47 protein-coding genes, 1 tRNA gene, 1 rRNA gene and 2 pseudogenes are annotated in these 57671 nt (G+C 73.0%); 29 read left to right on the top strand and 22 right to left on the bottom strand.

Annotated features, from left to right (window positions below):
• Positions 1–91: ribosomal RNA gene (gene rrf, locus ACIA79_RS23270) — 5S ribosomal RNA — on the top strand; the annotation flags it as partial.
• A 233-nt stretch (positions 92–324) separates the two neighbouring features.
• Positions 325–397, top strand: a tRNA-Thr gene (locus ACIA79_RS23275).
• A gap of 77 nt (positions 398–474) precedes the next feature.
• On the opposite strand, the gene ACIA79_RS23280 is transcribed toward ACIA79_RS23275, so the two are convergent.
• The gene (locus tag ACIA79_RS23280; RefSeq protein WP_399430272.1) at positions 475–3126 is read right to left on the bottom strand and encodes a SpoIIE family protein phosphatase; all 2652 of its coding nucleotides are present in this window, start codon (positions 3124–3126) and stop codon (positions 475–477) included.
• Between the two features lie 307 nt (positions 3127–3433).
• On the opposite strand from ACIA79_RS23280, the gene ACIA79_RS23285 reads away from it, so the two are divergent.
• The 11 genes from ACIA79_RS23285 to ACIA79_RS23335 all read left to right on the top strand — a co-directional run bounded on the left by ACIA79_RS23285 (position 3434) and on the right by ACIA79_RS23335 (position 19140).
• Positions 3434–8941, top strand: coding sequence for a HAMP domain-containing protein (locus tag ACIA79_RS23285; protein WP_399430273.1), 5508 nt, complete (start codon positions 3434–3436; stop codon positions 8939–8941).
• Between the two features lie 244 nt (positions 8942–9185).
• Positions 9186–9869 carry a two-component system response regulator gene (locus tag ACIA79_RS23290; protein WP_399430274.1) on the top strand — a complete coding sequence of 228 codons (684 nt, stop codon included), beginning with the start codon at positions 9186–9188 and terminating at the stop codon, positions 9867–9869.
• 248 nt (positions 9870–10117) lie between these two features.
• Positions 10118–12958: a DNA translocase FtsK gene (locus tag ACIA79_RS23295; protein WP_399430275.1), complete on the top strand. Its 2841-nt coding sequence runs from the start codon at positions 10118–10120 to the stop codon at positions 12956–12958.
• Between the two features lie 240 nt (positions 12959–13198).
• The gene (locus ACIA79_RS23300; RefSeq protein WP_399430276.1) at positions 13199–14107 is read left to right on the top strand and encodes a helix-turn-helix domain-containing protein; all 909 of its coding nucleotides are present in this window, start codon (positions 13199–13201) and stop codon (positions 14105–14107) included.
• Between the two features lie 128 nt (positions 14108–14235).
• Positions 14236–15717, top strand: a complete 1482-nt coding sequence (rimO, locus tag ACIA79_RS23305; RefSeq protein ID WP_399430277.1) for a 30S ribosomal protein S12 methylthiotransferase RimO — start codon at positions 14236–14238, stop codon at positions 15715–15717.
• Entirely contained in the window at positions 15714–16547 is an 834-nt protein-coding gene (pgsA, locus tag ACIA79_RS23310) for a CDP-diacylglycerol--glycerol-3-phosphate 3-phosphatidyltransferase (RefSeq protein ID WP_399430278.1), read from the top strand. Before rimO ends, pgsA begins: the two co-directional genes overlap by 4 nt.
• Positions 16544–17065 carry a CinA family protein gene (locus ACIA79_RS23315; protein ID WP_399430279.1) on the top strand — a complete coding sequence of 174 codons (522 nt, stop codon included), beginning with the start codon at positions 16544–16546 and terminating at the stop codon, positions 17063–17065. Before pgsA ends, ACIA79_RS23315 begins: the two co-directional genes overlap by 4 nt.
• 109 nt (positions 17066–17174) lie before the next feature.
• Positions 17175–17558, top strand: a complete 384-nt coding sequence (locus ACIA79_RS23320) for a helix-turn-helix domain-containing protein (RefSeq protein ID WP_019889909.1) — start codon at positions 17175–17177, stop codon at positions 17556–17558.
• 162 nt (positions 17559–17720) lie between these two features.
• On the top strand, positions 17721–18206 hold the full coding sequence (locus ACIA79_RS23325; protein ID WP_399430280.1) for a Dps family protein: 486 nt from the start codon (positions 17721–17723) through the stop codon (positions 18204–18206).
• Positions 18207–18246: 40 nt separating this feature from the next.
• Positions 18247–18630, top strand: a complete 384-nt coding sequence (locus ACIA79_RS23330; RefSeq protein ID WP_399430281.1) for a hypothetical protein — start codon at positions 18247–18249, stop codon at positions 18628–18630.
• Between the two features lie 240 nt (positions 18631–18870).
• Positions 18871–19140, top strand: a complete 270-nt coding sequence (locus ACIA79_RS23335; RefSeq protein WP_399430380.1) for a hypothetical protein — start codon at positions 18871–18873, stop codon at positions 19138–19140.
• Positions 19141–19231: 91 nt separating this feature from the next.
• On the opposite strand, the gene ACIA79_RS23340 is transcribed toward ACIA79_RS23335, so the two are convergent.
• Both ACIA79_RS23340 and ACIA79_RS23345 read right to left on the bottom strand, forming a co-directional pair.
• A complete protein-coding gene (locus ACIA79_RS23340) occupies positions 19232–20041 on the bottom strand; it encodes an Fpg/Nei family DNA glycosylase (RefSeq protein ID WP_399430282.1) in 810 nt (269 codons plus the stop codon).
• Between the two features lie 35 nt (positions 20042–20076).
• A complete protein-coding gene (locus ACIA79_RS23345) occupies positions 20077–24693 on the bottom strand; it encodes an ATP-dependent helicase (protein WP_399430283.1) in 4617 nt (1538 codons plus the stop codon).
• Positions 24694–24829: 136 nt separating this feature from the next.
• On the opposite strand from ACIA79_RS23345, the gene ACIA79_RS23350 reads away from it, so the two are divergent.
• From ACIA79_RS23350 to ACIA79_RS23360, 3 genes are all read left to right on the top strand, one after another.
• Positions 24830–25690: an AraC family ligand binding domain-containing protein gene (locus tag ACIA79_RS23350; RefSeq protein WP_399430284.1), complete on the top strand. Its 861-nt coding sequence runs from the start codon at positions 24830–24832 to the stop codon at positions 25688–25690.
• 256 nt (positions 25691–25946) lie between these two features.
• Entirely contained in the window at positions 25947–26654 is a 708-nt protein-coding gene (locus tag ACIA79_RS23355) for an AzlC family ABC transporter permease (RefSeq protein ID WP_399430381.1), read from the top strand.
• Positions 26651–26959, top strand: a complete 309-nt coding sequence (locus ACIA79_RS23360) for an AzlD domain-containing protein (RefSeq protein WP_399430285.1) — start codon at positions 26651–26653, stop codon at positions 26957–26959. The genes ACIA79_RS23355 and ACIA79_RS23360 overlap by 4 nt, the downstream gene beginning before the upstream one ends.
• A gap of 116 nt (positions 26960–27075) precedes the next feature.
• Here ACIA79_RS23360 and ACIA79_RS23365 read toward each other — a convergent pair whose 3' ends face one another.
• Positions 27076–27981, bottom strand: a complete 906-nt coding sequence (locus ACIA79_RS23365; protein ID WP_399430286.1) for a hypothetical protein — start codon at positions 27979–27981, stop codon at positions 27076–27078.
• A gap of 79 nt (positions 27982–28060) precedes the next feature.
• Between ACIA79_RS23365 and ACIA79_RS23370 the strand changes: the two genes are divergently transcribed.
• From ACIA79_RS23370 to recX, 4 genes and pseudogenes are all read left to right on the top strand, one after another.
• Positions 28061–28255: a DUF3046 domain-containing protein gene (locus tag ACIA79_RS23370; protein WP_031075771.1), complete on the top strand. Its 195-nt coding sequence runs from the start codon at positions 28061–28063 to the stop codon at positions 28253–28255.
• Between the two features lie 138 nt (positions 28256–28393).
• Positions 28394–29686, top strand: coding sequence for an AI-2E family transporter (locus ACIA79_RS23375; protein WP_399430382.1), 1293 nt, complete (start codon positions 28394–28396; stop codon positions 29684–29686).
• A 327-nt stretch (positions 29687–30013) separates the two neighbouring features.
• Positions 30014–30937, top strand: a pseudogene (recA, locus tag ACIA79_RS23380) (recombinase RecA); the annotation flags it as partial.
• An 82-nt stretch (positions 30938–31019) separates the two neighbouring features.
• A pseudogene (gene recX, locus ACIA79_RS23385) lies at positions 31020–31715 on the top strand (recombination regulator RecX); the annotation flags it as partial.
• A gap of 309 nt (positions 31716–32024) precedes the next feature.
• Here recX and ACIA79_RS23390 read toward each other — a convergent pair.
• From ACIA79_RS23390 to ACIA79_RS23425, 8 genes are all read right to left on the bottom strand, one after another.
• Positions 32025–32396, bottom strand: coding sequence for a rhodanese-like domain-containing protein (locus ACIA79_RS23390; RefSeq protein WP_399430383.1), 372 nt, complete (start codon positions 32394–32396; stop codon positions 32025–32027).
• Positions 32397–32521: 125 nt separating this feature from the next.
• The gene (locus tag ACIA79_RS23395) at positions 32522–33049 is read right to left on the bottom strand and encodes a cysteine dioxygenase (RefSeq protein ID WP_391815340.1); all 528 of its coding nucleotides are present in this window, start codon (positions 33047–33049) and stop codon (positions 32522–32524) included.
• A 137-nt stretch (positions 33050–33186) separates the two neighbouring features.
• Positions 33187–33300: a putative leader peptide gene (locus ACIA79_RS23400; RefSeq protein WP_399430287.1), complete on the bottom strand. Its 114-nt coding sequence runs from the start codon at positions 33298–33300 to the stop codon at positions 33187–33189.
• A 128-nt stretch (positions 33301–33428) separates the two neighbouring features.
• Positions 33429–35084, bottom strand: a complete 1656-nt coding sequence (locus ACIA79_RS23405) for an FAD-dependent monooxygenase (protein WP_399430288.1) — start codon at positions 35082–35084, stop codon at positions 33429–33431.
• A gap of 359 nt (positions 35085–35443) precedes the next feature.
• Complete coding sequence (locus ACIA79_RS23410; protein WP_399430289.1) at positions 35444–36400, bottom strand: amino acid ABC transporter permease; 957 nt, start codon at positions 36398–36400, stop codon at positions 35444–35446.
• The gene (locus tag ACIA79_RS23415; RefSeq protein WP_399430290.1) at positions 36397–37044 is read right to left on the bottom strand and encodes an amino acid ABC transporter permease; all 648 of its coding nucleotides are present in this window, start codon (positions 37042–37044) and stop codon (positions 36397–36399) included. Before ACIA79_RS23415 ends, ACIA79_RS23410 begins: the two co-directional genes overlap by 4 nt.
• A 182-nt stretch (positions 37045–37226) precedes the next feature.
• Positions 37227–38147, bottom strand: coding sequence for a glutamate ABC transporter substrate-binding protein (locus ACIA79_RS23420; protein WP_399430291.1), 921 nt, complete (start codon positions 38145–38147; stop codon positions 37227–37229).
• A 124-nt stretch (positions 38148–38271) separates the two neighbouring features.
• Complete coding sequence (locus ACIA79_RS23425; RefSeq protein ID WP_399430292.1) at positions 38272–39057, bottom strand: amino acid ABC transporter ATP-binding protein; 786 nt, start codon at positions 39055–39057, stop codon at positions 38272–38274.
• A 262-nt stretch (positions 39058–39319) separates the two neighbouring features.
• Here ACIA79_RS23425 and ACIA79_RS23430 point away from each other — a divergent pair, with 262 nt between their 5' ends.
• Positions 39320–40264, top strand: coding sequence for a response regulator transcription factor (locus ACIA79_RS23430; RefSeq protein WP_399430293.1), 945 nt, complete (start codon positions 39320–39322; stop codon positions 40262–40264).
• 12 nt (positions 40265–40276) lie between these two features.
• Positions 40277–41677 (top strand): ATP-binding protein, encoded by a 1401-nt coding sequence (locus tag ACIA79_RS23435; RefSeq protein ID WP_399430294.1) that lies wholly within the window; start codon positions 40277–40279, stop codon positions 41675–41677.
• Positions 41678–41750: 73 nt separating this feature from the next.
• Here ACIA79_RS23435 and ACIA79_RS23440 read toward each other — a convergent pair whose 3' ends face one another.
• The 3 genes from ACIA79_RS23440 to ACIA79_RS23450 form a co-directional block, all read right to left on the bottom strand.
• Positions 41751–42749: a TAXI family TRAP transporter solute-binding subunit gene (locus ACIA79_RS23440; protein ID WP_399430295.1), complete on the bottom strand. Its 999-nt coding sequence runs from the start codon at positions 42747–42749 to the stop codon at positions 41751–41753.
• Between the two features lie 184 nt (positions 42750–42933).
• The gene (locus ACIA79_RS23445; protein ID WP_399430296.1) at positions 42934–43794 is read right to left on the bottom strand and encodes a class I SAM-dependent methyltransferase; all 861 of its coding nucleotides are present in this window, start codon (positions 43792–43794) and stop codon (positions 42934–42936) included.
• 4 nt (positions 43795–43798) lie between these two features.
• A complete protein-coding gene (locus ACIA79_RS23450; protein WP_399430297.1) occupies positions 43799–43957 on the bottom strand; it encodes a hypothetical protein in 159 nt (52 codons plus the stop codon).
• A 289-nt stretch (positions 43958–44246) separates the two neighbouring features.
• On the opposite strand from ACIA79_RS23450, the gene ACIA79_RS23455 reads away from it, so the two are divergent.
• The 3 genes from ACIA79_RS23455 to ACIA79_RS23465 all read left to right on the top strand — a co-directional run bounded on the left by ACIA79_RS23455 (position 44247) and on the right by ACIA79_RS23465 (position 47008).
• Positions 44247–45509 carry a DUF3419 family protein gene (locus ACIA79_RS23455; protein WP_399430298.1) on the top strand — a complete coding sequence of 421 codons (1263 nt, stop codon included), beginning with the start codon at positions 44247–44249 and terminating at the stop codon, positions 45507–45509.
• Positions 45506–46249: a class I SAM-dependent methyltransferase gene (locus tag ACIA79_RS23460; RefSeq protein ID WP_399430299.1), complete on the top strand. Its 744-nt coding sequence runs from the start codon at positions 45506–45508 to the stop codon at positions 46247–46249. Before ACIA79_RS23455 ends, ACIA79_RS23460 begins: the two co-directional genes overlap by 4 nt.
• Positions 46250–46348: 99 nt before the next feature.
• Positions 46349–47008, top strand: a complete 660-nt coding sequence (locus ACIA79_RS23465; protein ID WP_399430300.1) for a histidine phosphatase family protein — start codon at positions 46349–46351, stop codon at positions 47006–47008.
• Here the strand turns inward: ACIA79_RS23465 and ACIA79_RS23470 are convergent.
• From ACIA79_RS23470 to ACIA79_RS23490, 5 genes are read right to left on the bottom strand one after another with little or no spacing between them, the layout of a single operon-like run.
• Positions 46959–49184: an MMPL family transporter gene (locus ACIA79_RS23470; protein ID WP_399430301.1), complete on the bottom strand. Its 2226-nt coding sequence runs from the start codon at positions 49182–49184 to the stop codon at positions 46959–46961. The two genes, ACIA79_RS23465 and ACIA79_RS23470, sit on opposite strands and share 50 nt — an antisense overlap.
• The gene (locus tag ACIA79_RS23475; RefSeq protein ID WP_399430302.1) at positions 49156–49848 is read right to left on the bottom strand and encodes a lysophospholipid acyltransferase family protein; all 693 of its coding nucleotides are present in this window, start codon (positions 49846–49848) and stop codon (positions 49156–49158) included. Before ACIA79_RS23475 ends, ACIA79_RS23470 begins: the two co-directional genes overlap by 29 nt.
• Before the next feature lie 5 nt (positions 49849–49853).
• Positions 49854–51116 carry a wax ester/triacylglycerol synthase domain-containing protein gene (locus ACIA79_RS23480; protein ID WP_399430303.1) on the bottom strand — a complete coding sequence of 421 codons (1263 nt, stop codon included), beginning with the start codon at positions 51114–51116 and terminating at the stop codon, positions 49854–49856.
• Between the two features lie 14 nt (positions 51117–51130).
• Positions 51131–52150: a beta-ketoacyl-ACP synthase III gene (locus ACIA79_RS23485; RefSeq protein ID WP_399430304.1), complete on the bottom strand. Its 1020-nt coding sequence runs from the start codon at positions 52148–52150 to the stop codon at positions 51131–51133.
• Positions 52147–52386, bottom strand: coding sequence for an acyl carrier protein (locus ACIA79_RS23490; protein ID WP_399430305.1), 240 nt, complete (start codon positions 52384–52386; stop codon positions 52147–52149). The genes ACIA79_RS23485 and ACIA79_RS23490 overlap by 4 nt, the downstream gene beginning before the upstream one ends.
• 324 nt (positions 52387–52710) lie before the next feature.
• On the opposite strand from ACIA79_RS23490, the gene miaB reads away from it, so the two are divergent.
• Together miaB and ACIA79_RS23500 are read left to right on the top strand one after the other, a co-directional pair.
• Positions 52711–54234: a tRNA (N6-isopentenyl adenosine(37)-C2)-methylthiotransferase MiaB gene (gene miaB, locus ACIA79_RS23495; protein ID WP_399430306.1), complete on the top strand. Its 1524-nt coding sequence runs from the start codon at positions 52711–52713 to the stop codon at positions 54232–54234.
• 201 nt (positions 54235–54435) lie between these two features.
• On the top strand, positions 54436–55152 hold the full coding sequence (locus tag ACIA79_RS23500) for a class III extradiol dioxygenase subunit B-like domain-containing protein (protein ID WP_399430307.1): 717 nt from the start codon (positions 54436–54438) through the stop codon (positions 55150–55152).
• Between the two features lie 149 nt (positions 55153–55301).
• Here the strand turns inward: ACIA79_RS23500 and ACIA79_RS23505 are convergent, their stop codons facing one another.
• Together ACIA79_RS23505 and ACIA79_RS23510 are read right to left on the bottom strand one after the other, a co-directional pair.
• Positions 55302–55553, bottom strand: coding sequence for an antitoxin (locus tag ACIA79_RS23505; RefSeq protein WP_399430308.1), 252 nt, complete (start codon positions 55551–55553; stop codon positions 55302–55304).
• 50 nt (positions 55554–55603) lie between these two features.
• Positions 55604–55873 (bottom strand): hypothetical protein, encoded by a 270-nt coding sequence (locus tag ACIA79_RS23510; protein WP_399430309.1) that lies wholly within the window; start codon positions 55871–55873, stop codon positions 55604–55606.
• Positions 55874–56056: 183 nt separating this feature from the next.
• Between ACIA79_RS23510 and miaA the strand changes: the two genes are divergently transcribed.
• Positions 56057–56995, top strand: a complete 939-nt coding sequence (miaA, locus tag ACIA79_RS23515; protein WP_399430310.1) for a tRNA (adenosine(37)-N6)-dimethylallyltransferase MiaA — start codon at positions 56057–56059, stop codon at positions 56993–56995.
• Between the two features lie 107 nt (positions 56996–57102).
• Positions 57103–57600 (top strand): hypothetical protein, encoded by a 498-nt coding sequence (locus ACIA79_RS23520; protein WP_399430384.1) that lies wholly within the window; start codon positions 57103–57105, stop codon positions 57598–57600.
• Positions 57601–57671: the final 71 nt, after the last annotated feature.

A 57671-nucleotide genomic window follows, 5' to 3' on the forward strand; every position in this document is an offset into this window, starting at 1 on the left:
GCCCGGTTACATTCCGAACCCGGAAGCTAAGCCTTTCAGCGCCGATGGTACTGCAGGGGGGACCCTGTGGGAGAGTAGGACGCCGCCGAACAATTCTTGTGGGGAAGCCCCGCACCGTTATGGTGCGGGGCTTTTCCGCGTTCCGGGCGGGGTCGGGGTCGGGTACGGCTTTCGGCGAAGGGCCCTTCCGGGCAAGGCAGGTAAGAGGGGTTCAGGGAGCGGTGTCCTCGCCGTGTTGCCGGCGGGGGAGCCGGTTAGGCGAATCGGTTCGTTCGGGGTATGCTTTTCCCGTTGCCGCGAGGGAAACCTCAAAGCGACAAGCCGGCCCCTATAGCTCAGTCGGCAGAGCGTCTCCATGGTAAGGAGAAGGTCAACGGTTCGATTCCGTTTGGGGGCTCTGGAACGAAAGAAGACCCCCGCCCTAGTGGCGGGGGTCTTTTTCGTTGTGCGGGTGAGGGCCGACGGCCTTTCCGCTCAGTCGGTGTGCGGCTCCGGGACGCGCATCGCCAGGATCGCCATGTCGTCGGACGGCGGCTCGGCGGCGAAACGTTCGACCGCGCGCATCACGCGGGCGGTGACAGCGCCGGCCGTCAGGCCCGTACACGTGGTGAGGACGTCCATCAGGCCGTCGTCGCCGAGCATGCGGGAACCCTCGCGGCGTTCGGTGACGCCGTCGGTGACGCACAGCAGGACGTCGCCCGGGTCCAGGGTGACGGTCTCCTCGTACAGCTCCAGGTCGTCCATGACGCCCAGCAGCGGCTGCGGTTCGGCGGCCGGTTCGACCGTGCCGTCCGGGCGCAGGCGCAGCGGGAGCGGGTGGCCGGCACAGACGACCTTGAGGAGGGCGCTGCCGTCCTCCTGCGGCCACAGCTCGCCGTAGAGCAGGGTGAGGAAGCGGGAGCGGGCGCCCTCGTCGAGGATCGCCGCGTTCAGGCGCTCCAGGACCGCGGGGCCGCCGAATCCTTCGCGGGCCAGCAGGCGCAGGGCGTGGCGGGCGAGGCCGGTGACGGCCGCGGCTTCCGGCCCCGTACCGCAGACGTCGCCGATGGCGAAGCCGTACGCGTTGTCGCGGATCGGGAAGAGGTCGTAGAAGTCGCCGCCGACCTCGTTGCCCTCGCCGGCCGCGCGGTAGATGACGTCGACCTCGACGCCCGGGACCTGCGGGAGGCCCGGGGGCAGCAGGCTGCGCTGGAGCGACTGGCTGATGGCCGTGCGCTCGGAGTACAGGCGGGCGTTGTCGAGGGCGAGGGCGGCCCGGCGTGAGAGGTCCTCGGCGAGCTCCAGGATCTCCTGGCGGAAATGGTCGTCGGACGGCTTGCCGAGCGTCAGCATGCCGATGACGCGGTTACGGGCGACCAGGGGCAGGACGACCGTCTCGCCGCCCACCGCGGCGGCCGTCGCCAGCGACGTGCCGACGCCGGACGTCAGCGAGCCGGAGCCGTACCCCAGCTCGCGCATGGAGGTGCGCAGGGCAGCTTCGTGGGCGGCGTCGGAGGGGGCGGTCCAGACGCGGGCCCCGGGGGAGGGGACCGGCTCCGGCGGCGGGATCTTGGACAGCAGGGCCTTCAGGCCGTCGATGCGGTCCTCGTCCTCGTGGAGGACGTAGGAGAGGTACGGGTCGGACGACTGGTCGGCGATCGTGTAGACGGCGCACCAGGTGGCCAGCGTCGGCACGGTCATCTGGGCCATCAGGGCCAGGGTCTGGTCGCGGTCCAGGGTGCCGGCCAGCAGGTCGGAAGCCTCGACGAGGAAGCTGAGGGAGCCGCGGCGGAGGCGTTCGAGCTCGCCCAGGCGGGCGGACTCCACGGCGAGGGCGATGCGGTCGGCGGCGAACTGGAGCCGCAGGGCCTCCTCGTTCGAGTACCGTCCGGCGGCCTCCGCGGCGACGCCCAGCGAGCCCGTGAGGCGGCCCTCGACCTTGAGGGGGACGGTGACGACCGAGCGCATCCCGGTGCCGGTGAGGAGGGGCACGGCGCCATGGACGGCGGTGAGGTCCTCGTGGACGGCGGGCATGCGGGCGGAGGAGTACCGCCCGGTACCGGACTCGACGGGCACGCGGGCGAAGCGCTGGCGGGCCGAAGGGAGTCCGGTGGTGGCGCGGACCTCCAGCTCGGTCTCGTCGTCGGTGGCCAGCAGCAGGAAGGCGGCGTCGCCGTCGAGCATGTCGCGGGCGCGCTCGACGGTCCGCTGCAGCAGGCCGTCGAGGTCGTCCGGGGCGGGGGAGCCGATGAAGACCTCGAAGGGGTCGGAGCTGCGGCCCTCGGAGCCCGAGTCGGTCACGGGGGTGCGGGACGGCGACTGCAGCACGGCCCGCTCGTAGTCCCGTACGAGGAGGCAGACGGTGGACGGCTCGCCGTGGGTGTCGCGTACGCGCAGGTGGGAGGCGTAGACCGGGATGACGCGGCCGTCGGCGCAGCGGATGCCGTAGCTGCCCTCCCAGCGGGAGAGCCGCAGGGCCTCGGCGAGGCCGGTGCCGATGCCGGGGGTGTGGGGCCAGGCGGCGAAGTCGCCGAGCGGCTTGCCGGCGACCTGATCCGCGGCGTACCCGAAGAGGCGCTCGGCGTCCTCGTTCCAGGCGCTGATGGTGCCGTTGCGGTCGATCTGGGCGACGGCGACGCGGACGCGTTCGTCGGCCACGGGGAGGAGGTCGTCGGGGAGGGCGGGGCCGGCGGAGCGGGTGCCGACGGGGCGCTCCGGGAGGTCGAGCTGGAACCAGACCTGTTTGCGGGTGGGGGAGTACTCGACGCCCCAGCGGGAGGCGAGGGCGGCGCACAGCAGCAGTCCGCGGCCGTTCTCGCGCTCCGGGTGGACCTGCGCGCGGCCGGAGCCCTGGAGGGGCACCTCGCGCTCCGGGTAGCGGTCGGCGACCTCGACGCGTACGCCGTCCTCGGTGCGCAGGCACAGGACGTCGGCGGCGGTGCCGGCGTGGATCACCGCATTGGTGACGAGTTCGCTGGTGAGGACGACGGCGTCGTCGACGACATCGCCGTAACCCCAGCCCTGGAGGGTGTCCCGGACGAAGGCCCGGGCGGTCGCCACGGACCGCCCCACAGGCTCGAAGGTGGCGGCCGCCCGAGCGGTGATCACAGAACTCCTCGTACACGTCTCGACGCCCGGCTCTGCCATGGTCGGCCCTGCCCCTCCCCGGTGCCCGAGTGGTCGCGCTCCGCCGCACCGCCCCCAGCCGGGCGGACCGGGGCGGTTGGACAGCCGGATGCCAGGTTACTTACCTTCGCTGTCCGGGCGGGTGGTGGTCACCACCGTTTCCGTCCCCCGAGGGTGGGGACGTTATGCGAAGCTGCCGAACTGTTATGGCCTCGATCGCTCGTGGTGAAACACTGGGAGGGCTTCCGGCGGCGTCCCGGGCATTCCCTGCCCGAGCAGCCACGAGTGATGTCGGAGCAGTACGGTCGATCCCTGCGGGAGGGACACGGTGGAGTCTGGCGTGACGGCGCGGAGCGGAAGCACGCGCGCGAAGGGCGGGCGGTCCCGGAGCGGTGGGACGGTCGAGGTGGATGCCGCGGCCCTGGAGCGGCTGCTGACCGCCCTGGCGTCGATGCGGGACGGCAACTTCCGCAAGCGCCTGACCGTGACCGGTGACGGCGTGATGGCGGAGATCGCCGCCGTCTTCAACGAGGTCGCCGACCGCAAGCTGCACCTGACCGGGGAGCTGCAGCGGGTCCGGCGGATGGTCGGGCGCGAGGGCAAGCTGTCGGAGCGGCTGGAGGTCGGGGCCAGCGAGGGCGCCTGGGCGCAGGCCATCGAGGCGGCGAACGCCCTGGTCGACGATCTGACGCGGCCCGTGTCGGAGGTCGGGCGGGTGCTGTCCGCGGTCGCGGAGGGTGACCTGGAGCAGCGGATGGAGCTGCGCTCGGAGAGCCTGGACGGGACGGTGCGGCCGCTGCGCGGCGAGTTCCTCAAGGTCGCCCGTACGGTCAACAACCTGGTCGACCAGCTCTCGGCGTTCACCGACGAGGTGACCCGGGTGGCGCTGGAGGTCGGCACCGAGGGCAAGCTCGGCGGGCAGGCGCAGGTGCGCGGTATGTCCGGTTCCTGGAAGGATCTCCAGGATTCGGTGAACACCATGGCGTACCGGCTGACGGCCCAGGTGCGGGATATCGCCCTCGTGACGACGGCGGTCGCCAAGGGTGATCTGTCGCGGAAGGTCACCGTGCACGTGGCCGGTGAGATGCTCCAGCTGAAGAACACCGTGAACACGATGGTGGACCAGCTGTCGTCCTTCTCCTCCGAGGTCACGCGGGTGGCGCGCGAGGTGGGTACGGAGGGCGAGCTGGGCGGTCAGGCCGAGGTGCCGGGCGTGGCCGGGGTGTGGAAGGACCTCACCGACTCCGTCAACACGATGGCGGGCAACCTGACGTCCCAGGTGCGCGGCATCGCCGAGGTGACGACGGCGGTGGCCAACGGTGACCTGTCCCAGAAGGTGACGGTCAGCGCGCGGGGCGAGGTGGCGCAGCTCGCCGACACGATCAACCAGATGACCGAGACGCTGCGGACGTTCGCCGACGAGGTGACGCGTGTGGCGAGCGAGGTCGGTGCCGAGGGTCTGCTCGGCGGGCAGGCGCAGGTGCCGGGCGCGGCCGGTACGTGGAAGGACCTGACGGACTCGGTCAACACCGTGTTCCGGAACCTGACCACCCAGGTGCGGGACATCGCGCAGGTGACGACGGCGGTGGCGAACGGTGACCTGTCGCAGAAGGTCACCGTCGACGTGGCCGGGGAGATGCTGGAGCTGAAGAACACCGTCAACACGATGGTGGACCAGCTGTCGGCGTTCGGTTCGGAAGTGACGCGGGTGGCCCGCGAGGTGGGTGTCGAGGGCCGGCTGGGCGGCCAGGCCCATGTGCCGGGGGCCGCGGGGACCTGGAAGGACCTGACGGACTCGGTCAACACGGCGTTCCGCAACCTCACCGGTCAGGTGCGGGACATCGCGCAGGTGACGACGGCGGTGGCGAACGGCGATCTGACGCAGAAGGTCACCGTCGACGTCGCGGGCGAGATGCTGGAGCTGAAGAACACGGTCAACACGATGGTGGCGCAGCTGTCGTCGTTCGCCGACCAGGTGACGCGCATGGCGCGGGACGTGGGCACGGAGGGCCGGCTGGGCGGTCAGGCGCGCGTCGACGGTGTCTCGGGCACGTGGAAGGAGCTCACGGACTCCGTCAACTTCATGGCCGGGAACCTGACGTCGCAGGTGCGGCAGATCGCGCAGGTGACGACGGCGGTGGCGCGCGGTGACCTGTCGCAGAAGATCGACGTGGACGCGCGCGGCGAGATCCTGGAGCTGAAGAACACCATCAACACGATGGTCGACCAGCTGTCGGCGTTCGCCGAGCAGGTGACCCGGGTGGCCCGCGAGGTGGGCACCGACGGCCGGCTGGGCGGTCAGGCGCAGGTGCCGGGGGTCGCGGGTGTGTGGCGGGACCTGACGGATTCGGTGAACGGCATGGCGGGGAACCTGACCGCCCAGGTCCGCAACATCGCCCAGGTCGCGACGGCGGTGGCGCGCGGTGACCTGTCGCAGAAGATCGACGTGGATGCGCGCGGCGAGATCCTGGAGCTGAAGAACACCCTCAACACGATGGTGGACCAGCTGTCGAACTTCGCGGAGCAGGTGACCCGGGTGGCCCGTGAGGTGGGTACGGAGGGCATCCTGGGCGGCCAGGCGGAGGTGCAGGGCGTCTCCGGCACCTGGAAGGACCTGACGCAGTCCGTCAACTCGATGGCGAACAACCTCACCTCGCAGGTGCGGAACATCGCCGAGGTGACGACCGCGGTCGCCAAGGGCGACCTGTCGAAGAAGATCACGGTCGACGCGCGGGGCGAGATCCTCGACCTCGTCACCACCGTCAACACGATGGTGGACCAGCTGTCCAACTTCGCCGACGAGGTGACGCGGGTCGCCCGTGAGGTGGGTACGGAGGGCATCCTGGGCGGCCAGGCGCGGGTGCGGGGCGTCACCGGCATCTGGAAAGACCTGAGCGACAACGTCAACGTGATGGCCAACAACCTGACCTCGCAGGTGCGCAACATCTCGCGGGTGTCGTCGGCCGTCGCCAACGGCGATCTCACGAAGAAGGTGACGGTCGAGGCGCGCGGCGAGGTCGCGGAGCTCGCCGACACCGTCAACACCATGGTGACCACGCTGTCGTCGTTCGCCGACGAGGTCACGCGCGTGGCGCGCGAGGTGGGCACGGAGGGCGAGCTGGGCGGCCAGGCCCGGGTGCCGGGTGTGTCCGGTACGTGGAAGGACCTGACCGAGTCGGTGAACTCGATGGCGTCCAACCTGACGGGTCAGGTGCGCCAGATCGCCGCGGTCACCACGGCCATCGCCAAGGGCGACCTGACCAAGAAGATCGACATCGATGCGCAGGGCGAGATCCTGGAGCTGAAGAACACCATCAACACGATGGTCGACCAGCTCTCGTCGTTCGCCGAGGAGGTCACCCGGGTGGCCCGCGAGGTGGGCACCGAGGGCATCCTCGGCGGCCAGGCCCGGGTCCGGGACGTCGACGGCACCTGGCGCGACCTGACCGAGTCGGTGAACGAGATGGCCGGGAACCTGACACGGCAGGTGCGCGCGATCGCGGCCGTCGCCACGGCGGTGACCCGCGGCGACCTGAACCTGAAGATCGACGTCGACGCGGCGGGCGAGATCCAGGTCCTCCAGGACAACATCAACACGATGATCGCCAACCTGCGCGACACCACCCTCGCCAACGAGGAGCAGGACTGGCTCAAGGGCAACCTGGCCCGCATCTCCGGCCTGATGCAGGGCCGGCGCGACCTGGACGACGTCGCCTCGCTGATCATGAGCGAGCTGACCCCGGTGGTCTCGGCGCAGCACGGCGCGTTCTTCCTGGCGATGCCCACGGGCGGCGGGAACGAGATCGGGGCGGACGAGGACGGTTCGTACGTGCTGGTCATGCGCGGCAGCTACGGCTACTCGGCCGGGTCGATGCCCACGTCCTTCCGGCCGGGCGAGACGCTGATCGGTACGGCGGCCGAGGAGAAGCGGACGATCCAGGTCAACGTTCCGCCGGGCTACCTGAAGATCTCGTCCGGGCTCGGGGAGGCGGCCCCGGCGCATGTGATCGTGCTGCCGGTGCTCTTCGAGGGGAAGGTCCTCGGTGTGATCGAGCTGGCGTCGTTCCAGCCCTTCACGCAGATCCAGCGCGACTTCCTGAACCAGATCGCCGAGATGATCGCGACGAGCGTCAACACCATCAGCGTCAACACCAAGACCGAGGTGCTGCTGGAGCAGTCGCAGGAGCTGACGGAGCAGCTGCGGGAGCGTTCGGCGGAACTGGAGAGCCGGCAGAAGGCGCTGCAGGACTCCAACGCCGAACTGGAGGAGAAGGCCGAGCTGCTGGCGCAGCAGAACCGCGACATCGAGGTGAAGAACACCGAGATCGAGGAGGCCCGGCAGGTGCTGGAGGAGCGGGCCGAGCAGCTGGCCGTCTCCATGCGGTACAAGTCGGAGTTCCTGGCGAACATGTCGCACGAGCTGCGTACGCCGCTGAACTCGCTGCTCATCCTGGCGAAGCTGCTCGCGGACAACGCGGAGGGCAACCTGTCGCCGAAGCAGGTCGAGTTCGCCGAGACCATCCACGGTGCCGGTTCGGACCTGCTGCAGCTGATCAACGACATCCTCGACCTGTCGAAGGTCGAGGCGGGCAAGATGGACGTCAGCCCGACCCGGATCGCGCTGGTGCAGCTCGTCGACTACGTGGAGGCGACGTTCCGGCCGCTGACCGCCGAGAAGGGGCTGGACTTCTCCGTACGGGTGTCGCCGGAACTGCCGGCCACGCTCCACACCGACGAGCAGCGGCTGCTGCAGGTACTGCGCAACCTGCTGTCGAACGCGGTGAAGTTCACCGACAGCGGGGCGGTGGAGCTGGTGATCCGGCCGGCCAGGGCGGACGTGCCGCAGTCGATCCGCGAGCAGCTGTTGGAGGCGGGTTCGCTGAGCGAGCCGGACGGCGACCTGATCGCGTTCTCGGTGACCGACACGGGGATCGGCATCGCCGCCAGCAAGATGCGGGTGATCTTCGAGGCGTTCAAGCAGGCGGACGGTACGACGAGCCGCAAGTACGGCGGTACGGGACTGGGCCTGTCGATCAGCCGGGAGATCGCGAGGCTGCTGGGCGGCGAGATCCACGCGGCGAGCGAACCGGGCCGCGGCTCGACCTTCACGCTGTACCTGCCGCTGCACCCCAGCGAGCTGCCTCCGCACGGGTACGGGCACCAGGGCCCGAACGCGGAGCCCGGCGGCTCCGACGGCCAGGGGCCGGACGGGTACGGCGAGGCGGCGCAGGACGGGCGCTCGGGCGGCGGGGCGTTGTTCCGGCACCGCCGCAGGACGGCGGGCCGGGCGGAGCCGCGCGCGGCGCTGCCGGGTCAGACGGCGCAGCCGCAGGAGGCGCCCTCCGAGTCGCCCGCGGGACAGCAGGCGTCCGGGCCGGCGACGGGTGCGGCGTCCGGGGCGCAGGATTGGCCGGGTGCCGGTCAGGAGGCCGCGCACACGCCGGGGCACCGCTTCGCGTTCAACGGTGAGAAGGTGCTCATCGTCGACGACGACATCCGCAACGTCTTCGCGCTCACCAGCGTCCTGGAGCAGCACGGCCTGGCGGTGCTGTACGCCGAGAACGGCCGCGAGGGCATCGAGGTGCTGGAGCAGCACGACGACGCGGCGGTCGTCCTGATGGACATCATGATGCCGGAGATGGACGGGTACGCGACGACGACGGCGATCCGGCGGATGCCGCAGTTCGCCGGCCTGCCGATCATCGCGCTGACGGCGAAGGCGATGAAGGGCGACCGGGAGAAGGCCATCGAGTCCGGGGCTTCCGACTACGTGACGAAGCCGGTGGATCCCGATCATCTGCTCTCCGTGATGGAGCAGTGGATGCGCGGAGAGTGATCGGACGCCGCACGAATGACAACGACTTGCTGACTGACTGTGGTCGAAAGCGTGTGAGAGGGCGGTGTACGGGGAACCTTCTGGTCTCCCACCGCGTTTCTGCTACGTGCACAGTGACATCGCGGTGACAGGGTGTGGCGACAGGCGGGGTGCGGCTACCATGACCGGCACAAGGACGGACGGCGCAAGGGAGTCGTCCCCTGGGGCGGCGCCCGGCCAACTGCCGGGGCGAGGAGGACGGGCCATGGTGCAGAAGGCCAAGATCCTCCTGGTCGATGACCGACCGGAGAATCTGCTGGCGCTGGAGGCCATCCTCTCTGCGCTCGATCAGACGCTGGTCCGGGCATCGTCAGGGGAGGAAGCGCTCAAGGCGCTGCTGACGGACGACTTCGCGGTCATTCTGCTGGACGTCCAGATGCCGGGAATGGACGGTTTCGAGACCGCCGCGCACATCAAGCGTCGGGAACGGACACGGGACATCCCGATCATCTTCCTCACCGCGATCAACCACGGCCCCCACCACACCTTCCGTGGGTACGCGGCCGGGGCCGTCGACTACATCTCCAAGCCGTTCGACCCCTGGGTGCTGCGCGCGAAGGTCTCCGTCTTCGTCGAGCTGTACATGAAGAACTGCCAACTGCGCGAGCAGGCGGCGCTGCTGCGTCTCCAGCTCGAAGGCGGCCAGGGCGGCCAGGACGGCGCGGCCCGTGAGTCCGCCGGTCTGCTCGCCGAGCTCTCCGCGCGCCTCGCCGCGGTCGAGGAGCAGGCCGAGGCCCTCTCCAAGCAGCTCGACGACGAGTCGGCGGACGCCGCCGCCGTCGCCACCGCCGCGCACCTGGAGCGCAAACTCACCGGGCTGCGCCGGGCGCTGGACGCCCTGGAGCCCGGCAGCGGGGGCGGCTCGCCCGGTCTGCCCGCGCAGGGCTGACGCACTGTCCGCCTGACCGGCCGTCAGGGGATCCGCCGTGGGTACGGAGCACCGTCGGCGACTCTCCGTCACCGCGTCGTCGGCCACCCGTCCAGGGTCCCTCGTCGCGCAGCGTCCGCCGCGCGGCGGTCCGTTGCCCGGCCTTCCGTTGAGCAGTCGTCAGTTTGTGATGACCGTGCGGACGACACGAACGGGTGAAGCGGTAGGCACACGTGTCCACCGCGTCCCACACCGGTAATCTCACCCCCATGGCCTCACGTACGTCCGGCAAGGGTCCCCACGGCACGGCGGGCACCGCGAAGCCGCGCGCCGCCGGCCGTGCGACGGGCGCCGCCGGCGCCGCGAAGAAGGCGGCGCCCGCCAAGCCCCCCGTCAAGAGGGCCGCGCCCGCCGCCAGGAAGGCCGCGGCGAAGAAGGCCCCCGCCAAGAAGGCCGCCGCGCGGAAGGCGGCGGGAGCGAAGGGCGCAGCGAAGGCGGCGCCGTCCCCCACCGGGGGGCTGTACCGGCTGGTCCGCGCCCTGTGGCTCGGCCTCGCCCACGCGGTCGGCGCGATGTTCCGGAGCATAGGGCGCGGCGCCAAGGGGCTCGACCCCGCGCACCGCAAGGACGGCCTGGCGCTGCTTCTCCTCGGCATCGCCCTGATCGTCGCCGCCGGCACCTGGGCCAGCCTCCGCGGCCCGGTCGGCGACCTCGTCGAGATGCTCGTCACCGGTGCCTTCGGCCGGCTCGACCTCCTCGTACCGCTGCTGGTCGGCGCCGTCGCGGTCCGCCTCATCCTCCACCCCGAGAAACCGGAGGCCAACGGGCGGATCGTGATCGGCCTGTCCGCGCTCGTCATCGGCGTGCTGGGGCAGGTGCACATCGCGTGCGGCTCGCCCGGCCGGGACCAGGGCAGCGAGGCGGTGCGGGACGCGGGCGGCCTGATCGGCTGGGGCGCCTCCAAGCCGCTGGTCTTCATGATGGGCGAGGTCCTCGCGGTCCCCCTGCTGGTGCTGCTCACCGTCTTCGGGCTGCTCGTCGTCACGGCGACGCCCGTCTACGCCATCCCGCAGCGGCTGCGTGCGCTCGGGGTGCGCCTCGGGCTGCTCGCGCCCCCACCCGGGGCCGCCGGCCTCGCGGAGGACGACGAGCGCTACGACGAGCAGTGGCGGGAGGCGCTGCCCGCCCGGCCGCGGCGGCGCGGGCCGGTGCCGCCGGCCGGTGCGTACGACGCCTACGGCCCGGACGAGGCCGAGGAGGAGGCGCTCACCCGGCGCAGGCGGCCGCGGAAGGCGGCGGCCGTCCCCGAGCCGGACTTCGACCGGCCCCGGGACGCGGTCGACATCGCGGCGGCTGCCGCGGCCGCGCTCGACGGCGCCGTACTGAACGGCATGCCCCCCTCGCCGGTGGTCGCCGACCTGACCCGGGAGGTCACGGGCGACCGCAAGCGCGACGCGCGGGACGCCGGGGAGGCCGCCGCCCCCGCACCCGTACCGTCCGCGCGGGACGCCGTGAAGCCCGGCCGCGGGCCGGCGGCTGCCTCCGGCCAGGTCCCGGACCTCACCAAGGCCGCACCCGCGCGGGACGAGGGGCAGCCCCTGCCGCCGCGCGCCGAGCAGCTCCGGCTCGCCGGGGACATCACGTACGTCCTGCCCTCGCTCGACCTGCTGGAGCGGGGCGGCCCGGGCAAGACCCGCAGCGCCGCCAACGACGCGATCGTCGCCGCGCTGACCACCGTCTTCTCCGAGTTCAAGGTGGACGCGGCCGTCACCGGCTTCACCCGCGGGCCGACGGTCACGCGGTACGAGGTGGAGCTCGGCCCGGCCGTGAAGGTCGAGCGGATCACGGCGCTGGCCAAGAACATCGCGTACGCCGTCGCCAGCCCCGACGTACGGATCATCTCGCCGATCCCCGGCAAGTCGGCCGTCGGCATCGAGATCCCGAACACCGACCGCGAGATGGTCAAGGTCGGCGACGTCCTGCGCCTCGCCGACGCCGCCGAGGACGACCACCCGATGCTGGTCGCGCTCGGCAAGGACGTCGAGGGCGGCTACGTGATGGCCAACCTGGCGAAGATGCCGCACGTGCTCGTCGCCGGCGCCACCGGGTCCGGCAAGTCGTCGTGCATCAACTGCCTGATCACCTCGGTGATGATAAGGGCGACCCCCGAGGACGTACGGATGGTGCTGGTCGACCCCAAGCGGGTCGAACTCACCGCGTACGAGGGCATCCCGCACCTCATCACGCCCATCATCACCAACCCCAAGCGGGCGGCCGAGGCGCTCCAGTGGGTCGTGCGCGAGATGGACCTGCGCTACGACGACCTGGCGGCGTACGGCTTCCGGCACATCGACGACTTCAACGCCGCCGTCCGGGCCGGGAAGGTCAAGCAGCCCGAGGGCAGCGAGCGCGAGCTCCAGCCGTACCCGTATTTGCTGGTCATCGTCGACGAGCTCGCGGACCTCATGATGGTCGCGCCGCGGGACGTCGAGGACGCCATCGTCCGCATCACGCAGCTGGCCCGCGCGGCCGGCATCCACCTGGTGCTGGCCACCCAGCGGCCGTCCGTGGACGTCGTCACCGGCCTCATCAAGGCGAACGTGCCCTCGCGGCTCGCCTTCGCCACCTCGTCGCTGGCCGACAGCCGGGTCATCCTGGACCAGCCGGGCGCGGAGAAGCTCATCGGCAAGGGCGACGGCCTCTTCCTCCCGATGGGGGCGAACAAGCCCGTCCGCATGCAGGGCGCGTTCGTCACCGAGGAAGAGGTCCAGGCGGTCGTCCAGCACTGCAAGGACCAGATGGCGCCGGTCTTCCGCGACGACGTCACGGTGGGCTCCCAGAAGAAGAAGGAGATCGACGAGGACATCGGCGACGACCTCGACCTGCTGTGCCAGGCCGCCGAACTGGTCGTCACCACGCAGTTCGGTTCCACGTCGATGCTCCAGCGCAAGCTGCGTGTCGGCTTCGCCAAGGCCGGCCGGCTGATGGATCTGATGGAGTCGCGCAACATCGTCGGGCCGAGCGAGGGCTCCAAGGCACGTGACGTCCTTGTCAAACCGGATGAGCTGGATGGAGTACTCGCCGTGATCCGAGGGGAGTCGGAGACGTAGGGATTCGCCGTCCGAGTCCTGATGGAGTCTCACTCGTAAGGGGATCGTGAGCAACCGTTTCCCCGCGTCGTACGTCAAGTTGGGAAGAGGGGCGGACAATGGATCGACTGTCCGTCCCGTCCTCTGGGCGCACGGCCATTCCGATGGCGTACAAACTGCGTCCGCCCGGTTGCTTAACCCTTTCGTACCACCCATAGACTGAACCTCCAGCAGGTGGTTACACGCTCGAAAGGCGCCCTCGTGTCCATCGGCAAATCCCCCGAAGACGACCGGCCTTCGCCCCCTTCGTCCGTTCCGTCCGGACCCTCGGATACGCCCGAGAGCGCCGGGACGCCGACCCCTTCGGACGCTTCCGTCCCCGCGGGACCGGAGGCGGACCGCCCCTCGATCGGCCGTGTCCTCCAGCAGGCCCGCGTCGACGCGGGGCTGACCGTCGAGGAGGTCAGCACCGCCACGCGCGTGCGCATCCCGATCGTGCACGCCATCGAGGAGGACGACTTCTCCCGGTGCGGCGGCGACGTGTACGCCCGAGGGCACATCCGTACGCTCGCGCGTGCCGTCGGTCTCGACCCGGTCCGCCTGGTCGAGCAGTACGACGCCGAGCACGGCGGCCGGCCCTCGCCGACGCCCGCCGCGCCGCTCTTCGAGGCCGAACGCATCCGCCCGGAGCGGCGGCGCCCGAACTGGACCGCCGCGATGGTCGCCGCCATCGTCGCCGTGATCGGCTTCGTCGGCTTCACGATGTTCAACGGCGACGACGCCGACTCCACCACCACGCACGTCGCGGAAGGCCCGGCCCCCGCCCAGAAGCCGGCCCCGAAGCCGAAGCCGCCCAAGCCGGTCGTCCCGCCCGCGCCCTCCGAGAGCGCGATCGCGGCCGTCCCGAAGGACAAGGTGACCGTCAAGCTCACCGCGACCGACGACAAGAGCTGGATCTCCGCCAAGGCCAGCGACGGCAAGCTGCTCTTCGACGGACTCCTCATGGAGGGCGACTCCAAGACCTTCCAGGACGACGAGAAGATCGATCTCATCCTGGGCAACGCCGGGGCGATCGAGCTCTTCGTGAACGGCAAGAAGGTCGACGAGAAGTTCGAGGCCGGGCAGGTCGAGCGCCTGTCCTACACGAAGGGCGACCCCGAGGTGGGGTGACGCCGGCAGGACGGCGGGGCGGGCCCGGAGGGCGCTGCGGGCCGCCCGGCGGGCCTCGGGGGCGGGGCGTCGGAGCCCCCTAAAGGGTGGCGCCGGGGGCATGGCCGGGACGAAGTAGTCTTGAGTCCATGCCCGAACGCCGTACCGTCGCCCTTGTCACTCTTGGCTGCGCCCGTAACGAGGTGGACTCGGAGGAGCTCGCAGGCCGCTTGGCAGCGGACGGCTGGGAGCTCGTCCAGGACGCCGCCGACGCGGATGTCGCGGTCGTCAACACCTGTGGGTTCGTCGAGGCCGCCAAGAAGGACTCCGTCGACGCCCTGCTGGAAGCCAACGATCTGAAGGACCACGGCAGGACCCAGGCCGTCGTCGCCGTCGGCTGCATGGCCGAGCGGTACGGCAAGGAGCTCGCCGAGGCGCTGCCCGAGGCCGACGGCGTGCTCGGCTTCGACGACTACGCCGACATCTCCGGCCGCCTCCAGACCATCCTGAGCGGTGGCAGCGTGGAGGCGCACACGCCGCGCGACCGGCGCAAGCTGCTGCCGCTGAGCCCCGTGCAGCGCCAGGAGGCGGCCGCGGAGATCGCCCTGCCCGGTCACGCGCAGGAGCCCGCCCCCGCCCCCGAGGACCTGCCCGAGGGCCTCGCACCGGCCTCCGGCCCGCGCGCGCCGCTGCGCCGCCGGCTGGACCGCAGCCCGGTCGCCTCGGTGAAGCTCGCCTCCGGCTGCGACCGGCGCTGCTCCTTCTGCGCCATCCCGTCCTTCCGCGGCTCCTTCGTCTCGCGCCGGCCCTCGGACGTCCTCGGCGAGACCCGCTGGCTCGCCGAGCAGGGCGTCAAGGAGGTCATGCTGGTCTCCGAGAACAACACCTCCTACGGCAAGGACCTCGGTGACATCCGGCTGCTGGAGACCCTGCTGCCGGAGCTGGCGGCGGTCGACGGGATCGAGCGCGTACGCGTCAGCTACCTGCAGCCCGCCGAGATGCGTCCCGGGCTCATCGACGTCCTGACGTCCACGGAGAAGGTCGCGCCCTACTTCGACCTGTCCTTCCAGCACTCGGCGCCGGCCGTGCTGCGTGCCATGCGCCGCTTCGGTGACACCGACCGGTTCCTGGAGCTGCTGGAGACCATCCGCGGCAAGGCACCGCAGGCCGGTGTGCGCTCCAACTTCATCGTGGGCTTCCCCGGCGAGACCGAGGAGGACTTCGCCGAGCTGGAACGCTTCCTCACGCACGCCCGCCTCGACGCCATCGGCGTGTTCGGCTACTCGGACGAGGACGGCACGGAGGCCGCCACGTACGAGCACAAGCTCGACCAGGACGTCGTCGACGAGCGGCTCGCCCACCTCTCCCGGCTGGCCGAGGAGCTCACCGCGCAGCGCGCGGAGGAGCGGATCGGCGAGACCATGGAGGTACTGGTCGAGACGGTCGACGCGTCCCCCGAGGGTGACGGCGCCGTCGGCCGGGGCCCGCACCAGGCGCCCGAGACCGACGGCCAGGTCGTCTTCACCACGACCGAGGGCCTCGAGCCGGGCCGTATGGTCACGGCGAAGGTCGTCGGGACCGAGGGCGTCGACCTGATCGCCGAGTGTCTTTTCGAGGAGGCGGGCAGATGACCGGAGTCCCGGCATCCGCCGCGGGCGGTGCGGGCAGGCCGACGCCGCCCGGCGGCAAGCTGGGCGCTGCGGCCGTCAACCAGGCGAGCCTCTGGAACATCGCCAACATCCTCACCATGGTGCGGCTGGTACTGGTGCCCGCCTTCGTGCTGCTGATGCTCCAGGACGGCGGTTACGACCCGGCCTGGCGTGCCTGGGCGTGGGCGGCCTTCGCCGTCGCCATGATCACGGACGTGTTCGACGGCCATCTGGCCCGGGCGTACAACCTGGTCACCGACTTCGGCAAGATCGCCGATCCGATCGCCGACAAGGCGATCATGGCGGCCGGGCTGGTGTCCCTGTCGGCGCTGGGGGACCTGCCGTGGTGGGTCACGGGGGTGATCCTCTTCCGCGAGCTCGGCATCACGCTGATGCGGTTCTGGGTGATCCGGCACGGGGTCATCCCCGCCAGCCGCGGCGGCAAGGTGAAGACGCTGGCGCAGGGCGCGGCGGTCGGCATGTACGTGCTCATGCTGACGGGGCCGCTGGCGACCCTCCGCTTCTGGGTGATGGCGCTGGCCGTCGTGTTGACGGTCGTCACGGGTCTGGACTACGTGCGGCAAGCGGTGGTCCTGCGGCGCCGCGGCCTTGCGGCGGAGCGGGCACAGCTCGCCGCGGAACTGGCCGGGCAGGCCGCCGCCGAGGTCGCCGGAGGCGGTCCGGGCGGTGCCGGGGGAGCTGCTGCCGGGCCGGCGCAGGCCGGAGTGCCGCACTCCGGACCGGGATCGGAGGCCGCTGCGCGGTCCGAGACGGGCGCCGGGGCGGAGCGTGGACCGGAGGCGGGGCGATGAACCCTGCCGAGCGCGCGCTCACCCTGCTTGCGGAGCGTGACCAGACGGTGGCCGTGGCGGAGTCCCTCACGGGTGGACTGGTCGCCGCCGAGCTGACGTCGGTGCCGGGTGCCTCCCGGTGTTTCCGCGGGTCGGTCACGGCGTACGCCACCGAGCTGAAGCGGGACCTGCTGGGCGTCGAGGCGGACCTCCTGGAGGACCGGGGAGCGGTCGATCCGGACGTGGCGCTGCAGATGGCGGCGGGTGTGCGCACCCGGCTGCGGGCCGGCTGGGGGGTCGCGACCACGGGCGTCGCGGGGCCCGAGCCGCAGGACGGACAGCCGGTCGGGACGGTCTTCGTGGCCGTCTGCGGGCCGTCCGGCGGGCCGCTCGGAGATGGGAAAGTCGTCGCCCTGCGATTGAACGGCGACCGCGCGGAAATCCGTAGAGAGAGTGTACGGAGCGTGCTGGAACTGCTCGCGGACCAACTCTCGGAGAATGCGCGGGCACAGGATACGGAACAGAACGGGGGGAATTGATGTTTGCAGCCCTGAGTGAACACGACATCGCTCCCCGCACGGCCGCAGCGCGAGGCGGTACGGTGGGGCGTGAAGGATGCGGCTACGCGGTCCGAGGAGGGAGCCACCGATGATTCTGCTCCGTCGCCTGCTGGGTGACGTGCTGCGTCGGCAGCGCCAGCGCCAGGGCCGTACTCTGCGCGAAGTCTCCTCGTCCGCCCGAGTCTCGCTCGGCTATCTCTCCGAGGTGGAGCGGGGGCAGAAGGAGGCTTCCTCCGAGCTGCTCTCCGCGATCTGCGACGCGCTTGACGTACGGATGTCCGAGCTCATGCGAGAAGTGAGCGACGAGCTCTCGCTGGCGGAGCTGGCCGAATCGGCAGCGGCGAGTGAGCCGGTGCCGGCACCAGTGCGTCCGATGCTCAATTCTGTGTCCGTGACGTCGGTGGCGGGCGTGCCGACCGAGCGGGTGACCATCAAGGCGCCCGCGGAGGCGGTGGACGTCGTCGCCGCCTGAGCGCACGCTCAGTACTTTTCGGCTCGCGTTTTGAGCTGAGCCCCGGTCGGGTACCCGAGTGGCCGACCGGGGCTTTCGTTTACTCCGAATGCCCGTTTTAGGTCGTATGTGTCATGGTGGACGGGCGTGCGCACCGCCGCACGCCGGAACGGAGGATTCGGAATGACTGTCGTGAAGAGCTCCCTGCCCGATGACGACCTGAAGGTGGTCGGCGAGGCGCTGCAGGGCACGCTGGTGGACGTGGTCGACCTGTCCCTGGTGGCCAAGCAGGTGCACTGGAACGTGGTCGGGCCGCGCTTCCGCTCCATTCACCTTCAGCTCGACGAGGTGGTGGCCACGGCCCGCCAGCACGCCGATGTGGTGGCGGAGCGCGCCTCGGCGCTGGGCATCACCCCGGACGGGCGAGCCGCGACGGTGGCGTCCAGCAGCGCCGTCGGCAAGGTGCCGACGGGGTGGATCAAGGACGACGACGCGGTCCGGATCCTGGTGGACGGGCTCGGCGCGGTGATCCGGCGGATGCGTGAGCGGATCGAGGCGACGGACAAGCCCGACCCGGTGACCCAGGACCTGCTGATCGCCCTGACCGCGGACCTCGAGAAGCACGCGTGGATGTTCCAGGCGGAGAGCCGCCAGGCGGAAAACGCGTAGGCGGTCGGGGCCGCGCCCGACGGGTTCGGCGGAACTCGCCGTGGCGGACTCCGCGTTCGAGGAGCCTCCGGTGAAGGTGCTCGCGGTGCTCGCGGTGAAGCCGCTTCGGGTGGAGGTGCTCCCGGTGGAGGCGCTCTCGGCAGGGGTGCTCCCGGTGGGCGAGGGCGAGCCTGCGTTTGCGGAGGACCTACCCGCGCCGGGCGGGTCCGCCGGAAGTGGACCCGGTGAACGGCGTCCCAGCGGCGGTCTCCTGACGGAGCGGCTGCCGCACCCGCTCAGCCGGGCGCGCGGCCGGGGCGCCTCGATCGGCCGGCGCCGGCGGGCGCGCCGGTGGCGGCCCGCCGGGGAGCGCGCGGGGGCGGCCGGGCGTGCGCTGGAGGCGTGCACCGGTACGCCCTCCCGCCGGTTGATCGCGCCGGTCTAGCGTCGACCCGAGGAGGCGGCCATGGTACGGCGATGGCTCACGAGGCCGGTGCTCACCCGGGTGATACGCAGGGCCGGTGCGACGCGCGCGGTCCGCGTGACCGGTGCGGCCCATGCGGCGCGCGCAGCGCTCGGGCGGTCGACCGCTCCACGGTTGGCGTCCGGGTCGTTCGTCCCCGCGACCGGCGTCTGCCCGCGGGTGCCGCCCCGGACGGTACGGGCGGCCGGGTCCGGGCGGGCGATGAAGCTCGTGCGGCTGCTTCTCGGGATGGTCCTGGGCGCGGTGTGGTGCTGGGCGGCGCTGCGGCTGGCGCTGACGCCCGGGCGGGCCGGTCTGCTCGAAGGAACCGTGGTGGCGGGCGGGTGGGGCCTGAGCCTGCTGCCCGTCCACGTCGCCTCACCGCCACCGGCCCGCTCCCGGGTCGTGCGCACGGTCGTGCGCGGGGTGGCCCGGGCACGGCGGCGCCGCCGCTCGGACGCACGATCCGGTCTGTCGTCGGGCCGGCGTTGACGCGTACGCCCTGCGGCCCCGGGCACGGCGGCCGGACCGCCGAGGCCGTACACCGGCATCTCCGGGCCATACGACCGCATGTGACGACCGGTCACACAGCCTGCGGGCCCGCTTCGGGGCCCGGGCCCTCCTGGCAGCCGGGGCACCAGTAGGAGACCCGCTCGTGGCTGTCGTCCCAGCGGATCGGCGTGCCGCAGCGGTAGCAGGGCTGATGCCTGCGGCCGTAGACGTACAGCTTCCGGTCCGGGCGGGAACTGCCGGTGGTACGCCGGTCGAAGCGCTCCTTGTTGATGTCCAGCAGGCGGTGCGCGGTGGCCACCAGCCGCTCCGGAACGCCGGGCGGGAGCTCACCGACGGGGAGCCAGGGGGTGACGCGGGCCAGGAAGGCGAGCTCGCACTTGAAGACATTGCCGATGCCGGCGAGGTTGCGCTGGTCCAGCAGCGCTTCACCGAGGGGGCGCGCGGGGTCGGCGCACACGCGCCGTACGGCCTCCTCGAAGTCCCAGTCCGGCCCCAGGAGGTCCGGACCGAGATGACCGACGACGGTGTCCTCGTCCACCGTACGCAGGAGGTCCAGCACGGGCAGCCGGTAGCCCACCGCCGTGTGGTCGCTGGTGGCGAGGATGGCCCGGATCTGGTGGGCGGGGCCGCCGCGCCAGCGCTCACCGGACGCGTAGACGTTCCAGGAGCCGTCCATCCGCAGGTGGGAGTGGAGTGTGAGACCGCCCTCGACGCGGGTGAGCAGGTGTTTGCCGCGGGGAGTGACGTCGAGTACCTCCCGGCCGGTCAGGTCGGCGGTGGCCAGGCGCGGGACGCGCAGGTCGGAGCGCGTCAGGAGCCGGCCTGCCAGGACGGTGTGCAGGCGGCGGGCGGTCAGCCAGACGGTGTCTCCTTCGGGCATGCCTCCATGATGGGGGACCGGGCGGCGGACACGGCCTACGCCCGCAGGCGCAGGCCCCGCGGAGTGGCGTGGAAGCCCGCCGCTTCCAGGGCACGCGACAGCGGCGACGTCAGGGCCGCCGTGCCGTTGATCCGTTCCACGGTGACGGTGCCGAGGGATCCGGCGCGGGCAGCCCCCGCGAGCGCCTCGGCGGCGGCCGTGAGGACCGGATCGTCCGGCTCGGCGGACCAGGACAGCAGCGTCTTGCCGCCGCGCTCCATGTAGAGCGCGAGCTCGCCGTCGGCGAGCACCACCAGGGAGCCCGCCTTGCGGCCCGGCTTGTGCCCGGCACCGGTCGGCGGCTCCGGCCACGGCAGGGCCGCGCCGTACGCGTTGGCCGGGTCGGCGGCGGCCAGGACCACCGCGCGCGGGGTGGACTGCTCGGCGCGTTCCCGCGCGTTCGCCGCCGCGCGCAGCCGGTCCACCGCACCGTCCATCGCGAACTGCGCGGCGCCCAGCCCTTCCACGACGTAGCCGCGGCGCGCCTGCCCGCTGTCCTCGAAGGCGGACAGGACCCGGTACGTCGCCGAGAACCCGCCCTCCACGCCTTCCGCGGCGACCGCGCCGCGGGTGACCACGCCGTGCCGGTCGAGCAGGGTGCGGGCCAGGGCGTGGGCGCGGTGCGTCGGGTCCGGCTCGGCGGTCGGGAGCAGCGACCAGCGGCCGCTGACGGTCGGCGGACCGGACCGGGAGGCGGAGCGGGCGGCCGCGCCGAGCGTGCCGTACCGGCCGCGCGGGATGGTCCGTTTGGCGCGGTGCGCGGTGGAACCCGCCGTACGGCCCGAGCCGAGCAGGGCGCGCAGCGGCGCCAGGGTGTCGTTCGTCAGCCGGCCCGACCAGGCCAGGTCCCAGAGGGCGTCGGCGAGTTGCGGGTCGGTCGCCTCGGGGTGCGTGGTGGCGCGCACCTGGTCGGCGATCTGGCGGAAGAAGAGGCCGTAACCACCGGAGAGAGCCGCCAGGACCGATTCGTGGAGGGCCGTGAGCTCCAGGGGGTGGGGAGCCGGGAGCAGCAGGGGCGCCGCGTCGGCGAGATACAGGGAGACCCAGCCGTCCTTGCCGGGCAGGGCACCCGCGCCCGCCCACAGCACCTCGCCGGTGGTGGTGAGCTCGTCGAGGAGCGTGGGGCCGTATCCGGAGACGCGGGAGGGCAGGATCAGCTTCTCGAGGGCGGAGGCGGGGACGGGGGCGCCCTGCAACTGCTCGACGGCGCGCGCCAGTCCGTCGATGCCGCGCAGGCTGTTGCTGCCCAGGTGCTGCCACTGCGGCAGGAAGGTGGCCAGCGCGGCGGGCGGCACCGGCTCCAGCTCGTGGCGCAGGGCGGCCAGGGAGCGGCGGCGCAGCCTGCGCAGGACGGCCGCGTCGCACCACTCCTGGCCGATGCCCGAGGGGTGGAACTCCCCCTGGACGACACGGCCGGCTGCGGCCAGGCGGTGCAGGGCGCCGTCGGTGACGGCGGTGCCCAGGCCGAAGCGGGCGGCGGCCGCGGAGGAGGTGAACGGGCCGTGCGTGCGCGCGTACCGCGCGAGGAGGTCGCCCAGCGGGTCCTTGACCGGCTCGGTGAACGCCTCCGGAACACCGACCGGGAGGGCGGTGCCCAGGGCATCGCGCAGCCGGCCCGCGTCCTCGATGGCCGCCCAGTGGTCGGCTCCCGCGATACGGACGCGGATCGCGCGGCGCGTCCTGGCGAGGTCCTCCGCCCAGGCGGGGTCCGCGCCGCGCTCGGCCAGCTCGGCTCCGGTGAGCGGGCCGAGGACCCGCAGGGCGTCGGCGACGCCTTCCACGTCCTTGACGCGGCGGTCCTCGGCGAGCCACTGCAGCTCGCGCTCCAGCTCGGTCAGGACGTCGGCGTCCAGCAGCTCGCGCAGCTCGGCCTGGCCCAGCAGCTCGGCCAGCAGCCGGGAGTCCAGGGACAGCGCGGCCGCCCGCCGCTCCGCGAGCGGGGAGTCGCCCTCGTAGAGGAACTGGGCGACGTAGCCGAAGAGCAGCGAGCGGGCGAAGGGGGACGGCTCCGGCGTGGTGACCTCGACCAGGCGGACGCGGCGCGACTCGATGTCGCCCATCAGCTCCTGCAGTCCGGGCACGTCGAAGACGTCCTGGAGGCACTCGCGGACGGCCTCCAGCACGATCGGGAACGAACCGAACTCGCTGGCCACCTGCAGCAGCTGGGCCGCCCGCTGCCGCTGCTGCCACAGCGGGGTGCGCCTGCCGGGGTTGCGCCGGGGCAGCAGCAGGGCGCGGGCCGCGCACTCGCGGAACCGGGACGCGAACAGGGCCGAACCGCCCACCTGGTCGGTGACGATCTGGGCGACGTCACCCTTGTCGAAGACGACGTCGGCGGCACCGACCGGGGCCTGCTCGCTGTCGTACTCCAAGCCGGGCGCGGCCGGCTCCTGGTCGAGCAGGTCCAGTCCCATCAGATCCGCGTCGGGCAGGCGCAGCACGATGCCGTCGTCCGCGTGCATGACCTGGGCGTCCATGCCGTACCGCTCGGAGAGCCGGGCGCTGAGCGCCAGCGCCCACGGCGCGTGGACCTGCGCGCCGAACGGCGAGTGGACCACGACCCGCCAGTCGCCCAGCTCGTCACGGAACCGCTCCACGAGGACCGTACGGTCGTCGGGGATGTGCCCGCAGGCGCGGCGCTGCTCGTCCAGGTAGGCGATGACGTTGTCCGCGGCCCACGCGTCGAGGCCCGCAGCCAGCAGCCGCAGCCGCGCGTCGTCCGGCTCCAGCGAGCCCACCTCGCGCAGGAACGCGCCCACCGCGCGGCCCAGTTCCAGCGGCCGGCCCAGCTGGTCGCCCTTCCAGAAGGGCAGCCGTCCCGGGACGCCGGGGGCGGGGGAGACCAGCACCCGGTCCCGGGTGATGTCCTCGATCCTCCAGGAGGAGGTGCCCAGCGTGAACACGTCGCCCACGCGCGACTCGTAGACCATCTCCTCGTCGAGCTCGCCGACCCGGCCGCCGCCCTTCTTCGGGTCGGCGCCCGCCAGGAACACCCCGAAGAGCCCGCGGTCGGGAATCGTGCCGCCCGAGGTGACGGCGAGGCGCTGTGCGCCCGGGCGGCCCGTGACCGTGCCCGCGACGCGGTCCCACACCACCCGCGGGCGCAGCTCGGCGAACGCGTCCGACGGATAGCGTCCCGCGAGCATGTCCAGGACGGCCGTGAACGCCGACTCCGGCAGCGACGCGAACGGCGCCGCGCGCCGCACCACCGCCAGCAGGTCGTCGAACTGCCAGGTGTCCAGGGCCACCATGGCGACCAGCTGCTGGGCGAGTACGTCCAAGGGGTTCGACGGGATCCGCATGGACTCGATGGAGCCGGTGCGCATCCGCTCGGTCACCACGGCCGCCTGCACCAGGTCGCCCCGGTACTTGGGGAAGACGACGCCCGTGGACACCGCGCCCACCTGGTGACCGGCCCGGCCGACGCGCTGCAGGCCGGACGCCACGGACGGCGGTGACTCCACCTGCACGACCAGATCCACCGCGCCCATGTCGATGCCCAGCTCCAGGCTGGAGGTCGCGACGACGGCGGGCAGCCGGCCCGCCTTGAGGTCCTCCTCCACCAGCGCCCGCTGCTCCTTGGAGACCGAGCCGTGGTGCGCACGGGCCAGCAGGGGCGGGGCCCCCTTCGCCGCGCCCGACTGGGCCATCAGCTCGGCCGGGGACTGGTCCTCGGGCAACGGCTCACCGGTGGCCCGCTCGTAGGCGATCTCGTTGAGCCGGTTGCACAGCCGCTCCGCCAGCCGGCGCGAGTTGGCGAAGACGATCGTCGAGCGGTGGGCCTGGACGAGGTCGGCGATGCGCTCCTCCACGTGCGGCCAGATCGACGGCCGCTCGGTCTGGTCGGTCTCCGTCGCCGGGGAGCCCCCCAGCTCGCCCAGGTCCTCGACCGGGACGACCACGGACAGGTCGAACTCCTTGCCGGACCGCGGCTGGACGATCTCCACCTTCCGCTGCGGCGACAGGTAGCGCGCGACCTCGTCGACCGGACGCACGGTCGCCGACAGCCCGATCCGGCGGGCCGGGCGGGGGAGCAACTCGTCCAGCCGCTCCAGGGACAGCGCCAGGTGCGCACCCCGCTTCGTGCCCGCGACCGCGTGCACCTCGTCCAGGATCACCGTCTCGACACCGGACAGCGCGTCGCGGGTGGCCGAGGTGAGCATCAGGAACAGCGACTCGGGCGTCGTGATCAGGATGTCCGGCGGCCGCGTGGCCAGCGAGCGCCGCTCGGCGGCCGGGGTGTCGCCCGAGCGGATGCCGACCCGCACCTCCGGCTCGGGCATCCCCAGCCGCACCGCCTCCTGCCGGATGCCGGTCAGCGGGCTGCGCAGATTGCGCTCGACGTCGACCGCGAGCGCCTTGAGCGGCGACACATACAGCACACGGCAGCGCTTCTTGGCGTCCGCGGGCGCCGGGGTGGAGGTGAGCCGGTCGAGGGCGGCGAGGAACGCGGCCAGCGTCTTGCCGGAGCCGGTCGGTGCCACGACGAGGACGTCCGAGCCCGCGCCGATCGCCCGCCAGGCGCCTTCCTGCGCGGCGGTGGGCGCGCTGAAGGCCCCCGTGAACCAGCCCCGGGTCGCGGGCGAGAAGGAGTCGAGCGCAGTCCTGGCCATGTCCCCCATCGTGCACCCCGCCACTGACAATCCGGCCCGGCACGACACGGCGGCGGCCCCGGCCGGCCGGGCCCCCGGGCCGTCCACGCCGTGGACACGCAGGTCGGAGCGGTGGGGACCGGCGCAGAATGGACCCATGGCGAGCGCGCGGGACGGAGAATGGGCCAGGCACTGGCAGTACCCCGGCGTGCCCGGACTCGACCTGCTCCGGGCCCGGTACGTGCGCCACTCCTTCGCGCGCCACAGCCACGAGGGCTTCGTCCTCGGAGCGGTCCGCCGCGGCATCGAGGACGTCGTCATGCCCGAGGGCACGATCCGGGCCCGCCCCGGCACCGTCGTCATGATCAACCCCGAGGTGCCGCACTCCGCGCACGCCGGGGTGCCGGAAGGATGGTCGTACGCGACCCTCTACCCCTCCGCCGGGCTGGTGGCCGGCATCGCGCGCGAGGAGACGACGCTGCGCGGCACGCCCGGCTTCGCCGAGACCATCGTCGAGGACGAGGACACCGCCCAGCTGATACGGGCGGTGCACCGGGCGGCCGAGGAGGGCAACGCGCTCGCCGCCGACAGCGTCCTGCGGATAGCGGTCGCCCGGCTGCTGCGCCGCCACGGCCGGTCGCTGCCCGCCCGGCCGCCGCTCGCCGCGGGGGCGCGCACCGCGGCGCTGGCCAGGGAGCTCCTCCAGGAACGGATGACCGAGCCGCCGTCCCTGGAGCAGCTCGCACAGGAACTCGGTACCAGCCCCTTCGCCCTGTTGCGGGCCTTCAAGGCCGCCCACGGGATGCCGCCGCACACCTGGCTGACCAACGCGCGCGTGCGGGCGGCCCGCCGCCTCCTGGAGGCCGGGACCCCGCCCGCCGCCGCGGCCGCCGCGGTCGGTTTCACCGACCAGCCCCATCTGAACCGGCACTTCACCCGCATCGTGGGCGTGCCGCCGGGCGCCTACCAGCGGGAGCGCGCAAGAACGTACAAGACCGGAGACGGGCTCCGGCCGTAGCGTCCTGGGCGTGGCAGAACAGACATCACCGAAGGACGGGGCAGGCGTGCCCTGTGCGGTCCGGCCCGAGCCGGCGCGCAGGGGTGCACCCGCGCGCACAGGTGGGCCGGCGCCCGGGGGCCGGCCCACGGGCACGGCCGGGCCCCTGCGTACCGCTGGAACCGAGAGCACGGCTGCGGCCGCCGGGCCGGGGGCCGAGGAGGCCGTCGTGCCCGAGACCGGGGCGGCGGTCGCGCCGGAGGCCGAGGGGGCCGCCGTGTCGGCGCCGGGCGCCGGGTCAGACCGCGCCGTCGTGCGGGACGCGCTCGGCGTCGGGGTGGCCGTCGGCCTCTCCGGGTTCGCCTTCGGCGTGACGTCGGCCGGCGCGGGTCTGAGCGTCCTCCAGACCTGTGCGCTCAGCCTGCTCGTCTTCACCGGGGCCTCGCAGTTCGCCCTCGTCGGGGCGCTCGCAGGGGGCGGGAACCCGCTCACGGCCGCCGCGGGGGCCTTCTTCCTCGGCACCCGGAACGCCTTCTACGGGCTGCGCCTTTCCCAGCTGCTCGCCCTGCCGCGGCTTCTCCGCCCGTTCGCCGCGCACTGGGTCATCGACGAGACGGCGGCCGTCTCCCTGGCCCAGCCCACCCGGCGCGCCGCACGGATCGGCTTCACCGTCACCGGGTTGACCCTCTACGTGCTGTGGAACCTGACCACGCTCCTCGGAGCGCTGGGCGCGGAAGCCATCGGCGACACCGACGCCTGGGGCCTGGACGCCGCCGGACCGGCCGTCTTCCTCGCGTTGCTCGCCCCCATGCTCCGTACGACCACCGAGCGGGCGGTCGCCGGGGCCGCGGTCGTCCTCGGGCTGGGCTTCCTGCCCGTACTGCCGGCCGGCGTGCCGGTGCTGGTCGCGGCGTTCGCCGCGCCGGCGGTGCTGTGGCTCCAGGGACGCCGGATCGGTGCCGGGCGGAAGGGAGTGGACCGGTGAACTTCTGGATCGCCATCGCCCTGACCGCCGCCGGCTGCTACCTGCTGAAGCTGGCCGGCCTGCTCGTACCGGCGGCAGCCCTCGAGAGGCCGCTCGTCCAGCGGCTGTCGGCGCTGCTGCCCGTCGCCCTGCTCGCCGCGCTGACCGCGCAGCAGACCTTCAGCGCCGGTACCGCGCTGGTCGTCGACGCGCGCGGCGCGGGCCTCGCGGCCGCGGCGCTCGCCCTGGTCCTGCGCGCGCCGTTCCTGGTGGTGGTCGCCGCCGCGGTGGCCGTCACGGCGGCGGTACGGGCCCTGGGCGGCTGACCGGCAAGACCCGGGCCCCGCGCACGGCTCCCCCGCCCCTGCTGCCCGCGCGCACGCGTGTGCGCCGGGTCCTCGCCGGCCGGGGGGTGGAGCGGCGCGGCTCGGCGGATGCCGGCTCAGCGGATGCTGCGGCCGTGCGCCCGCAGGGTGCGCAGCGCCTCGATCGTCAGGATCGGCCGCCACTCCAGAGCCGTACCCGGCGCCCACTGGCGCCAGTGGACCGGCCAGCCCCCGTCCTCCTGCTGCTCGGCGGCGAGGTGGTCCAGGGAGCGCTCCATCTCCGCGTCCGTGAACCAGCGCCGCGCGAGCGAGTCCGGCACGCGCGCGTAGTCGTGCGGGAAGTGGTGCTCGTCGGGCGCGTAGCCGGGCGGGACCGGGTAGGCGGCCTTGTGCGCCGGATCCAGTACGGCCAGTTTCTGGTCCCGTACGAGCCTGCCCAACCGGTCCGCGGCCGCCTCCGCGCGGGCCCGGTCGGGGACACCGTCCAGGAAGGCGACGGCGGCCTGGATCTCGTACGGGTGCGACTTCTCCAGCCCCTCGACCGCGGCCCAGCAGAAGTCGGTGGCACGGAACAGCCATGCGTGCCAGACCTGGTTGCGGTGGAGCAGGCCCACCACGGGGCCGGTGGCCAGCAGATCGCTCGGAGGGTCGTCCACGAGCGGCAGGAACGGGGCGAACGGGTAGCCGCGCAGGGAGGGGTGCAGCGCGGGCAGCGCCCCTTCGTGCGTGGACACCTCCGTCAGGTACCGGCACACGCGCTCCACCCGCAGCCCGCCGCAGCGGCCGATGGAGTCCAGCACCCGCAGTGCGTGCGCGGCGTGCAGGGGCTGGCTGACGGGGCCGCGCAGATCCGGCTCCAGGGCGTGCCCGTAGCCGCCGTCGTCGTTGAGGTACGCGGTCAGGGCGGCCTCGACGGAGTCGGCGGCACCGCCCAGGAAGTGGTATGCGAACCGTCGCTGTTCGAGCACGCGGGCTGTGAGCCAGACGAAGTGCTCGGCGCGCGTGAGGGGAGTTCCGGCCATGTTCCGACGGTAGGGCGGAAAGGGCTTTCGGCAACCGGCACGGACCGGGCTGCACTCTCAGGAGCGGGATACTGGTGTCATGCGGTTGACGATTTTCTGGGAGCGGATGGCGGCGCACTTCGGCGACACGTACGCCGAGTCCTTCGCGCGGGACCACGTCATGTCCGAGCTGGGCGGCCGGACGGTGCGCGAGGCGCTGGACGCCGGCTGGGAGGCGAAGGACGTGTGGCGGGCGGTGTGCGCGGCGGTGGACGTCCCCGCGGACAAGCGCTGATCCCGGGGCGGGCGGCCGGATGTCGCTGCTGTAGGTGAGACTTGGCGCGTGCCCCCGACTGACGAGACAGAGACGACGACCGCCGCTTCCGCGACCGGGACCGGGGCGGCGCGCCCCGCGTCCCCCGCCGCCGCCCGTATGCCGCGCTGGCTGCCGCGCGCGATGGTGCTCGCCCTCGCCCTCTACGCCTGCTTCCAGCTCGGCAGCTGGGCGTTCCACCAGCTCATCGGTCTGCTGATCAACATCCTGATCGCCTTCTTCCTGGCCCTGGCGATCGAGCCGGCGGTGGGCCGGATGGCGGCCCGCGGCATGCGCCGCGGACTCGCCACCTTCCTGGTCTTCTTCGCGATCCTGGTCACGGGCGTCGGCTTCGTCGTGCTGCTCGGCTCGATGCTGGCGGGCCAGATCATCGAGATGGTCGAGGACTTCCCCCGGTACCTCGACTCCCTGATCAACTGGATCAACCACACCTTCCAGACCGAGCTGTCCCGCGTGGAGGTCCAGGACAGCCTCCTGAGGTCGGACTGGCTGCGGAAGTACGTCCAGAACAGCGCCAGCGGTGTGCTGGACGTCTCGGCGACGGTGCTCGGCGGACTGTTCAAGCTCCTGACGATCTTCCTGTTCTCGTTCTACTTCGCGGCGGACGGCCCCCGGCTCCGCCGGGCCCTGTGCTCCGTGCTGCCGCCGGCCAGGCAGGCGGAGGTCCTGCGGGCCTGGGAGATCGCCGTGGACAAGACGGGCGGCTACCTCTACTCGCGCGGTCTGATGGCGCTGATCTCCGGCCTCGCGCACTACGTCCTGCTGGAGTTCCTGACCGTGCCGTACGCGCCCGCCCTCGCGGTGTGGGTCGGCCTGGTGTCCCAGTTCATCCCCACGATCGGCACCTACCTGGCGGGCGCCCTGCCGATGCTGATCGCGTTCACCGAGAACCCCTGGTACGCGCTGTGGGTCCTGGTCTTCGTCGTCGTGTACCAGCAGTTCGAGAACTACCTGCTGCAGCCCAAGCTCACCGCCAAGTCCGTCGACATCCACCCGGCGGTCGCCTTCGGCTCGGTCATCGCGGGCACCGCGCTGCTGGGTGCCGTCGGCGCACTGATCGCGATCCCGGCGATCGCCACCCTCCAGGCGTTCCTGGGCGCGTACGTGAAGCGGTACGACGTGACGGAGGACCCGCGGGTGCACGGGCACCGGCGCCACGGCGAGCTGGTGCTGGCCCGGGTGCAGCGGGCGCTGCGTGCGAAGAAGGAGCAGGGCGCGGAGCCGGACTCCGACGACAGCCCGGCGCGGGCTGTGGAGCGGGTGGCCACGGACCCGGAAGCGCCGTCGAGCGCGACGCCGGACCTGGCCGTGGACCGGGCGGCCACGGAGTCCGAGCCGGACCGCGCCACGGACGGGATCCCGGGTCAGGCGCCGCCGCCCGACCGCGACTGACCCCGGCGGTCGGGCAGGCGGTCGGGCGGCGGGCCCGGCCCGGGTGCGCCGTTGCCGACGCCTGCCGACCACTGGCGTCCACTGCCGACGACGGCAGTGGACGGCCTCCGGGCAGCCGCCGCGGGTGGCGGCGCCTGCGCGGCGCGCCGCGCTTGACACTAAAATCGAACATCCATTCTTATGGGGTTCCGGCCCGGGATTCCGGGGTGCCGCGGAGTTGTCCACGGAGTTATCCACAGGTCGGAGGGACGGCGGGGCCCATTGTCAGTGGCAGGGGTTAGCGTCTTTGACGTGAAGCGATCGACACAAGCAAACCGGGTGGAACCCATGGCAGGTACCGACCGCGAGAAGGCGCTCGACGCCGCGCTCGCACAGATTGAACGGCAATTCGGCAAGGGCGCAGTGATGCGCATGGGCGAGCGGTCGAAGGAGCCCATCGAGGTCATCCCGACCGGCTCGACCGCGCTCGACGTCGCGCTCGGCGTCGGCGGCCTGCCGCGCGGCCGTGTGGTGGAGATCTACGGCCCGGAGTCCTCCGGTAAGACGACCCTGACCCTGCACGCCGTGGCCAACGCGCAGAAGGCCGGCGGCCAGGTGGCGTTCGTCGACGCGGAGCACGCCCTCGACCCCGAGTACGCGAGGAAGCTCGGCGTCGACATCGACAACCTGATCCTGTCCCAGCCCGACAACGGCGAGCAGGCCCTGGAGATCGTGGACATGCTCGTCCGCTCCGGTGCGCTCGACCTGATCGTCATCGACTCCGTCGCCGCGCTCGTGCCGCGTGCGGAGATCGAGGGCGAGATGGGTGACTCGCACGTGGGTCTGCAGGCCCGTCTGATGAGCCAGGCCCTCCGCAAGATCACCAGTGCGCTCAACCAGTCCAAGACGACCGCGATCTTCATCAACCAGCTCCGCGAGAAGATCGGTGTGATGTTCGGCTCGCCGGAGACCACGACCGGTGGCCGCGCGCTGAAGTTCTACGCCTCGGTGCGCATCGACATCCGCCGCATCGAGACCCTGAAGGACGGCACGGAGGCGGTCGGCAACCGCACCCGCTGCAAGGTCGTGAAGAACAAGGTCGCGCCGCCCTTCAAGCAGGCCGAGTTCGACATCCTCTACGGCCAGGGCATCAGCCGCGAGGGCGGTCTGATCGACATGGGCGTCGAGCACGGGTTCGTGCGCAAGGCCGGCGCCTGGTACACGTACGAGGGCGACCAGCTGGGCCAGGGCAAGGAGAACGCCCGCAACTTCCTGAAGGACAACCCCGACCTCGCCGACGAGATCGAGAAGAAGATCAAGGAGAAGCTGGGCGTCGGCGTCCGGCCGGAGACGCCGGCGGCGGAGCCGGGTACGGACGCGGCGGGCGCGGCCGCGCCGGACGACGCGGCGAAGTCGGTCCCTGCTCCGGCGGCGAAGGCCACCAAGGCGACCAAGGCCACGGCGGCCAAGGCCTAGTCCCGTGGTCCGGCGCACCGAATGGCCGGGCGACAGCACCGACTCGTCGAGGGCCGAGCAGGAGCTGTCGCCCCAGGATCCGGCTGAGCGGGCGCGGGCGATCTGCCTGCGCCTGCTCACCGGGACGCCGCGCACCCGCAAGCAGCTTGCGGACGCGTTGCGCAAACGCGAGATCCCGGACGAGGTCGCCGACGAGGTCCTCTCCCGTTTCGAGGACGTCGGGCTGATCGACGACGCGGCGTTCGCCGGGGCGTGGGTGGAGTCCCGGCACCACGGCCGGGGCCTGGCCCGCCGCGCCCTCGCCCGGGAACTGCGCACCAAGGGCGTGGATGCCGAGCTGATCGACGAGGCGGTCGGCCGGCTCGACTCCGAGCAGGAGGAGGCGACGGCCCAGGAACTCGTGGCGCGCAAGCTCCGCGCCACCCGCGGCCTCGACCGCGACCGCCGCCTGCGCCGCCTCGCGGGCATGCTCGCCCGCAAGGGCTACCCCGAGGGCATGGCCCTGCGCGTGGTCCGCCAAGCGCTGGAGGCGGAGGGCGAGGACACCGAGGACCTGCCCCCGGACTCCTTCTGACCGCAACCCGGGCATCCGGGCCCAGGCACGGCGGGGCAGACACGGCGGGCGGCCCCGGCACACCCGTCATACGAGGCCAGGCCCGCCCGCGAAGGCTCGGGCACGCCGGATCAGGCACGCCGGGAGTGCCCCGCGTGGGCGCGAGGCCGGGCGCGCCGAGCACCAGGCCCCCAGGAGCGCCTTTCATACGCGCGAGGCCAGGCGCGCCGAGGGCCAGGCACGCCCCTGCAGGCTCAGGCACACCGGCGCCAGGCACACCCGGGAAGGCCAAGGGCGTCCGGCAAGCGGCCCGGCCCGGGGCCGCTTGCGTCAGCGTGTCGTGGGCAGGCCCTCCGACCGCCAGGCCTGGAAGCCGCCGATGAGGTCGGTCGTGCGATGCAGACCCAACTGCTGGAGGGACGCGGCGGCAAGAGAGGAGGCGTACCCCTCGTTGCACACCACCACGATCCGCAGATCGTGACTCACCGCCTCCGGCGCCCGGTGGCTGCCGTATGGGTCCAGGCGCCACTCCAGTTCGTTGCGCTCGACGACAAGCGCACCCGGGATCAGCCCGTCGCGCTCGCGCAGCGCCGCGTACCGGATGTCGACGAGCAGCGCGTCTCCTGCCTCCGCCGCCGCGAACGCCTCTCGGGCCGTCACCCGCTCCAGGCCCTTCCGAATGCGCTCCAGCAGCTCGTCGATGCCGACCCGCTCCGTACTCCCCGCCGCTCCTCCGCCCCCCGCCGTTCCTCCGCTCCCCGTCGGTCGTCCGCTCCCGGCCGGTCGTCCACTCGATGCCTGTGCCTCACCCACTGACCGCCGTACCCTCACTGCCAGTCCTCCGGGCGCTCGACCTGCTCCAGCCGCAGCACCGGACCCGTGCGGCTGAACCGTCGGATCAGCGGCAGTGGCGGGTAGTACGCATGGACCGAGACGGCGTGCTCGGTGGCCGACTCGTTCAGCACCTCGTGGACGTGATGCTGTCCGAAGGCCCGGCCCCTGCCCGCCCCGAGGACGCGGCTGCGGTCGACGCCATCGGTGAGTTCGAGCGTGCGCCAGCCGCCCGAAGGCAGCCGCACGGCAAGGGACTTCTCCCTCAGGGTGCCGCGCGCCGTGGCGAACGCGCCGATCGACTCGGCGTGGTCGTGCCACCCCGTGCCGGTGCCCGGAGGCCACCCGATGAGCCATGCCTCGCTGCCGCCCGGCCCGTCCAGCCGCACCCACGTGCGGCCCTCCGGATCGAGGGGCAGGGAAGCGACCAACTCGGTGTCGGCAGCGGTGCGGCGGGCGAAGTCGAGCAGTTGAGCGGCGGTCGGCGCAGCCGCGCCGACCCGTACGGAAACATGCTGGGACACGAGAAACCGTCCTGTGGTCCTGGAGCCTGGAAGTCGCGAGAGCGCGCACATGCGGGCCGAAATGAGGACCACTTGGGGGCCCGGGCCACAGCGATCGATGGCCGGCCGCCGCACATGCGCGGAAGAAGGAAGCGAGTTCAGCAGGACGGTCGACACACGCAGCCCGCGTAGCGGAGCAGGTCCATATGGACCCTCCGCCACAGGCGCACGACAGTGCCGTTCATGATCCGGAGTACACCACGAACACCCATGACGGTCAATCGACGCTCACGAGGTGCTCGGTCGAGCGAGGGGAGGGGCCGGGGGAGTGGCGATCACCACGCGGGCAGGGGTGATCAACCGCGCGGGCGGAGATGGTCAACGGCGCGGGCAGGGCTGATCAACCACGGGTGCACGCGGCGTCCGCCGTCCGGTCCCGGCGGCCGGACTCCGGCGCCCCGCCCCGCACCGCGTCGGCCGCCGCGTGCAGCTCCTCCGGCTGCACCCCGCCGAAAGCGGCCACGAGGTGCCCGTCCGGCCGTACCAGCAGCACGGTGTGCGCGGCGGCCCCCGGGTATGCCTCGGTGACCAGGAGCTCACCCGGGACCGGCAGCGCCTCCACCGCCGCCGCCAGCCGCGGCATCACCCCGGCGGTCATCCAGTGCCGCCGGTCCCAGACGCCCGTACCGGGCGCCACCAGCACCACCAGCAGCCGCCCCCGCCCCAGCCGGTCGCGCAGCGGCCCCGTCGTGCCGTCGTCCGGTGCCGTGACCGGAACGTCCGCCACCGGCGCACCCGGGAGCGTGCCGACACTCGCCTGCGCTTCGCTGTACGGGGGTGCGAGGGGGGAGTGCGGGTACGCGGGGGGCGCGCCGAGCGGCCCGCGCCCCACGTGGCCTTCCGTCAGGAGCGCGTCGTGCCCACCGCCCCGCAGGTACGTGCGCAGGCCCCCCGTGCCCCGCAGCACCGGCAGTGACTGGTCGGCGGCGCGCAGCCGCGCCGCGACCGCCGTGCGCCGCTCGGCCTGGTAACTGTCGAGCAGCGCGTCGGAGGCACCGTGGTGCCAGGCGAGGGCGAGCTTCCAGGCCAGGTTGTCGGCGTCCCGCAGCCCCTCGTCGAGCCCCTGCGTACCGAGCGCGCCGAGCAGGTGGGCCGCGTCGCCGGCGAGGAACGCCCGCTCCACCCGCCACCGCTTGGCGAGCCGGTGGTGCAGCGTGTAGACGCCGGTGTCGACCAGGTCGTACGCGGGGGTCTCGCCGCACCAGCCGGCGAGCGTCTCGCGGATCCGCGCCACCAGCGCGTCCGGTGTCACCAGGTCACCGCGCGGCGGCAGCAGCCAGTCGAGCCGCCAGCCGTCGTCCGGCAGCGGACGCGCCGTGACCTCCTCGCCGACACCGCGCCACGGCGGCTGGCGGTGCAGCAACCCCTCGCCGTCCCACGGCAGTTCCGCGCGGAGCGTGGCGACGGCGTGCCGCTCGACCGCCGTACGTCCCGGGAAGCGGACGCCCAGCAGCTTGCGCACCGTGGAGCGGGCACCGTCGCAGCCCACCAGATAGCTGCCGCGCCACCAGGTCGACCCGGGCCCGCGCGTGTGCACGGTGATGCCGTCGCCGTCCTGCTCGATCGCGTCGAGACGGCTGTGTGTGACGACCTGGACCAGGCTCCGCCGCGGCAGCACCCCGATGGCCTCGCGCAGGCCGTGCGCAAGGGCGTGCTGCGCGATGTGCAGGGGCGACACGATGTCGCCGTCCTCGTCCGCGGGAACCTCCGCGGCACCGTCCGCCGCGGGCCCGGCGAAGAGGATGTGCCGCGTCTCCTGCTTGCGCCGCATCGACCGCCACCCGCGCCAGCGGGTCCCTTCGTCCCGTACCGTCGTGCATCCCAACCGCTCCACGAACGCGGCCATGTCCGGGCGCAGCACGGCGGTCCGTGCGGGGCGCGGCTCCTCCTTGCCGGGGCCCTCGTCCAGGACGACGGACGGAACGCCCTGCGCCGCCAGTGCGAGGGAGAGCGCGAGCCCGACCGGGCCCGCGCCCGCCACGATCACCGGGTCCACGGCACGACTCCCGGCACGGCGGCAGCAGCGGGAACGGCGAGAACGGCAGCAGCAAAAGCAGCAAAAGCAGCAAAAGCAGCAGAAACAGCAGAAACAGCAGAGGCAGCGGGAACGGCAGAAGCAGTGGAAACGGCGGAAGCAGCAAAAGCAGCAGAAGCAGTGGAAACGGCGAAAGCAGCGGAAGCAGGCGACACAGGGGAAACACCGGAAACGGCAGGACGAACGACTGGAGCCGGGCGCGAGGTGATCACAGAACGTATGCAACCCACTGCGAGTGCTTGCGTCAAGTGACGGGGGCAGCGACGCGAACGCCACTGCCCCCGACCGCCGGGTCGATGCCCGGATGATGTCACATACCGTCAGTTCCCCGGTGCGCCGGAGCCGCCGGCACCGCCTGCGTCGGTCCCGCCCTGCGCCCCCAGGGCGGCCGTGCCGGCGCCGGCCTGGCCGGCATCGCCGCCCAGAACGGCCGCGGACGCGGCGGGCTCGGCGGCCGCGGCCACCCCGATCCCGGTCTTGGCACGCCGGCCGCGCTTCTCGATCCAGGTGGCGAGGGCGGACAGCGCCAGACACATGGCCACGTAGATGGCACCGACGACCACGATCGTCGACACGTACGGGTACTGGCCGTTGACCTGCGTGTTCGAGGCGATCAGCCGGGCCGAGTTGAGCAGCTCGGGGTAGAGGATGATGAAGCCCAGCGAGGTGTCCTTCAGGGTCACCACCAGCTGGCTGATGATCGTCGGCAGCATCGACCGCACGGCCTGCGGCATCAGCACCGTGGTCATGACCTGCGTCTTGCTCATGCCGAGCGCGTACGCGGCTTCCCGCTGCCCCTTCGGCACCGCGTTGACGCCGGCGCGCAGCACCTCGGCCTGGACGCAGCCGTTGTAGATCGACAGGCCGATCGCCAGCGCCCACATCGAGTAGTCGGTGAGGAGGCCGACCCACACGGCGTAGATCGTGATCAGCAGCGGGATGGAGCGGAACAGCTCGATGAAGCCCGTGGCCAGCCACCGGACCGGCTTGTGGTCGGAGAGGCGGCCGACGGCGAGGAGCACGCCGAGCACGAGCGAGCCGATCGCCGCGAGGCCGAACGCCTTCAGGGTGGCGATGACACCGTCGGCGATGTTCTGCCGGATGCCCGCGTAGTTGAAGATGTCCCACATCTCCGGGGCGAGGTGCCCCTTCTCGCTCAGCCGTACGACGCTGATCGCGACCAGCGCGATGATGGCGAGGCTGCCGACGACGGCGTAGATGCGGTTGCGTACGACGGCCTTGGGGCCGGGCGCGTCGTAGAGAACGCTGGCGCTCATCGGGCGACCTCCAGACGGCTCTCCAGCAGGCGGAAGATGCCGCTGATGGTGAACGTGATGACCAGGTAACCGAGGGCCACCCAGAGGAAGATGGGCACGATGTCGTAGCCCTGCTCGCTCATGAGCTTCTGCCAGCCGAAGAGGTCGGCGACGCTGAAGGCGCCGGCGATGGCCGAGTTCTTCGTGAGAGCGATGAAGATCGAGCTCAGCGGCGGCAGCACCGTGCGGGTGGCCTGCGGCAGCACGACGATCCGCAGCGTCTGGCTGAACGTCATGCCGATCGAGCGGGCGGCTTCGGCCTGGCCCACGGGCACCGTGTTGATGCCGGACCGCACCGCCTCGCAGATGAAGGCGGACGTGTAGAAGCCGAGGGCGAGCGCACCCAGGACGAACGGGCTCATGCCCGGGAAGAGGATCTCCGGCACGACGAAGAAGGCGACCAGGAAGAGCAGCGTCAGCGGCGTGTTGCGCAGCAGGTTGACCCACAGGGTGCCGAAGAAGCGCAGCGGCGGGACCGGGGATACCCGGAACCCGGCGATGAGGACACCGAGGACCAGCGCGATGGCCGAGCTGATGACGGTGATCGACACGGTTCCTATGAAGCCGTCACGGAAATCCGAGAAATGGTCCAGCAGTACGTTCATGAGGTCTCCGCGTCGGCGGTCAGCGGCTTGGGGGCGGGGAAGGGCGGGCCGGGCACGGGCCGGGCGAGGGCCGGCCGGAGCGCGGCCGGGCGAGCCGGGCGCGCGGGCGCCGGTCCGGACAAGGGGCTGCAGCGCCCCGCACGGCGCGTACGGGGCGCTGCAGCAGGCACGTCAGGGGGCGATCAGTAGCGGACGATCGCCGGCGGCTCGGTGTAGGCCGAGCCGGACAGGCCGAGGGTCGCCTCGTAGATCTTCTTGTACGTGCCGTCCTTGATGTGCTTCTCGAGCGAGTCGTTGATCGCGTCACGCAGGACCTTGTCGGCCTTGTTCATGCCCACGCCGTACGGCTCCTCGGTGAACGGCTTGCCGACGACCTTGAGCTTGCCCGGGTTCTGCGCGGCGTAGCCCTTGAGGATCGCGTCGTCCGTCGTGACGGCGTCGACCTGCTTGGTGAGCAGCTGCTGGACGCAGTCCGAGTACTTGGCGAGCTCGGTGGTCTGCGCGCCGTACTCCGGCTTCTTGATCTCCTGCAGCGGGGTGGAACCCTTGATGGAGCAGACCTTCTTGCCCTTGACGGTCTCCGGACCGGTGATCGCGGTCTCGTCCTTGCGCACCAGGAGGTCGGCGCCGGCCTTGTAGTACGGACCCGCGAAGCCGACCTGCGCCTTGCGCTTGTCGTTGATCGTGTAGGTGCCGACGTAGTAGTCGACCTGGCCCTTGGAGATCGCGGTCTCGCGGGTGCTGGAGTCGACGGTCTTCCACTCGATCTGCTTCTCCGAGAAGCCCAGGTCGGCGGCGATCAGCTTGGCGATCTCGACGTCGAAGCCGGAGCGCTCCTTGGTGGCCTGGTCCTCGAAGCCGAGGTACGGCTGGTCGGCCTTGGAACCGATGACGAGCTTGCCGCGCTCCTTGGCCGCCTTGAAGGTCGGCGAGTCCAGGTTCACACCGGTGGCGACGGTGTACTTCGGCAGTTCCGGCGCACCGCTCGCACCCGGCTGCACGCCGGCGGGCTTGTCGCCGGCGGAGCCCTCCTTGCCGCCGCAGGCGGTCGCGGTCAGTGCGAGCACAGCGACGGCCACGGCCGCCGTCTTGCGGAGCTTCATGGTGAACATCCCTTGCGTCGTGGTTCGTTGGTCGTCAGTGGTCGAAGACCCCGGTGATACGAGGACCGTTGCCGTACGAGGGCCTCCGGCGTACCGGGGCCCGTCGCGACGAGGACCGCGGTCCTCAGTGGTGCAGGATCTTCGACAGGAAGTCCTTGGCCCGGTCGCTGCGCGGACTGCTGAAGAACTGCTCGGGCGCCGCCTCTTCGACGATCTTCCCGTCGGCCATGAAGACGACACGGTTGGCGGCGGAGCGGGCGAAGCCCATCTCGTGCGTGACGACCACCATGGTCATCCCGTCGCGCGCCAGCTGCTGCATGACCTCGAGGACCTCGTTGATCATCTCGGGGTCGAGCGCCGAGGTCGGCTCGTCGAAGAGCATGACCTTCGGGTCCATCGCCAACGCCCGGGCGATCGCCACGCGTTGCTGCTGCCCGCCGGAGAGCTGCGCGGGGTACTTGTCCGCCTGGGCGCCGACGCCGACCCGGTCCAGCAGGGCCCGGGCCTTCTCCTCGGCGGCCTTCTTCTCCGTCTTGCGGACCTTCACCTGGCCCAGCATGACGTTCTCCAGCACGGTCTTGTGCGCGAAGAGGTTGAACGACTGGAAGACCATGCCGACGTCGGCGCGCAGCCGGGCGAGCTCCTTGCCCTCCTGCGGCAGCGGCTTGCCGTCGATGGTGATCGTGCCCGAGTCGATCGTCTCCAGGCGGTTGATGGTGCGGCACAGCGTGGACTTGCCGGACCCCGACGGTCCGATGACGACCACGACCTCGCCCCGGGCGATGGTCAGGTCGATGTCCTGGAGCACATGCAGCGCGCCGAAGTGCTTGTTGACGTTGCTCAGCACGACCAGGTCGCTCGCCGTCGGTACGGCGTCCTCCGCGCCCTTGGTCACTGACACTCCGCTCATCGGCCTCTTGCTCCGTCCTGCTCGGTTGGAGAGGACACTAAGCACGCATTGCGACCAGCGTCATTACATCTGAGCTGAAATTGAGCATAACGATCCGGCTGCAACCGGACACTATGCGTGAACGGGACGGCCATCCTGAGTACGGGTGGATAACGGAAACCCGGGTGTCGCCGGAACGCTCTTGACTGGCATGGCATACATCGGCGTTCATGCCCAGGTGGCCCTACGGTCACCCACGCGACCGCACCTTCGGAGGGGGGCCATGAGACTGCTGCTTGTCGAGGACGACGACCACGTCGCCGCGGCCCTGTCCGCCATCCTCAAGAAGCACGGCTTCGACGTCACGCACGCCCGCAACGGCGAGGAGGCCCTCCAGGCCGTCCTGCCCGCCGCCACCCGCCCCGCCGCGGGTTCCGGTACGGCGGCCCCCGCCGCCCCGGGCACGGGAGCCGGCACCGGTGCGGTCGCCGCGACGGGCGCCGGTGCGGCCCACGCGGCCGGCGCCGGTACGGGCCACGCGCAGTCCACCGCCGCCGGCACCGGCGCCGCGGGCCCGGCAGCGGGCTCCCGCACCGGCCGCGGCCCCTTCGACGTCGTGCTGCTCGACCTCGGCCTGCCGGACCAGGACGGCTACCAGGTCTGCGGCCGGATCCGGAAGCTCACCACCACCCCGGTGATCATGGTCACGGCGCGGGCCGACGTCCGCTCCCGCATCCACGGCCTGAACCTGGGCGCCGACGACTACGTCGTCAAGCCCTACGACCCCGGCGAGCTGCTCGCCCGCATCCACGCCGTCAGCCGGCGCACCGCGACCGGCGGCCCGGGCACGGGCGGCGCCACCGGCACGGGCGCCGACGGCGAGGGCGCCACCGGGGCGGCCGCCACCGCGGAGGCACCCCTGCGCCTCGGCCAGGTGGTCATCGAGCTGCCCACCCGGCGGGTCAGCGTGGACGGCGCGGCCGTCCAGCTCACCCGCAAGGAGTTCGACCTGCTGGCCCTGCTCGCCCAGCGCCCCGGAGTCGTCTTCCGCCGCGAACAGATCATCAGCGAGGTCTGGCGCACCAGCTGGGAGGGGACCGGACGCACCCTGGAGGTGCACGTGGCCTCCCTGCGCTCCAAGCTGCGCATGCCCGCCCTCATCGAGACCGTGCGCGGCGTCGGCTACCGCCTGGTGGCGCCCGCCGGCCCCGCCACCCCGGCGACGTAACCCCCAGGCCCTGTGCGCACCCGTCTCCTCCCCCTGCTCATCGTCCTCATGGCGGGCGTGCTGCTCGCGCTGGGCTTCCCGCTCGCCGGCAGCCTGGCCGCCGCGCGGCAGCAGACCGTCGTCGTCGACCGCATCGACGACACGGCGCGCTTCGCGGCGCTCGCGCAGTTCGTCACCGAGCGCGGCCCCGGCGTCGACGAGCGGAAGGCCACCCTCGAGGGCGAGCTCGCCCGCTACCACGAGGTGTACGGGATCGAGGCCGGCGTCTTCTACCGCGACGGCACGGCCATGGCCCTCGCCACCCGCGGCTGGCGGATCCCGGACAAGGGCGAGACCCGCCGCGCCTTCCAGGAGGCCCTGCTGGGCCGCCGCAGCCACAACCCGCCGCAGGTGTGGCCCTGGCAGCCGCACGCCCGGCTGGCGGTCGCCTCACCCGTCGTACGGGACGGGGACGTGGTCGCCGTCGTGGTCACGTACTCGCCGACCGGGCAGCTGCGGTCCCGCATCCTGCAGGGCTGGCTGCTGATCGCGGCGGGCGTGTCCGCGGCGATGCTGCTGGCGGTCGGCGCCGCCTTCCGGCTCACCGGGTGGGTGCTCAAGCCCGTGCGGATCCTGGACGCGGCCACGCACGACATCGCGACCGGCCGGATGAACTCGCGGGTCGTCGCGGCCGGCGGGCCGCCGGAGCTGCGCCGCCTGGCGCGCTCGTTCAACGAGATGGCCGACAACGTCGAAACCGTGCTCGAACAGCAGCGCGCCTTCGTCGCCGACGCCTCCCACCAGCTGCGCAATCCGCTCTCCGCGCTGCTGCTGCGCATCGAGCTCCTCGCCCTCGAACTGCCACCGGGCACCCCGGGCCACGAGGAGATCGCCTCGGTCCGCACGGAGGGCCGTCGCCTCGCCCAGGTGCTGGACGACCTGCTGGGCCTGGCCCTGGCCGAACACGCCTCCGCGGACCTGCGGCTCACCGACATCGGCGAGCTGGCGGCCGAGCGGGTCGCCGCCTGGCGGCCGCTCGCCGAGGAGAAGGGCGTCCGCCTGACGGACGCCACGTCCGCCGTCACCGGCTGGGCCGACCCCGTCGCGCTGTCCAGCGCCCTCGACGCCGTGGTCGACAACGCGCTGAAGTTCACCCCGGCGGGCGAGGAGGTCACCGTGACCTCCGCGGCGGACGGCGCGACATCCACCATCGTGGTCACGGACCGCGGCCCCGGCCTGACCGACGACGAGCTGGCCCGCGTCGGCGACCGCTTCTGGCGCAGCAACCGCCATCAGAACGTCAAGGGCTCGGGCCTCGGCCTGTCCATCTCCCGCGCGCTGCTCGCGGCGGGCGGCGGCTCGATCTCGTACGCCCACCACGAACCGCACGGCCTGCGCGTCACGGTCACCGTCCCGCGCACCGGCCCCCACTGACCGCGGTCAGGGCTCGAACCGGGGCAGGGCTCGACCGGGGCAGGGCCGAACCCGGGTCGGGGCTCGACCGGGGTCAGGGCTTGACCGAGAGGTAGTAGCGCCGCGCGCCCTCGTGCAGCGGCAGCGGGTCGGTGTAGATCGCCGTACGGAGATCCACCAGCTGCGCCGGATGCACCTCGCGCCCGATCCGGTCCCGGCTCCTGATCACCGTACGGGTGAACGCCTCCGCCATCGCCGGATCCGTCCGGTCGGTGGTGACGAGCAGGTTGGCGACGGCGACCGTCTCGACCGGCCGGCCCTCCTGGGCGCGGGCATAGGCGTCGGCGGGCATCACCGCGGACCGGTAGTACCGGCTGCTGCCGCCCTGCGCGTGGACGCGGTCCACCAGCTCCTCCGGCAGCGGCACCAGCCGGACGGGGAAGCGTTCCGAAAGCTTCTGCACGGCGCTGGTGGGCAGCCCGCCCGACCAGAAGAAGGCGTCCAGCCGGTCGTCCTCCAGCAGCTTCGGCATGGTGTCGATCCCGGCGGAGACCGGCCGGACGTCCCGCGCCGGGTCCAGCCCCGCGGCCGTCAGCAGCCGGTTCGCGATCAGCCGCACGCCCGAGCCCTCCTGGCCCACGCCGACCCGCAGACCCCGCAGGTCCTGGGCCGAACGCACCGGGGAGGACCTGGGCACGACCAGCTGCGCGTAGTCGTCGTACAGCCGTGCGCAGCCGCGCAGCCGGGACGCTCCGGGCCTGCCGTCGCGGAGGTAGGTGGCGACCGCGTCGGCCGTGGCGATGGTGAAGTCCGCCTCGCCCGCGGCGAGCCTGGCGAGGTTCTGCTGGGAGCCCTCGCTCGTGCGCAGGCTTATGGCGACGTCCGGCACCTCCCGGTGCAGGGCGTCCTCCAGCAGGGCGCCGTACCGCTGGTAGACCCCGGTCGGCACCCCGGTGCTGAAGGTGACCCTGCCCTGCGGGGACGGCTCCCCGGCCGGAAGCAGCCACCACAGCAGCAGCCCCAGCACCACGAGCACCGCGGCCGACCCCTCGAGGGTGTGGCGGCGGCTGATGCGGGGCAGGTCCGGGAGCATGGGCGCGATCCTGCCAGCTCACGCGCCGCCCTGGCCAGGCCCCTCCCGGAAGCCGGTCCGTCCGTCGCTCGGGGTGCACCGCACGTCACGCGGACGCCACCCGCCGGCGCCGCCGGACCCCATCCGAAGGCCGACGGCGCCACGCGTCACCCCCGCCAGCGCCCCTGCGCTGCCCGGGCGGCCCTCACGGCCTCGCGGCGGTGCAGATGTTGTACCGCCACGTCTCCTGGTGCCGGTACAGCTCCACGCCGCTCATCGCGTTGACCAGCAGGTCACCGCGGCCCACGCTCCGGGCCACCGCGTACGGCACCCGCCCGAGGAGGGAGAAGGCGTGCAGCATGGGCAGGACACGGGCCGTGATGTCGGTGACGGACTCCACCGCGAAGCCCGCCTCGCCCACGAGCCGCTCGAGATGCCCGTGCGGCAGCATCGCGGGCATCGCCGCCAGCTCGCAGATGTCGGAGACCACGCTGTCCGCGCGCGGGGCGAGCTCGGCGCTCGGTGTGCGCGAGTACTCGAACATGACCAGCCGCCCCCCGGGCCGTACGACACGGAAGAACTCCGACAGCGCCTGCCGCGGGTCCGCGGCATGGACGAAGGACTCCATGGTGTACAGCCCGTCGAAGGAACCGTCCGCGAACGGCAGCGCGTGGTAGTCCCCCACGACGAACCGGGTCGCCCGGGCCGCGTGCCCGGTCGCCCGGGCCGTGCGCCGACGGGCGATGGCGACGTCGGAGGCGATGCCGTCGAGGCCCGTGACGCGCAGGCCGCCCTCCGCCGCGACGGTCCGCGCCACGTCCCCCACGCCGCAGCCGGCGTCGAGGACGCGCGAGCCGGCGGGCAGCGCCAGCTGCCGGGCCGTCATGGCCTCCATCCGGCGCATGGACGCCGCGAAGCCCCACGGTGACTGGCCGGGTTCGTACCACCCGAAGTGCCGCGTCCGCCCCAGGAGCATCGCGTAACCCCACCGGGAGCCGAAGCGCCGGTAGTACGGCAGGACGGACCGGCGGTAGTGCTGCGCGGTACGCGCACCGGGCGTGGCCATGGCCCTACGCCGCCGGGATGAGCAGCAGGGGGTGCGGCCGGCGGCGCCTTCGGCCGGCGCGGGGCACGCGCGGGGCGCGGGCCACGGCGGTGGCGACCGCCAGGGCGACGGCGGCGACCACGACCATCGCCGGTGTCACACGGGGACGGGCCTGCTGAGCCATGGCGGTGTCCTCTCAATAGAACGGATCGTCGGGCTCGTCGCCCGGCCGGTGGCGGTGGTCCGGGCCAGGGCTTGCGGCCGGCCGGTCGTCTCGGGCCGGTGCGCGCCGCGGCGGGCCTCGATGGTCCCCCAGGGCGGCCCGCGCGTCAGCCGTACCGGCCCGACGGGTGAGACATGCCCCCCGGTCGGCCCAGCGAGTCACCGCCGGCGGTCCGCCGGTCGGGCGAATCCGCGTGGCTCCGTGGTGACGGAGGACCGCCCCTGGTCCGCGGGGCCTCCATGGTGAGGGAATGGCCTCCTCCTCTTCCGCCGTCGTCACACCGGCCCCCGGGAACCGCCGCGCACTGCCCGGCCCCCGCGCGGGCACCGCACTCACCGGACGGATGTTCAGCGCGCTGCACGACCGCAACCTCGTGTACAACGCGTCCTGGGAGGACCCGGCGCTGGACCGCGCCGCGCTGCGGCCGGGGCCCGACGACCACGTCCTGGTCATCACCAGCGGCGGCTGCAACGCCCTGGACTACCTCCTCGCCGGGGCCGGGCGGGTCACGGCGGTCGACGTCAACCCGCGCCAGACCGCCCTGCTGGAACTGAAGGCGGCCGGCATCCGGCGCCTGTCCCACGGCGAGTTCTTCACGCTCTTCGGCACCGGACGCGCACCGGGCGCCCGCGAGATGTACCGCGACGTCCTGCGCGCCGACCTCTCGCCGCCCTCGCGGCGGTTCTGGGACGGCTACATCGAGGCCTTCACCGGCCGCGGCTGGCGCAACTCCTTCTACTACCGCGGCACCTCCGGGCTCCTGGCCAAGGGCCTCATGCTGTACCTGCGCCGCTTCCAGGGGGTCGGGCCCGACCTGGAGGCCCTGCTGGACGCACCCACGCTCGACCGCCAGCGGGAGATCTACGAGAGCAGGCTGCGCGAGCCGCTGCGGGCGGTGTCGCGGCTGGCGGCGCAGCCGCTCGCGCTGAGCCTCGGCGGGGTGCCGCCCCAGCAGCGCCGGGAGATCGCCGAGGAGTATCCCGGCGGCCCGGCGCGGCTCATCCACGACGGCTTCGAGGCGATCTTCGGCCGGCTGCCCGTCGCGGACAACTATTTCTGGCGCGCCTACATCACCGGTTCGTACACCCCCTCCTGTTGCCCCGAGTACCTGCGGGCGGGCAACTTCGGGCGCCTGCGCGAGCTGCTGCCGCGGCTGCGGATGCGCACCTCGACCGTCACCTCCTGCCTGCGGTCGCTGGAGCCGGTCGAGCGCGTCTCCAAGTTCGTCCTCCTGGACCACATGGACTGGATGGGCTGGTCCGACCAGGCCGCGCTCGCCGAGGAGTGGCAGGCGATCGTCGACGCGGCCGGGCCCGGCGCCCGGGTGATCTACCGCAGCGCAGGACTGCGCACCCGGTACCTGGAGCCGGTACGCGTCCGCCACGAAGGCCGCGTACGGCGGCTGACCGAGCTGCTGGAGCGCCATCCGCGGCTCGCCGCCCGCCTCCACGCGCAGGACCGCGTCCACACGTACGGCAGTTTCCACATCGCCGACCTGGCGGCCGCCCGGTGAACACCCTCGCGGAGCTGAAGTCCCAGGCCAGGGTGATCCGCCACATGGTCTTCCCGCGCGTCGAGGGCGTCACCCCCGCCGAGCGCATGGAGTCCTTCTACGGTCCCACCGCGCGGGTGTACGACTCCTTCCGCGAGCGGAAGCTGGTCCACGGCCGACGCGACCTGGTGGACATGCTGCCCGTCGAGCCGGGCTGCCGCCTGGTCGACCTGGGCGGCGGGACGGGACGGATCCTGGCCTACCTGGACGAGGAGCGCCGCTCCCGGTGCGAGCGGATCACGGTGGTCGACGTCTCGTCCTCGATGCTCGCCGTCGCCCGGGACCGGATCGCGCGGCACGGCTGGTACAACGTGGAGACCGTCCGGGCGAGCGCCACCGACCACCGGCCGGCCGACGGGCCCGTGGACATCGTGGTCTTCTCGTACGCGCTGACGATGATGCCCGACTGGTTCTCCGCGGTCGATCACGCCCACTCCCTGCTCCGGCCCGGCGGCACCCTCGCGGTCGTCGACTTCTACGTCTCGCGCAAGCACCCGGCGGGCGGCGGCGTGCGGCACGCGGCGTGGCGGCGGCACCTGTGGCCCGTCTGGTTCAGCCACAACGACGTCTTCCTGTCCCCGGACCACCTGCCCTACCTGCGCGAGCGGTTCACCACCGCCGCCCTGAGCGAACGCCTGGGCCCGGTCCCGTACCTCCAGGCCCGCGTGCCCTACTACCTCTTCCTCGGCACCAAGGCCTGAGGGCCCCGCCCGGAGCCCCGCCCGAGGCCGAGCCCCGAAGGCCATGCTCCGGGCCCCGTGACCCCGACCCCCGCCATCCCCACCCGAAGGGCGCCGCCCATGCGCTTGCTCCTGATCCGCCACGGCCGCACGGAATCCAACCGCACCCACCTCCTCGACACCGCCCTCCCCGGGCCCGGCCTCGACGACGTGGGGCGGCAGCAGGCGGCCGGGCTGCCCGCCGCGCTGGCCGGCGAGGACATCGACACCCTGTACGCGTCCCCCCTCACGCGCGCCCGGCAGACCGCGGAGCCGCTGGCCGCCGCACTCGGTCTGGAGGTACGGGTCCGGGACGGCCTCCGTGAGGTGGAGGCGGGCGTCCTGGAGGGCCGCGGCGACGCCGGGGCCGTCGCCGGCTACCGCACGACCGCCGTGGCCTGGGGCGCCGGGCGCACCACGCTGCGCATGCCGGGCGCGGAGAACGGCGCCGAGTTCCTGGCCCGCTTCGACGCGGTCGTGGCCGAGGCCGCCGCCTCCGGGGCCCGCACCGCCGCCCTGGTCGGCCACGGCACGGCGGTCCGCGTGTGGACGGCCGCCCGCGTGGCGGGCGTCTCCGTCGGGTTCGCCGCCGCGCACGAACTGCCCAACACCGGGGTCGTCGTACTGGAGGGCACCCCGGACGACGGCTGGACGGCGCTGTCCTGGACGGGTACGGAGCTCGGCGCGGAACTCACGCCGGCAGGGTCGGCAGCGGGGGCGGCGGATCCGGCGACCGCCTGACCGGCAGCCACCAGTTGGCGCGGCCGAGCAGCGCCATGAGGGCGGGCGCCAGCAGCAGCCGGATCAGGGTGGCGTCGACGAACACCGCCACGGCCACGCTGACCCCCACCACCTTCAGCAGCAACAGCCCGGACGCCGCGAGCGCCGACATGACCACGATCACGACGACGGCGGAGGCGGTGAACAGCCCGGCCGTGCGCTGCACGGCCCGCGCCACGGCCTGCCGGGTGGACGCGCCCGCCGCGTGCTCCTCCACCGTCCTCGACAGCAGCAGCACCTCGTAGTCCATCGACAGCCCGAACGCCACGCACAGCACGAGCACGGGCACCAGCGTGTCGGTCACCCCGGTCACGGTGAACCCGCCGAGCCACTCCGACAGGAAGCCCTGCTGGAAGACGAGCACCATCACCCCGAAGGTGGCGCTCAGGCTCAGGACGTTCAGCAGGAACGCCTTCAGCGGCAGCACCACACTGCGCGTGCACCAGCCCAGCAGGCCCAGGGTGACCAGGGTGATCAGCGACAGCGCCGGCACCAGACCCGCGCGGATGCTGTCCTGGAGGTCCGCCAGCCACGCCTGCGTACCGCCCACGAGGACCGGCACCGGCGCGGCGACCGCGCGGACCGCCCGTACCAGCCGGGCGCCCTCCGCCGCGTGCGGGCCGATGTCCGTGACGACCGCCGCCCAGGTGCCCGCCGGGACGGCGAAGCCGGCGGCCGGGTCCACGGCGTCCACCGGCCGGCCGTCCCGGTAGATCCCGGTCACCGTCTCCACCCGGGTGACGTGCTCCAGCCGGGACAGGTCCCGGGCGTACGCGTCCAGGGCCCGGCCCGCGCGGCGGTCGGTGGCGTCCAGGCCGGGCAGCACCACCTGCACGGGGTTGAGCGCCGCGTAGTCGAACTCCCGCCGCAGCGTCTCCGTCGCCTGACGGGTCGTCGACGCCCGCGGCAGCGCCCGGTCGTCGAACGTGCCGAACCGGGCGTCGGCGAACGGCAGGACGAGGACCGCCAGCAGTGTCCCGAGCGCCAGCACCACCGGGACGGGCCGGCGCATCACCCCGGCGGCGAGCCGGTACCAGCGGCCGCCGCCCCGCCCGTGCCGGCGGACGCGGCGGCGCAGCGAGAACCGGTCGATCCGCGGCCCCAGCAGGAGCAGCGCCGCCGGCAGCGCGGTGATCGCCAGCAGCGCGCTCAGGGCCACCACGGCCATGCCGCCGTACGCGATGGAGCGGAGCATGTCGAGCGGGAAGACCAGCAGCGCCGCCATGCTGCCGATCACCGTGAGCGCGGAACACACCACGGTCCGGCCGGTGGTGCGCACCGTCTCCACCAGCGCGTCGTGGGCGTCGCCCGACCGCGCCCGTTCCTCCCGGTACCGGGCCAGGACGAACAGGCTGAAGTCGACGGCCAGGGCGAAGCCCAGAGCGGTCGTCAGGTTCAGGGCGATCACCGAAACGGTGGTGAGCCCGGCCAGGGCGCTCAGGACCGCCGTGCTGCCCACGACGGCCGCCAGCCCGACCAGCAGGGCCACCCCGGCCGCCACGACACCGCCGAAGACGACGACGAGGACGGCGGCGGTCAGGGGGGCGGCGAGCAGCTCCATGCGCCGCAGGTCCGCGCTGCTCTGCCGCTCGATGGCCAGGCCCACCGGTGTCGGACCCGTCGCCGACACCTCCAGCGGGCCGCGCCGGCCGGTGAGGCGCTCCAGCAGCGGTTCGACGTCCTGGTGCGCGGTCGCCTCGCTGGTCGCGACGCGCAGCAGCACCATCGCCGCGTCCCCGTCGCGCCCGCGCAGCGCGGCGATCCGCTCCGGCCAGTACGAGCGCACCGCGACGACCTTCGGCAGCCCGCGCGCCAGGGCCGTGAGCCGCGTCCCGGCGCGGACGGCGGCCGGGTCGTCCACCGATCCGGCGGTCGTGGCCACCAGCGTCACGGTGGGGCCTCCGCTGCGGAAGGCGGTGGTCAGCACCTTCTCGGCGCGCGCGGACTCGGCGCCCGGCGCCGTCGTACCGCCGTGGTACAGGCGCTCGCCGACGCCCGCGCCCGCCACCGCCGCCACCACCAGGGCGCACACCGTCAGGGCGAGCGTACGGACGGGGAAGCGCAGTACGAGACGGGCGAGCGAGCCCAGCGGGTCGGCCCCCACGGGCCTACCGCCGGACGGACGGAGCGAAGGCATCGACGTACTCCTGCCCGGACAGTTCACGCACGCGGTCCAACAGGACCAGGGTCAGCTCCCGCAGGGTGGCCGAGGTGGGCAGGCCGTCCGGCCGGGCCGGGCGCCGCAGGTACGCGCCGTACCCCAGGGGGCGGCCGAAGCGGATCCGCACCGGATGCGGGCGCAGCAGGGACCTGCCGATGGGCTGGACCCGGTCCGTGCCCGCGATCCCGAACGGCACCAGCGGTACGCCTCCGGACGCCAGGGCGATCGCGGCCGTCCCGGGCCGCCCGCGGTAGAGCCTGCCGTCCGGGGAGCGGGTGCCCTCCGGGTAGATCACCAGCGGCGCACCACGGCTCAGCACGTCGGCGCCGTGCGCCACCACCGCGCGCGCCGCCGCGGGGCCACCGCGCCGGTCCACGGGCAGGAAGCCCATCCGCGCGCAGGTGGCGGCGACCGCGCGGCCCTTGAGGCCCGGCGTGTGGAAGTACTCGTGCTTGCCGAAGAAGACCAGGCGCCGCCGCAGGACGGCCATCAGGAAGAAGGTGTCGCAGCTCGACAGGTGGTTGCCCGCGAGCAGGACGGGACCGGTGGCGGGGACGTGGTGCGCGCCCTCGACGGAGACCGGGCAGATCGTCCCCGCGGCCAGCCGCGTCAGCGAGCGCATGGTGCCGTAGACGAGCACGGCGGCTAACCCGGGGCCGGCGCGAGGCCGGCGGGCCGGCCGGTGGCCGGCGCCAGCTCCTCCACCGCCGCCCGCCAGGACGCGGCGAGCTCCCGCGCGAGCGGCACGGCCGCGTCGGCGGTGAACGCGCACGTCGCCCGGTCGCGCCAGAGCGTCAGCACGGCCTGGTACGGGAAGTGCGCGGGCAGGCAGTTCAGGCCCGTCACGCCGAGCGCGCGGCACCCGCCGAAGCCGAACTCGCCGCTGTGCGTGAGGACCGTGGTCTGCACCCCGCAGCGGGCGAAGATGCGCTCCGAGACGCTCCTGGTGCGCCGCGCGTCCAGCCGTCGCAGCGCGTCGCCCTTCGCCCACCGGAGCGCGGGGTCCTTGTAGCGGGCGGTGCTCCGCGAGAACAGCACGGCACGGCGGCGCAGGTCCGCCTCCGCCCACGGCACGTCGACGACGGCGACGGAGAACCGGTTGCCCCGGTACGGCGGGACCGCCGAGGGGCCGAGCGCGACGGGCAGCCCGATACCGCGCGGCCGCGGCGTCTCGCGGGTCCAGCCGGTCGCGTCCGCGCGCTGCGCCGCGTGGGACAGCGCGCTCAGGTGGACGTCGAGCACCGAGCACCGCAGGTCCGCGGCCGCCGCCCGCAGCCGGACGACGGGCACGGTCGCGGCGCTGAGCACCCGCCGGCCCTCCCGCCGCCCGTCGAGCAGCGGCCGGCGCGGCGGGGGCAGGAACAGCCGCACGGATTCGAGCGCGTTGCGCGCGTGGGCGGCCAGGCGGGCCGGCAGGGGCGGCGCGTACGGCGCGGGAGGCACGGCACCGGCGTCGGCCCGCGGCGGGACCGTACCGAAGAGCCGCCGCATCACCCGGGTCACGCTCACCCCGTCGTGCAGGCCGTGGTGGCCCCGGTAGCACAGCAGGAAGCGGTGCTCCGCGTACCCGTGCACCAGCCAGACCCCCCAGGGGCGCGCGGGGCAGGGGGCCGCCACGTTGAGCAGCGTGTCGTACGCCAGGGCCCGGTCGGGCACGCGCAGTTCGCGCACGTGCCGGTGGAGGTCCGGTCCGCCGTCCCGGACGTCCCCCGTCAGGGGAAGGGAGAGCAGCGGCAGGAAGGGCAGGCGGGAGCGCACGTGCTCCCGTACGCCGGCGAGGCCGGGGACCGGGCCCTCCATCTCCAGCACGGCGCCGATCTGCAGGTAATGACCCTCGTCCCGGTCCTCCATGTCGAGAATGACGCGGTCCACGGCCGGAAAGGCGGCCTCGCCGAACGAAGCGTCCATGGCTCCCCTTCCGCCTATTCCCCCGAGGTCAGCGCGGGCCAGACGACGCTCGTCGCGCCCCAGGTCAGCCCCGCGCCGAACGCCGCGACCACGACCCGCTGACCGGGCAGCAACCCGCCGTCGGCGTTCGCGTGGTCCAGCAGCAGGGGCACCGAGGCCCCCGTCGTGTTGCCCACCTGCTCGATGTTGGACACCCATCGCTCGGCGGGCACCCCGAGCCTCATGGCCAGGGCGCGCGAGATGCGGGCATTGGCCTGGTGGATGGCGAACCGGTCCACCCCGTCGAGCGGCCAGCCGGCGTTCCGCGCGGCGTCCCTCACGGCCGAACCCATCCGCTCCAGCGCCTGTTTGAAGACCTCACGGCCTTGCATCCGCAGATGGGCGTGCGGCTCCTCGGCGGTGAACCGGTAGCGCGTCAGCGCGCCACCGCCCCGCACCTGGATCAGATCGGCCAGGTCGCCGTCGCTGCCCAGGACGAACGCGCCCAGCGCGCCGGGCTCGTCGCGCTCCCCGGCACGCAGCACGACGGCCCCGGCGCCGTCCCCGAAGATCGGCGTGGTACCGCGGTCGTCGGGGTCCAGCACCGCGGACATCGTGTCGGCACCGATCACCAGGACCCGCTGGAACGTCCTCGCCGCGATGAACCCGGCGGCGACCGACATGCCGTAGACGAAGCCGGAGCAGGCGGCCGACACGTCCAGGGCCGCGACACCGGACAGCCCCAGCCGGGCGGCCACCTCCGGTGCGCTGGAGGGGCAGAGCCGGTCGGGGGTGGCCGTGGCGAGCAGGACGGCGTCGGCCTGGCTGTCACCGTGCGACTTCAGCGCCCGCGCACCCGCCTCGACGGCCATCGCGACGGTGGCGGTGCCGTCCTCGGCGCGGCGCCGGTTGCGTACGCCGACGCGCTGGTAAATCCACTCGTCGGTCACCCCGAGGCGGGCGGCCACCTCCTCGTTCGGCACCACCGTCGGCGGCAGCCAGGAGCCGAGGCCGCACAGCACCGCGGCCGGGGCCGCCGTACCCGGAGCGGTCATCGTCCGGCGACGGGCTGGGTGTGGTGCGCCAGGAAGTCGGCGATGTCCCCGACCGTCCTCATGCCGTACAGACGGTCCTCGTCCACGGTCACCCCCAGCTCGTCCTGGACGATCAGGACGAGCTCGGTCACGGCGAGCGAGTCCAGTCCGGCCTCCTCGGCCGTGGCGTCCGGCCGGATGTGCTCGGCCGGCAGCTGCAGCCGGCCGACCATGGTTTCCCGCAGCCATTCGTACATGGTTCTCCTCTGCGTCCACCCGCTGGGAAGCGCCAAGTTTCCACACCGGGCAGGGCCGGGTGCGGTACCGGCCCGGCATGTTCGCAATCGCCCGGCATCCTCTACTCGGACGGCGGAAGCGGCGCGAGTCCCGTGCCCCCACCGCGTCCCCGGGATGCGCCGGGTCGGGCGGTGGACCCCGCCGCCGCCCCCGGGCGGGCGTGCGCGCCGGGGCGCCGGCCACCTCGCGCGAGGGGGCTCTTCCCGGCGGCCCGGCCGACGGCGCGACCCCTGAGCGGTGGGTATTCCGCCGAGCGGCCCCGCGGGAGCCCTTACCCTGGACGGGTGAGCGGTATCGACGTGTCTGGCGGAGCAGTGGACGGTTTGAAAACGTACGAGGTACGCACCTACGGGTGCCAGATGAACGTCCACGACTCCGAGCGCCTGTCCGGCCTGCTGGAGGACGCCGGTTACGTCCGCGCGCCGGAGGGCTCCGACGGTGACGCCGACGTGGTGGTCTTCAACACCTGCGCGGTGCGGGAGAACGCCGACAACAAGCTGTACGGCAACCTCGGGCGGCTCGCCCCGAAGAAGTCGCAGCGGCCCGGCATGCAGATCGCCGTCGGCGGCTGCCTCGCCCAGAAGGACCGCGACACGATCGTCAAGAAGGCGCCGTGGGTCGACGTCGTCTTCGGTACGCACAACATCGGCAAGCTGCCGGTCCTCCTGGAGCGCGCCCGCGTACAGGAAGAGGCGCAGATCGAGATCGCCGAGTCGCTGGAGGCGTTCCCCTCCACGCTGCCGACCCGGCGCGAGTCCGCCTACGCCGCCTGGGTCTCCATCTCGGTCGGCTGCAACAACACCTGCACCTTCTGCATCGTCCCCGCGCTGCGCGGCAAGGAGAAGGACCGCCGCCCCGGCGACATCCTCGCCGAGATCGAGGCCCTGGTCGCCGAGGGCGTCTCCGAGATCACCCTGCTCGGCCAGAACGTGAACGCGTACGGCTCCGACATCGGCGACCGCGAGGCGTTCTCCAAGCTGCTGCGCGCCTGCGGGACGGTCGAGGGCCTGGAGCGCGTGCGCTTCACCTCCCCCCACCCCCGCGACTTCACCGACGACGTGATCGCCGCGATGGCGGAGACGCCCAACGTGATGCCGCAGCTCCACATGCCGCTGCAGTCCGGCTCCGACACGGTCCTCAAGGCGATGCGCCGCTCGTACCGCCAGGACCGCTTCCTGGGGATCATCCGCAAGGTGCGGGAGGCCATCCCGCACGCCGCGATCTCCACCGACATCATCGTGGGCTTCCCCGGGGAGACCGAGGAGGACTTCGAGCAGACGCTGCACGTCGTGCGCGAGGCCCGGTTCGCGCAGGCCTTCACCTTCCAGTACTCCAAGCGCCCCGGGACCCCGGCGGCCGAGATGGAGGACCAGATCCCCAAGGCGGTCGTGCAGGCGCGCTACGAGCGCCTGGTCGCCCTCCAGGAGGAGATCTCCTGGGAGGAGAACAAGAAGCAGGTCGGCCGCACCCTGGAGGTCATGGTCGCCGAGGGCGAGGGCCGCAAGGACGACACCACGCACCGCCTGTCCGGCCGCGCCCCCGACAACCGCCTGGTGCACTTCACCAAGCCGGACCAGGAAGTCCGCCCGGGCGACGTGGTGACCGTCGAGATCACCTACGCCGCCCCGCACCACCTGCTGGCGGAGGGCCCGACGACCCGCGTGCGCCGCACCCGCGCGGGCGACGCCTGGGAGAGGCGCACGGCCGCACCGCCGGCGGAGCCGGCGGCCGGCGTCATGCTGGGCCTCCCCACCATCGGCGTCCCGTCACCCCTCCCGCCGGTCACCGGAGGCTGCGCGATCGGCTGACACGGGCCGCGCTGCGGGTGCCGGCAGGGTGCGTCTGACGCGGAGGGCCGCGCTGCCGGCCTGTCGTCGTGCGCGGCCGGTGAGCCGGAAGCCGGGGCGAGCCGCGCGGGCAGCACAGTCCCGTCGCCCCGGTCGCGACCGCGCGCCCCGCGTGCCTGACCTGCGGGCGGGCGGCGGAACGCAGCGGCTACGCTGCGGATCATGCTTGTCGCCGCGGCTGTCTGCCCCTGCCCCCCGCTCCTCGTCCCCGACGTCGCCGGCGGGGCCGCGCCCGAACTCGACGCCGCCCGCACGGCATGCTCCGACGCGCTCGCCGTCCTCGCCGCCGCGCGGCCCGACCGGCTCGTCGTGGTCGGCCCCGCGGCAGGGGACGCGGTGACGCGGTACGCGGCGGGAACCGCCGGGGACTTCCGGGGCTTCGGCGTGGACCTCGACGTCACCCTGGGCGCGCCCGGCCGGGGACCCGCGGGCGGGCCGCGGCTGCCCGCGTCGCTCGCCGTCGGCGCCTGGCTCCTCGCACGGACCGGCCCGGCCGGCGCCCCCGTCGAGGGCGTGGCCGTGGGGGAGGGCCTGGAGGCCGCCCGCTGCGCCGCGACCGGCCGCGACCTGGCCGCCGGTGCCGAGCGCGTCGCCCTGCTGGTGCTGGGCGACGGCAGCGCGCGCCGCTCGCTCAAGGCCCCCGGTTACCTCGACGAGCGTGCCGCCGGCTTCGACGCCCGGGCCGCCCGCGCCCTGGGCGCGGCGGACACCGAGGCCCTCGCGGCGCTGGACCCCCGCCTCGCCTCCGAGCTGCTGGCCGCCGGGCGCGCCCCCTGGCAGGTGCTGGCGGGCGCCGCCGGGGACGCCGCCCTGGAGGGCCGCCTGCTGTACGAGGACGCGCCGTACGGCGTCGGGTACATCGTCGCGGTCTGGTCGTAGACCGCCGCCCGCGCCGAGCCGGCCGGACGCAGACCCGGGCCCGGACCCGAGCCCGGAACCGCCTCTCGCCCCGGAGACGGCCGCACAACGGCGGACGGCCCCGGAGCAACCCTGCTCCGTGGCCGTCCGCCGTTGTCGTGTGCGCGAGGTCAGGACGTCGAACCCGGCGGCGGCGGCGGTGTGCCGCCCTCCTCCTTGTGGGCCAACCGGCCGAAGGCGTCCTTGGCCTTCCCCGTACCCGACTGGATCCTGTCGCTGTACTTGCCCTTGGTCCTCCGGTCGACCATCCGCGCGGCCTTGTCGAGCCCCTGGTCGATCCTGCCCTCGTGCTGGTGCGCGAGATCCTGGACCTTGTCCTTGGCAGGGGCGAGCTTGGCCTTCATCCGATCCAGGAAGCCCATGGTCACCATCCCTCGGAGTCGCCTTCGGTCAGTGGTGGGCGACGCGGTCGCTACTTGCGCGCGCCTTCGCCGGCTTCGTTGTCCGCCGCCTCCTCGGCCGACTGCTGCTTCGGGATGTCCACTCCCTCCGCAGCCGCCTCGGGGGCCGCCGCCGTCTCGTCCGCCTCCGTCGTCCCGCTCATCTCCGGCGCCGTCCCGGGCGCCGCCTCCGCCTCCGCTGCGGCCTCGCCGTCGGCCGTCACCGGGGTGGTCGCCGTCTCCTCGGTCGATGCCGCGGCAGACTCCTTACCCTTCCGGCGAAACCATGCAAAAACGCCCATGTCTACTCCATACCGTACTCGTGTGGGCGAAATTCCGCGCCGTCCGGAGCGTCCCATTGCGTCGCCCGGTGGAGCCGGTCCTGAAAACCGGCGGTCGGAACCTCGCAACAGGCAACGACCCCGACCCCGGGGCGTCACGTAACTCGTTCGGGGAGGGCTCCTGAGGTTTGCGAGACTGGGGCGGTGAGAAGTGCAGCTCCCGCCCCGCGGGTCATCGCCGTCGTCGGTCCCACTGCGGCCGGAAAGTCCGATCTGGGCGTCTTCCTCGCCCAGCGGCTCGGCGGCGAAGTCGTCAACGCCGATTCCATGCAGCTCTACCGGGGGATGGACATCGGAACCGCCAAACTGACCCCCGGGGAGCGCGGTGGGATCCCGCACCACCTCCTCGACATCTGGGACGTCACCGAGACGGCCAGCGTCGCCGAGTACCAGCGGCTCGCCCGCGCCGAGATCGACCGGCTGCTCGCCGAGGGGCGCACCCCCGTCCTCGTCGGCGGCTCCGGGCTGTACGTGCGCGGCGCCATCGACGCCCTCGACTTCCCCGGCACCGACCCCGCCGTGCGGGCCCGCCTCGAAGCCGAACTGGAGGAGCGCGGCTCCGGCGTCCTGCACGCCCGTCTCGCCGCCGCCGACCCGGACGCCGCCCGCGCGATCCTGCCCGGCAACGGCCGCCGCATCGTCCGGGCGCTCGAGGTCATCGAGATCACCGGGAAGCCGTTCACGGCCAATCTCCCCGGTCACGACTCGGTGTACGACACGGTGCAGATCGGCGTCGACGTCGGGCGCCCCGAGCTGGACGAGCGGATCGCCGCGCGCGTGGACCGCATGTGGGAGGCCGGACTCGTCGACGAGGTGCGCGGCCTGGAGGCGCAGGGACTGCGGGAGGGCCGCACCGCCTCCCGCGCGCTCGGCTACCAGCAGGTGCTCGCCGCGCTCGCGGGGGAGTGCACCGAGGAGGAGGCGCGCGCCGACACCGTACGCGCCACCAAGCGCTTCGCGCGCCGCCAGGACTCGTGGTTCCGCCGGGATCCGCGCGTGCACTGGCTCAGCGGAGCCGTGGCCGACCGCGGGGAACTCCCGCACCGAGCGCTGTCGTTGGTCGAACGAGCGGTTACAGCCTGATCACGTGATGGCATCGGGACGCCCTGCCCGTCATTCCTGCGGCCGGGAGCGTGCCATCATCGAGCATCGATCGACCAGTGGAGTCCGAGTTGGGAGGGCGCGTGGCGATGGAGGCCGGCCCTCGCGACAGAGAACAGTACGAAGCACCGGACGACATGACACGGCGGGACGGTGAAGGCACGGCCGGGGCACGGGTGCCCGAAGCGCCGGGCCTGAGCCCGGACGGGCCCGACCTCGACGAGGACGGCGCCCAGGAGATCACCCCGGACGAGGTCGAGGTCGAGCTGCGCCCGCAGCGCAAGCTGCGCATCTGGCAGCTCGCCCCCATCGTGGGGCTCGGCGCGATCGGCTCCCTGATGTTCGCCTTCCCCCTCGCCTTCGGCTCGGGTGACGGCGGCGCGGTCCTCGCCATGCTGGGCCTGCTGCTGTGCGGCTGCGCCGCCGGCTGGGGCATGATGGCCGCCCGCCGCGTCGGTTACACCTGGCCGGGCCTGCCCGCCCGCGGCTCCGGCGAGCGCCCCGACTGGCGCGTGATCGCGCTGTACGTCGCCGGCGTCGCGGTCCTCGTGATGCTGGCGGTCTGGCGAGTGGCCCGCCTCCGCTGACCTCCGCGGCCTGCCGCCCGGCGCCTCGGAACGCCCCGGAGCCAGGGAGCTCGCCTCCGCCGACCCGCGGC

The sequence above is a fragment of the Streptomyces sp. NPDC051310 genome (genome assembly GCF_044455245.1).
Taxonomy (GTDB): domain Bacteria; phylum Actinomycetota; class Actinomycetes; order Streptomycetales; family Streptomycetaceae; genus Streptomyces.

Bases quoted from the DNA above. Each gene is read 5' to 3' on its own strand.
- ACIA79_RS23455 (WP_399430298.1), top strand. From the start codon at position 44,247: ATGGCCTCCTCCTCTTCCGCCGTCGTCACACCGGCCCCCGGGAACCGC.
- ACIA79_RS23375 (WP_399430382.1), top strand. From the start codon at position 28,394: ATGCCGCGCTGGCTGCCGCGCGCGATGGTGCTCGCCCTCGCCCTCTAC.
- ACIA79_RS23470 (WP_399430301.1), bottom strand. From the start codon at position 49,184: ATGCCTTCGCTCCGTCCGTCCGGCGGTAGGCCCGTGGGGGCCGACCCG.
- ACIA79_RS23315 (WP_399430279.1), top strand. From the start codon at position 16,544: ATGAACCCTGCCGAGCGCGCGCTCACCCTGCTTGCGGAGCGTGACCAG.
- ACIA79_RS23485 (WP_399430304.1), bottom strand. From the start codon at position 52,150: ATGACCGCTCCGGGTACGGCGGCCCCGGCCGCGGTGCTGTGCGGCCTC.
- pgsA (WP_399430278.1), top strand. From the start codon at position 15,714: ATGACCGGAGTCCCGGCATCCGCCGCGGGCGGTGCGGGCAGGCCGACG.
- rimO (WP_399430277.1), top strand. From the start codon at position 14,236: ATGCCCGAACGCCGTACCGTCGCCCTTGTCACTCTTGGCTGCGCCCGT.
- ACIA79_RS23505 (WP_399430308.1), bottom strand. From the start codon at position 55,553: ATGGGCTTCCTGGATCGGATGAAGGCCAAGCTCGCCCCTGCCAAGGAC.
- ACIA79_RS23465 (WP_399430300.1), top strand. From the start codon at position 46,349: ATGCGCTTGCTCCTGATCCGCCACGGCCGCACGGAATCCAACCGCACC.
- ACIA79_RS23410 (WP_399430289.1), bottom strand. From the start codon at position 36,400: ATGAGCGCCAGCGTTCTCTACGACGCGCCCGGCCCCAAGGCCGTCGTA.
- ACIA79_RS23290 (WP_399430274.1), top strand. From the start codon at position 9,186: ATGGTGCAGAAGGCCAAGATCCTCCTGGTCGATGACCGACCGGAGAAT.
- ACIA79_RS23350 (WP_399430284.1), top strand. From the start codon at position 24,830: ATGGCGAGCGCGCGGGACGGAGAATGGGCCAGGCACTGGCAGTACCCC.
- ACIA79_RS23440 (WP_399430295.1), bottom strand. From the start codon at position 42,749: ATGCTCCCGGACCTGCCCCGCATCAGCCGCCGCCACACCCTCGAGGGG.
- ACIA79_RS23415 (WP_399430290.1), bottom strand. From the start codon at position 37,044: ATGAACGTACTGCTGGACCATTTCTCGGATTTCCGTGACGGCTTCATA.
- ACIA79_RS23340 (WP_399430282.1), bottom strand. From the start codon at position 20,041: ATGCCCGAAGGAGACACCGTCTGGCTGACCGCCCGCCGCCTGCACACC.
- ACIA79_RS23450 (WP_399430297.1), bottom strand. From the start codon at position 43,957: ATGGCTCAGCAGGCCCGTCCCCGTGTGACACCGGCGATGGTCGTGGTC.
- ACIA79_RS23420 (WP_399430291.1), bottom strand. From the start codon at position 38,147: ATGAAGCTCCGCAAGACGGCGGCCGTGGCCGTCGCTGTGCTCGCACTG.
- ACIA79_RS23445 (WP_399430296.1), bottom strand. From the start codon at position 43,794: ATGGCCACGCCCGGTGCGCGTACCGCGCAGCACTACCGCCGGTCCGTC.
- ACIA79_RS23335 (WP_399430380.1), top strand. From the start codon at position 18,871: ATGAAGCTCGTGCGGCTGCTTCTCGGGATGGTCCTGGGCGCGGTGTGG.
- ACIA79_RS23430 (WP_399430293.1), top strand. From the start codon at position 39,320: ATGAGACTGCTGCTTGTCGAGGACGACGACCACGTCGCCGCGGCCCTG.
- ACIA79_RS23320 (WP_019889909.1), top strand. From the start codon at position 17,175: ATGATTCTGCTCCGTCGCCTGCTGGGTGACGTGCTGCGTCGGCAGCGC.
- ACIA79_RS23280 (WP_399430272.1), bottom strand. From the start codon at position 3,126: ATGGCAGAGCCGGGCGTCGAGACGTGTACGAGGAGTTCTGTGATCACC.
- ACIA79_RS23295 (WP_399430275.1), top strand. From the start codon at position 10,118: ATGGCCTCACGTACGTCCGGCAAGGGTCCCCACGGCACGGCGGGCACC.
- ACIA79_RS23325 (WP_399430280.1), top strand. From the start codon at position 17,721: ATGACTGTCGTGAAGAGCTCCCTGCCCGATGACGACCTGAAGGTGGTC.
- ACIA79_RS23510 (WP_399430309.1), bottom strand. From the start codon at position 55,873: ATGGGCGTTTTTGCATGGTTTCGCCGGAAGGGTAAGGAGTCTGCCGCG.
- ACIA79_RS23490 (WP_399430305.1), bottom strand. From the start codon at position 52,386: ATGTACGAATGGCTGCGGGAAACCATGGTCGGCCGGCTGCAGCTGCCG.
- ACIA79_RS23370 (WP_031075771.1), top strand. From the start codon at position 28,061: ATGCGGTTGACGATTTTCTGGGAGCGGATGGCGGCGCACTTCGGCGAC.
- ACIA79_RS23425 (WP_399430292.1), bottom strand. From the start codon at position 39,057: ATGAGCGGAGTGTCAGTGACCAAGGGCGCGGAGGACGCCGTACCGACG.
- ACIA79_RS23400 (WP_399430287.1), bottom strand. From the start codon at position 33,300: ATGGGTGTTCGTGGTGTACTCCGGATCATGAACGGCACTGTCGTGCGC.
- ACIA79_RS23500 (WP_399430307.1), top strand. From the start codon at position 54,436: ATGCTTGTCGCCGCGGCTGTCTGCCCCTGCCCCCCGCTCCTCGTCCCC.
- ACIA79_RS23520 (WP_399430384.1), top strand. From the start codon at position 57,103: ATGGAGGCCGGCCCTCGCGACAGAGAACAGTACGAAGCACCGGACGAC.
- ACIA79_RS23345 (WP_399430283.1), bottom strand. From the start codon at position 24,693: ATGGCCAGGACTGCGCTCGACTCCTTCTCGCCCGCGACCCGGGGCTGG.
- ACIA79_RS23480 (WP_399430303.1), bottom strand. From the start codon at position 51,116: ATGGACGCTTCGTTCGGCGAGGCCGCCTTTCCGGCCGTGGACCGCGTC.
- ACIA79_RS23365 (WP_399430286.1), bottom strand. From the start codon at position 27,981: ATGGCCGGAACTCCCCTCACGCGCGCCGAGCACTTCGTCTGGCTCACA.